The sequence below is a fragment of the Pseudoneobacillus rhizolycopersici genome (assembly GCF_054786815.1).
On the sequence record NZ_JBTOOE010000003.1, the window covers coordinates 1 to 56,969 of the forward strand.

At 38.9% G+C, this 56,969-nt stretch carries 60 protein-coding genes (1 of these 60 running past the window's edge); 43 read left to right on the forward strand and 17 right to left on the reverse strand.

All coding sequences use genetic code 11. The annotated features are described in order from the left end of the window. Nucleotides 1-519: 519 nt before the first annotated feature. The gene (locus tag ACX9YW_RS04400; RefSeq protein ID WP_460342381.1) at nt 520-990 is read right to left on the reverse strand and encodes a hypothetical protein; all 471 of its coding nucleotides are present in this window, start codon (nt 988-990) and stop codon (nt 520-522) included. Nucleotides 991-1,244: 254 nt separating this feature from the next. On the opposite strand from ACX9YW_RS04400, the gene ACX9YW_RS04405 reads away from it, so the two are divergent. The 5 genes from ACX9YW_RS04405 (at nt 1,245) to ACX9YW_RS04425 (ending at nt 6,320) form a co-directional block, all read left to right on the forward strand. Continuing rightward, on the forward strand, nt 1,245-2,471 hold the full coding sequence (locus tag ACX9YW_RS04405; RefSeq protein ID WP_460342384.1) for an ATP-binding protein: 1,227 nt from the start codon (nt 1,245-1,247) through the stop codon (nt 2,469-2,471). A 29-nt stretch (nt 2,472-2,500) separates the two neighbouring features. Continuing rightward, on the forward strand, nt 2,501-3,652 hold the full coding sequence (locus ACX9YW_RS04410; protein ID WP_460342387.1) for an HD-GYP domain-containing protein: 1,152 nt from the start codon (nt 2,501-2,503) through the stop codon (nt 3,650-3,652). A gap of 196 nt (nt 3,653-3,848) precedes the next feature. Next, the gene (locus ACX9YW_RS04415) at nt 3,849-5,027 is read left to right on the forward strand and encodes a zinc metalloprotease (RefSeq protein ID WP_460342390.1); all 1,179 of its coding nucleotides are present in this window, start codon (nt 3,849-3,851) and stop codon (nt 5,025-5,027) included. A 70-nt stretch (nt 5,028-5,097) separates the two neighbouring features. Continuing rightward, entirely contained in the window at nt 5,098-5,850 is a 753-nt protein-coding gene (locus ACX9YW_RS04420) for a threonine/serine exporter family protein (RefSeq protein WP_460342393.1), read from the forward strand. A gap of 11 nt (nt 5,851-5,861) precedes the next feature. Further along, nucleotides 5,862-6,320, forward strand: a complete 459-nt coding sequence (locus ACX9YW_RS04425) for a threonine/serine exporter family protein (RefSeq protein WP_460342396.1) — start codon at nt 5,862-5,864, stop codon at nt 6,318-6,320. A gap of 56 nt (nt 6,321-6,376) precedes the next feature. Here ACX9YW_RS04425 and ACX9YW_RS04430 read toward each other — a convergent pair whose 3' ends face one another. Further along, entirely contained in the window at nt 6,377-6,718 is a 342-nt protein-coding gene (locus tag ACX9YW_RS04430) for a cupin domain-containing protein (RefSeq protein WP_460342399.1), read from the reverse strand. A gap of 189 nt (nt 6,719-6,907) precedes the next feature. Between ACX9YW_RS04430 and ACX9YW_RS04435 the strand changes: the two genes are divergently transcribed. Further along, nucleotides 6,908-7,600, forward strand: coding sequence for a Crp/Fnr family transcriptional regulator (locus ACX9YW_RS04435; RefSeq protein ID WP_460342402.1), 693 nt, complete (start codon nt 6,908-6,910; stop codon nt 7,598-7,600). A gap of 217 nt (nt 7,601-7,817) precedes the next feature. Here the strand turns inward: ACX9YW_RS04435 and ACX9YW_RS04440 are convergent, their stop codons facing one another. Beyond that, on the reverse strand, nt 7,818-8,063 hold the full coding sequence (locus tag ACX9YW_RS04440; RefSeq protein ID WP_460342405.1) for an amino acid decarboxylase: 246 nt from the start codon (nt 8,061-8,063) through the stop codon (nt 7,818-7,820). Between the two features lie 177 nt (nt 8,064-8,240). Here ACX9YW_RS04440 and ACX9YW_RS04445 point away from each other — a divergent pair, with 177 nt between their 5' ends. Then, entirely contained in the window at nt 8,241-9,968 is a 1,728-nt protein-coding gene (locus ACX9YW_RS04445) for an ABC transporter ATP-binding protein (protein ID WP_460342408.1), read from the forward strand. Beyond that, on the forward strand, nt 9,961-11,805 hold the full coding sequence (locus ACX9YW_RS04450) for an ABC transporter ATP-binding protein (RefSeq protein ID WP_460342411.1): 1,845 nt from the start codon (nt 9,961-9,963) through the stop codon (nt 11,803-11,805). Before ACX9YW_RS04445 ends, ACX9YW_RS04450 begins: the two co-directional genes overlap by 8 nt. A gap of 49 nt (nt 11,806-11,854) precedes the next feature. On the opposite strand, the gene ACX9YW_RS04455 is transcribed toward ACX9YW_RS04450, so the two are convergent. Next, complete coding sequence (locus ACX9YW_RS04455; protein WP_460342414.1) at nt 11,855-13,027, reverse strand: membrane-associated sensor domain-containing protein; 1,173 nt, start codon at nt 13,025-13,027, stop codon at nt 11,855-11,857. Nucleotides 13,028-13,201: 174 nt separating this feature from the next. Between ACX9YW_RS04455 and ACX9YW_RS04460 the strand changes: the two genes are divergently transcribed. Continuing rightward, nucleotides 13,202-14,434 (forward strand): aminopeptidase, encoded by a 1,233-nt coding sequence (locus tag ACX9YW_RS04460; protein ID WP_460342417.1) that lies wholly within the window; start codon nt 13,202-13,204, stop codon nt 14,432-14,434. Between the two features lie 17 nt (nt 14,435-14,451). Further along, the gene (locus ACX9YW_RS04465; protein WP_460342420.1) at nt 14,452-15,225 is read left to right on the forward strand and encodes a YciI family protein; all 774 of its coding nucleotides are present in this window, start codon (nt 14,452-14,454) and stop codon (nt 15,223-15,225) included. A 322-nt stretch (nt 15,226-15,547) separates the two neighbouring features. Here the strand turns inward: ACX9YW_RS04465 and ACX9YW_RS04470 are convergent, their stop codons facing one another. Beyond that, nucleotides 15,548-16,210: an FMN-dependent NADH-azoreductase gene (locus tag ACX9YW_RS04470; RefSeq protein WP_460342423.1), complete on the reverse strand. Its 663-nt coding sequence runs from the start codon at nt 16,208-16,210 to the stop codon at nt 15,548-15,550. 199 nt (nt 16,211-16,409) lie between these two features. On the opposite strand from ACX9YW_RS04470, the gene ACX9YW_RS04475 reads away from it, so the two are divergent. Both ACX9YW_RS04475 and ACX9YW_RS04480 read left to right on the forward strand, forming a co-directional pair. Next, nucleotides 16,410-17,390: an ABC transporter permease gene (locus ACX9YW_RS04475; RefSeq protein WP_460342426.1), complete on the forward strand. Its 981-nt coding sequence runs from the start codon at nt 16,410-16,412 to the stop codon at nt 17,388-17,390. Nucleotides 17,391-17,568: 178 nt separating this feature from the next. Then, nucleotides 17,569-18,549, forward strand: a complete 981-nt coding sequence (locus tag ACX9YW_RS04480; RefSeq protein WP_460342429.1) for an ABC transporter permease — start codon at nt 17,569-17,571, stop codon at nt 18,547-18,549. 61 nt (nt 18,550-18,610) lie between these two features. On the opposite strand, the gene ACX9YW_RS04485 is transcribed toward ACX9YW_RS04480, so the two are convergent. Next, nucleotides 18,611-19,150 (reverse strand): DUF3939 domain-containing protein, encoded by a 540-nt coding sequence (locus ACX9YW_RS04485; RefSeq protein ID WP_460342431.1) that lies wholly within the window; start codon nt 19,148-19,150, stop codon nt 18,611-18,613. A 302-nt stretch (nt 19,151-19,452) separates the two neighbouring features. Between ACX9YW_RS04485 and ACX9YW_RS04490 the strand changes: the two genes are divergently transcribed. From ACX9YW_RS04490 to ACX9YW_RS04540, 11 genes are all read left to right on the forward strand, one after another. Continuing rightward, on the forward strand, nt 19,453-20,535 hold the full coding sequence (locus ACX9YW_RS04490) for a hypothetical protein (RefSeq protein ID WP_460342434.1): 1,083 nt from the start codon (nt 19,453-19,455) through the stop codon (nt 20,533-20,535). After that, nucleotides 20,522-22,711, forward strand: a complete 2,190-nt coding sequence (locus ACX9YW_RS04495) for a molybdopterin oxidoreductase family protein (RefSeq protein ID WP_460342437.1) — start codon at nt 20,522-20,524, stop codon at nt 22,709-22,711. Before ACX9YW_RS04490 ends, ACX9YW_RS04495 begins: the two co-directional genes overlap by 14 nt. Beyond that, nucleotides 22,712-23,269 (forward strand): 4Fe-4S dicluster domain-containing protein, encoded by a 558-nt coding sequence (locus ACX9YW_RS04500; RefSeq protein ID WP_460342440.1) that lies wholly within the window; start codon nt 22,712-22,714, stop codon nt 23,267-23,269. 15 nt (nt 23,270-23,284) lie between these two features. After that, nucleotides 23,285-23,809, forward strand: a complete 525-nt coding sequence (locus tag ACX9YW_RS04505; protein ID WP_460342443.1) for a Rieske (2Fe-2S) protein — start codon at nt 23,285-23,287, stop codon at nt 23,807-23,809. Then, nucleotides 23,799-23,987: a hypothetical protein gene (locus ACX9YW_RS04510; protein WP_460342446.1), complete on the forward strand. Its 189-nt coding sequence runs from the start codon at nt 23,799-23,801 to the stop codon at nt 23,985-23,987. The genes ACX9YW_RS04505 and ACX9YW_RS04510 overlap by 11 nt, the downstream gene beginning before the upstream one ends. Nucleotides 23,988-24,120: 133 nt before the next feature. Then, a complete protein-coding gene (locus ACX9YW_RS04515; protein ID WP_460342449.1) occupies nt 24,121-24,438 on the forward strand; it encodes a hypothetical protein in 318 nt (105 codons plus the stop codon). After that, nucleotides 24,425-24,691: a hypothetical protein gene (locus ACX9YW_RS04520; RefSeq protein ID WP_460342452.1), complete on the forward strand. Its 267-nt coding sequence runs from the start codon at nt 24,425-24,427 to the stop codon at nt 24,689-24,691. Before ACX9YW_RS04515 ends, ACX9YW_RS04520 begins: the two co-directional genes overlap by 14 nt. Before the next feature lie 23 nt (nt 24,692-24,714). After that, on the forward strand, nt 24,715-25,392 hold the full coding sequence (locus tag ACX9YW_RS04525) for a sensor histidine kinase (protein ID WP_460342455.1): 678 nt from the start codon (nt 24,715-24,717) through the stop codon (nt 25,390-25,392). After that, nucleotides 25,389-26,045 (forward strand): response regulator, encoded by a 657-nt coding sequence (locus ACX9YW_RS04530; protein WP_460342458.1) that lies wholly within the window; start codon nt 25,389-25,391, stop codon nt 26,043-26,045. The genes ACX9YW_RS04525 and ACX9YW_RS04530 overlap by 4 nt, the downstream gene beginning before the upstream one ends. Nucleotides 26,046-26,060: 15 nt before the next feature. Beyond that, nucleotides 26,061-26,513 (forward strand): GAF domain-containing protein, encoded by a 453-nt coding sequence (locus ACX9YW_RS04535; protein ID WP_460342461.1) that lies wholly within the window; start codon nt 26,061-26,063, stop codon nt 26,511-26,513. A 19-nt stretch (nt 26,514-26,532) separates the two neighbouring features. Further along, nucleotides 26,533-27,615, forward strand: a complete 1,083-nt coding sequence (locus tag ACX9YW_RS04540; protein ID WP_460342464.1) for a PAS domain-containing sensor histidine kinase — start codon at nt 26,533-26,535, stop codon at nt 27,613-27,615. A gap of 70 nt (nt 27,616-27,685) precedes the next feature. On the opposite strand, the gene ACX9YW_RS04545 is transcribed toward ACX9YW_RS04540, so the two are convergent. After that, nucleotides 27,686-28,150, reverse strand: a complete 465-nt coding sequence (locus ACX9YW_RS04545) for an SAM-dependent methyltransferase (RefSeq protein ID WP_460342467.1) — start codon at nt 28,148-28,150, stop codon at nt 27,686-27,688. Between the two features lie 182 nt (nt 28,151-28,332). Between ACX9YW_RS04545 and ACX9YW_RS04550 the strand changes: the two genes are divergently transcribed. The 9 genes from ACX9YW_RS04550 (at nt 28,333) to ACX9YW_RS04590 (ending at nt 37,790) form a co-directional block, all read left to right on the forward strand. Further along, on the forward strand, nt 28,333-29,352 hold the full coding sequence (locus ACX9YW_RS04550; protein ID WP_460342470.1) for a 4Fe-4S binding protein: 1,020 nt from the start codon (nt 28,333-28,335) through the stop codon (nt 29,350-29,352). Nucleotides 29,353-29,546: 194 nt separating this feature from the next. Beyond that, nucleotides 29,547-31,484 (forward strand): WG repeat-containing protein, encoded by a 1,938-nt coding sequence (locus ACX9YW_RS04555; protein WP_460342473.1) that lies wholly within the window; start codon nt 29,547-29,549, stop codon nt 31,482-31,484. Nucleotides 31,485-31,639: 155 nt separating this feature from the next. Beyond that, nucleotides 31,640-32,137 carry a GNAT family N-acetyltransferase gene (locus ACX9YW_RS04560; RefSeq protein ID WP_460342476.1) on the forward strand — a complete coding sequence of 166 codons (498 nt, stop codon included), beginning with the start codon at nt 31,640-31,642 and terminating at the stop codon, nt 32,135-32,137. 21 nt (nt 32,138-32,158) lie between these two features. Beyond that, entirely contained in the window at nt 32,159-32,716 is a 558-nt protein-coding gene (locus tag ACX9YW_RS04565; RefSeq protein WP_460342479.1) for a DJ-1/PfpI family protein, read from the forward strand. A gap of 45 nt (nt 32,717-32,761) precedes the next feature. Next, nucleotides 32,762-34,033, forward strand: a complete 1,272-nt coding sequence (gene kynU / locus ACX9YW_RS04570) for a kynureninase (RefSeq protein WP_460342482.1) — start codon at nt 32,762-32,764, stop codon at nt 34,031-34,033. Nucleotides 34,034-34,045: 12 nt separating this feature from the next. Further along, nucleotides 34,046-34,678, forward strand: a complete 633-nt coding sequence (gene kynB, locus ACX9YW_RS04575; protein ID WP_460342485.1) for an arylformamidase — start codon at nt 34,046-34,048, stop codon at nt 34,676-34,678. A 93-nt stretch (nt 34,679-34,771) separates the two neighbouring features. Next, on the forward strand, nt 34,772-35,965 hold the full coding sequence (locus tag ACX9YW_RS04580; protein WP_460342488.1) for a DEAD/DEAH box helicase: 1,194 nt from the start codon (nt 34,772-34,774) through the stop codon (nt 35,963-35,965). Nucleotides 35,966-36,131: 166 nt separating this feature from the next. Continuing rightward, nucleotides 36,132-37,598, forward strand: coding sequence for an amidase family protein (locus ACX9YW_RS04585; protein WP_460342491.1), 1,467 nt, complete (start codon nt 36,132-36,134; stop codon nt 37,596-37,598). A gap of 54 nt (nt 37,599-37,652) precedes the next feature. Beyond that, nucleotides 37,653-37,790: a protein YpzF gene (locus ACX9YW_RS04590; RefSeq protein ID WP_460342494.1), complete on the forward strand. Its 138-nt coding sequence runs from the start codon at nt 37,653-37,655 to the stop codon at nt 37,788-37,790. A gap of 133 nt (nt 37,791-37,923) precedes the next feature. Here ACX9YW_RS04590 and ACX9YW_RS04595 read toward each other — a convergent pair whose 3' ends face one another. Then, a complete protein-coding gene (locus ACX9YW_RS04595) occupies nt 37,924-39,450 on the reverse strand; it encodes an FAD-dependent oxidoreductase (RefSeq protein WP_460342496.1) in 1,527 nt (508 codons plus the stop codon). 161 nt (nt 39,451-39,611) lie between these two features. Between ACX9YW_RS04595 and ACX9YW_RS04600 the strand changes: the two genes are divergently transcribed. Together ACX9YW_RS04600 and ACX9YW_RS04605 are read left to right on the forward strand one after the other, a co-directional pair. After that, complete coding sequence (locus ACX9YW_RS04600; RefSeq protein WP_460342499.1) at nt 39,612-40,757, forward strand: trans-sulfuration enzyme family protein; 1,146 nt, start codon at nt 39,612-39,614, stop codon at nt 40,755-40,757. Nucleotides 40,758-40,772: 15 nt separating this feature from the next. Beyond that, nucleotides 40,773-41,678, forward strand: coding sequence for a phosphotransferase (locus ACX9YW_RS04605; RefSeq protein ID WP_460342502.1), 906 nt, complete (start codon nt 40,773-40,775; stop codon nt 41,676-41,678). On the opposite strand, the gene ACX9YW_RS04610 is transcribed toward ACX9YW_RS04605, so the two are convergent. Then, nucleotides 41,675-41,815, reverse strand: a complete 141-nt coding sequence (locus ACX9YW_RS04610; protein WP_460342505.1) for a hypothetical protein — start codon at nt 41,813-41,815, stop codon at nt 41,675-41,677. The genes ACX9YW_RS04605 and ACX9YW_RS04610 overlap by 4 nt on opposite strands. 108 nt (nt 41,816-41,923) lie before the next feature. Here ACX9YW_RS04610 and ACX9YW_RS04615 point away from each other — a divergent pair, with 108 nt between their 5' ends. Beyond that, nucleotides 41,924-42,649 (forward strand): polysaccharide deacetylase family protein, encoded by a 726-nt coding sequence (locus ACX9YW_RS04615; protein WP_460342508.1) that lies wholly within the window; start codon nt 41,924-41,926, stop codon nt 42,647-42,649. A gap of 31 nt (nt 42,650-42,680) precedes the next feature. Here ACX9YW_RS04615 and ACX9YW_RS04620 read toward each other — a convergent pair whose 3' ends face one another. The 3 genes from ACX9YW_RS04620 to ACX9YW_RS04630 form a co-directional block, all read right to left on the reverse strand. Beyond that, nucleotides 42,681-43,682: a DUF3231 family protein gene (locus tag ACX9YW_RS04620; RefSeq protein WP_460342511.1), complete on the reverse strand. Its 1,002-nt coding sequence runs from the start codon at nt 43,680-43,682 to the stop codon at nt 42,681-42,683. A gap of 114 nt (nt 43,683-43,796) precedes the next feature. Continuing rightward, nucleotides 43,797-44,162: a DUF1360 domain-containing protein gene (locus tag ACX9YW_RS04625; protein WP_460342514.1), complete on the reverse strand. Its 366-nt coding sequence runs from the start codon at nt 44,160-44,162 to the stop codon at nt 43,797-43,799. A 71-nt stretch (nt 44,163-44,233) separates the two neighbouring features. Beyond that, complete coding sequence (locus ACX9YW_RS04630) at nt 44,234-45,172, reverse strand: glycerophosphodiester phosphodiesterase family protein (protein WP_460342517.1); 939 nt, start codon at nt 45,170-45,172, stop codon at nt 44,234-44,236. Nucleotides 45,173-45,272: 100 nt separating this feature from the next. Here ACX9YW_RS04630 and safA point away from each other — a divergent pair, with 100 nt between their 5' ends. The 6 genes from safA to ACX9YW_RS04660 all read left to right on the forward strand — a co-directional run bounded on the left by safA (nt 45,273) and on the right by ACX9YW_RS04660 (nt 49,716). Next, entirely contained in the window at nt 45,273-45,890 is a 618-nt protein-coding gene (safA, locus tag ACX9YW_RS04635) for a SafA/ExsA family spore coat assembly protein (RefSeq protein WP_460342520.1), read from the forward strand. Nucleotides 45,891-46,204: 314 nt separating this feature from the next. Then, nucleotides 46,205-46,555, forward strand: a complete 351-nt coding sequence (locus tag ACX9YW_RS04640) for a lmo0954 family membrane protein (RefSeq protein WP_460342523.1) — start codon at nt 46,205-46,207, stop codon at nt 46,553-46,555. A gap of 18 nt (nt 46,556-46,573) precedes the next feature. Further along, nucleotides 46,574-47,221, forward strand: coding sequence for a PspA/IM30 family protein (locus ACX9YW_RS04645; RefSeq protein ID WP_460342526.1), 648 nt, complete (start codon nt 46,574-46,576; stop codon nt 47,219-47,221). A gap of 95 nt (nt 47,222-47,316) precedes the next feature. Then, complete coding sequence (liaF, locus tag ACX9YW_RS04650; protein WP_460342529.1) at nt 47,317-48,051, forward strand: cell wall-active antibiotics response protein LiaF; 735 nt, start codon at nt 47,317-47,319, stop codon at nt 48,049-48,051. Then, nucleotides 48,048-49,091 (forward strand): sensor histidine kinase, encoded by a 1,044-nt coding sequence (locus ACX9YW_RS04655; protein ID WP_460342532.1) that lies wholly within the window; start codon nt 48,048-48,050, stop codon nt 49,089-49,091. The genes liaF and ACX9YW_RS04655 overlap by 4 nt, the downstream gene beginning before the upstream one ends. Beyond that, the gene (locus tag ACX9YW_RS04660) at nt 49,084-49,716 is read left to right on the forward strand and encodes a response regulator transcription factor (RefSeq protein ID WP_460342535.1); all 633 of its coding nucleotides are present in this window, start codon (nt 49,084-49,086) and stop codon (nt 49,714-49,716) included. Before ACX9YW_RS04655 ends, ACX9YW_RS04660 begins: the two co-directional genes overlap by 8 nt. 119 nt (nt 49,717-49,835) lie before the next feature. Here ACX9YW_RS04660 and ACX9YW_RS04665 read toward each other — a convergent pair whose 3' ends face one another. The 4 genes from ACX9YW_RS04665 to ACX9YW_RS04680 all read right to left on the reverse strand — a co-directional run bounded on the left by ACX9YW_RS04665 (nt 49,836) and on the right by ACX9YW_RS04680 (nt 53,556). Further along, entirely contained in the window at nt 49,836-51,134 is a 1,299-nt protein-coding gene (locus ACX9YW_RS04665; protein WP_460342538.1) for an ATP-binding protein, read from the reverse strand. 135 nt (nt 51,135-51,269) lie between these two features. After that, on the reverse strand, nt 51,270-51,911 hold the full coding sequence (locus tag ACX9YW_RS04670; RefSeq protein WP_460342541.1) for a Bax inhibitor-1/YccA family protein: 642 nt from the start codon (nt 51,909-51,911) through the stop codon (nt 51,270-51,272). A 147-nt stretch (nt 51,912-52,058) separates the two neighbouring features. After that, entirely contained in the window at nt 52,059-53,291 is a 1,233-nt protein-coding gene (locus tag ACX9YW_RS04675) for an aminopeptidase (protein WP_460342544.1), read from the reverse strand. Nucleotides 53,292-53,403: 112 nt separating this feature from the next. Beyond that, nucleotides 53,404-53,556, reverse strand: coding sequence for a hypothetical protein (locus tag ACX9YW_RS04680; RefSeq protein ID WP_460342547.1), 153 nt, complete (start codon nt 53,554-53,556; stop codon nt 53,404-53,406). Nucleotides 53,557-53,832: 276 nt separating this feature from the next. Here ACX9YW_RS04680 and ACX9YW_RS04685 point away from each other — a divergent pair, with 276 nt between their 5' ends. Together ACX9YW_RS04685 and ACX9YW_RS04690 are read left to right on the forward strand one after the other, a co-directional pair. Further along, on the forward strand, nt 53,833-54,369 hold the full coding sequence (locus ACX9YW_RS04685; protein WP_460342550.1) for a helix-turn-helix domain-containing protein: 537 nt from the start codon (nt 53,833-53,835) through the stop codon (nt 54,367-54,369). An 11-nt stretch (nt 54,370-54,380) separates the two neighbouring features. Beyond that, entirely contained in the window at nt 54,381-55,361 is a 981-nt protein-coding gene (locus tag ACX9YW_RS04690) for an alpha/beta hydrolase family protein (protein ID WP_460342553.1), read from the forward strand. 42 nt (nt 55,362-55,403) lie between these two features. On the opposite strand, the gene ACX9YW_RS04695 is transcribed toward ACX9YW_RS04690, so the two are convergent. Continuing rightward, nucleotides 55,404-56,969, reverse strand: the 3' portion of a protein-coding gene (locus ACX9YW_RS04695; RefSeq protein WP_460342556.1) for a DNA topoisomerase III. It continues 525 nt past the right edge of the window; only the last 1,566 of its 2,091 coding nucleotides appear in the window; its start codon lies beyond the right edge, outside the window — the gene reads right to left on this strand; its stop codon occupies nt 55,404-55,406.

The following is a 56,969-nucleotide window of genomic DNA, read 5'->3' on the forward strand; positions in this document are numbered from 1 at the left end:
CAAAATGACCGAAAAAAAAGGCTGGAAATGGTATAGAGAGCCTGTCTCAATACCAAAATGACCGAAAAAAAAGGCTGGAAATGGTATAGAGAGCCTGTCTCAATACCATTTTGGCCGTAAAAAAAGCTGGAAATGGTATAGAGAGCCGGTCTCAATACCAAAATGACCGTAAAAAAGGTCGGAAATGGTATAGAGAGCCTGTTTCAATACCATTTTGGCCGTAAAAAAAGCCGGAAATGGTATAGAGAGCCTGTCTCAATACCATTTTGGCCGTAAAAAAGCTGGAAATGGTATAGAGAGCCGGTCTCACTACCAAAATGACCGTAAAAAAGGTCGGAAATGGTATAGAGAGCCGGTCTCACTACCAAAATGACTGTAAAAAAGGTCGGAAATGATATAGAGAGCCGGTCTCAATACCAAAATGACCGTAAAAAAGGGTGGAAATGGTATAGAGAGCCGGTCTCACTACCAAAATGACTGTAAAAAAGGTCGGAAATGGTATTGAGAGGTTCTCGACGATTATAAACGCTTAAACCCTTCCTCTTCCAAGTACTCCAATGCTTCTTCGTATGTATTAAACGTGTTATCAAGGTTTAAACCGGAATATATATTCCACATTTCATCCTCGTTCAAAAGGATGAGGCTGTGTCCCTCTTGATCCATCCATTTTTCTTCGATTTCATCCCCGATGATGGCTGCTTCAATATCGGAGTTTGGAGAAAGAGAAAGAATAGCTTTTTGAATAACTGACCGAAGCTCCTCACGAGAAAAATCTCGGATATTCACCATTCCTTTTTCATCTGTATCATAATCCTGCAATAGTTCTGCGTACACAAATCCGTTCCCGTTTGGATGCAAATGGTACACGACATTTTTTTTATCAGAAATACTATAAGGGAAATGAAAATTTACTCGACCTAGGGAGACATTTTTTCTTTCAAGTTCAGGAAATGATTCAATTATTGCCATTTTTTCTTCAAAAGTAAGCAAACTATATTCACATCTTTCTAAAAAGAATTTTGGTTTATTATAGCATATATAGGGTTTCTCATAGTAAATTGACCGTAATCCAAAATTATCCATAGGTATTAAGGTTCGAAGATGGTAAAATTAAACTCAATTACAAAAAAAATCTACAAAATTCAACAAAAAACTACTTTAAACTCCATAGTTTTCGTTTACAATGGACATAAAGACCTTTTTTTGATAGTTCGATTCTCCCATTATTACTAAGGAGCTACATTATGGACTTAGAGAATAATTTTAACTATAAATTAATTAATGAAGAAATAAAAGCGACTAAGCTTTTTTTATGGCTGTTTTTTATCATATTTTTTATTTATGAACTGTTTTATTATTTCCTAATTCCCTTAATGTCTAAAGGTAAAATTGAAAATATATATACTGAGGGATTAGGTTATTGGTTCCATTTATTAGTAATTGGATTATTACCATTGGCAATTTATTATTTGAAAAGTAATCAACCCTGGAGGACAAAATATGTTATTATTTTCGGCTATAATTTAATCGATTTTATCGTTGCCCTAACCATTTATGTAGGCCATGATATGGAATTTAAATCAGGCAATATAGTCGAATTATTGTTCCTTCTATTTTCACCTATATTTTTAAATAAAAGGTTTTTCTGGTTCTCTTATGGGACTTTAATATTGAAATTAGCCTTATTAGGATTGATTTTACATGACATAGCCCTTTTACATGGGATAGTAATTATGACTGTTTTGGCGGGAATTGCGTATATATTTTTATATCGGTTTTTATCCTATATTAATTCATTAGAGAAGGTTAACGAGGATCTTAGGAATAATGAAAAATTGGCAGCAGTTGGCCAATTAGCGACTTCGATTGGACATGAAATTAGAAATCCATTAGCAGCATTAAAAGGTTTTACCCAGCTTCAATATGAAAAATATCCTGATGATAAAGGCTTTTTTCAAATTATGGAGAATGAAATTGAAAGAATGAATCTTATCGTTAATGATCTAATGTACATTGGGAAACCGAAATCACTATCATTACTGAAGCATGATCTTAGGGACATAATTAATTATGTAGTAACGATTTTAAGCCAGATAGCAGGGTTAAATCAAGTAGGCTTTAAGGTAGACCTGGATAATTCTCCAATGATTTTATGTGATGGTAACCAGCTCAAACAGGTTTTTATAAATCTGATAAAAAATTCAATTGAATCGATGCCAACTGGCGGCAGCGTTACAATCTCATCTAAAAATGCTTATGAATATTTGATTATTCGAATCGAAGATGAGGGGCTAGGTATTGAAAAAGAAAAAATAGCTATGCTAGGACAACCCTTTTTTTCAACCAAACAGGATGGAAATGGTCTCGGGTTGATGGTTAGTATGAGTATTATTGAAAAGCATAATGGGAAAATAGTTTTTGATAGTAAACCTGGAAAGGGAACTACGGTGGAGGTATACTTACCAATTTGATATAAAAAATAAATTATCAGAGGTATCTCATGAAAAAATATAACCGAAATTCAGCACTCAGAAATGAAGAGCAGAGAACAAATATTTGGTTTATTACATTGTTCTATTTAATTTTAACGACTTATGATGCATTCTACTACTTTATCAGACCAAAATATTTACTTGGGCGTGAAGAAGTTGGGTTTCCAAACGCTTCTTATTATTGGATTTATGTTATTATGTTTGGGATCATACCTTTGATTTTTTATCTAAATAAAAATAAAAAGGAATATTTAATAAAATATATCTATTCGATTTCTTATATTATTTTAATTTTTATCACCGAATTAATTACTTATTTTGGAAAAGATATTCAGTATAATAGCGGGAATTTAGCTGAACTATTTTTAGTATTATTTGCCCCGATTTTTGTTAATAGCAGGTTTCTTTGGATAGTTGTTTTAGGAACAATGTCAAAATATATTTTGTTAACCTTGTGCCTTAGTTCACCTGAAACGTTATTTGCTGCTACCATCGTATTCATCTTGGCTGTAATCTCGTTTATACTATTAAACCGTTTTAAAGGTTATGTAGCAGCAGTAAAAAGCTCTTATAATCAGCAATTAGAAGGAATTGTTAAAGGTGTAATTGCTACACTTGAGTTAAAAGACCCTTATACTCGCGGTCATAGTGAAAGGGTAGCTGGGTATGCACAAATTCTTGCGAGGGAAACTGGGTTATTTTCTAAAGATCAGTTGGAAGGGTTTTATTATGCATGCCTTTTACATGATATTGGAAAAATCCATATCCCAGATCAAATTCTGGCAAAACCCTCTAAATTAACAACCGAGGAATACGAAGTGATCAAATCCCACCCAGTGGTTGGTGCAGAAGCAGTTAAGGATGTTGAAGGTTTAACTGAAAATATTGATGTAATTCGCTCCCACCATGAAAGATGGGATGGAAAAGGCTACCCAGACTGTTTAAAGGGAACAGAAATACCAATTCTAGCTAGAGTTGTAGCAATTGCGGATGCATTTGATGCGATGACCTCCTCAAGATCTTATCGCTCTGCCATGCCTTTAGCTGAAGCATATCAGAATATCATTGAAGGAAAAGGAACTCAGTTTGACCCTGAGTTAGTTGAAGAGTTTGTGAAGGTTTTTCCTCAATGGACAAAATTTCATAATAGTATCCAGTAGATTAATAGACAGCTTATGGTACAATAGAAAAGAAGTATATTTTACGAGAGGTGATACACTTGAAGATTCGTAAATTATCGAAAATAAAATTAACTTGTTGGGTTTGTAATTGGTGGGGGAAACCTTGATCACGAGAGGGATGCAATTTATATTGCATCCTTTTATTTTTTTAATCTAATATAAAGCGGTGTCGCCAATGAAGCTGTCTTTTGATTCCAAAATAAAATTACATCCATTAAATATAAGAAAAGAAGCCAAACATTTTGTTGTTGAGGACCAGTTAACCGGTGAATTCTTTGAAATGCCGGAAGTCTGTATCATTGCTATTCAGAAGATAACCGAACAGGTTCCTTTAGAAATCATAGAAACAGAGCTAAAATATTCTTTTCCTAATGAGGACGTCGATATACTTGAATTCGTGAACCAATTAATTGAACTTGAAATGATAGAAGAAATTGATGGAGAAAAGGTTGAAATAGAAGAGCGGAAGCAAGAAAAGCTTGGATTAACAAGTATTTCTCCTTGGGTCGGTCAGTTATTTTTTAATAAAACGACAAAAGTCATTTACTCCATCCTATTCCTTTTCTGTGTGTCACTATTGGTTTGGAAACCTAGTTTATTCCCGCATTATAAAGACTTGTTTGTTTTTGATGCGATGTATCAAAATATTTTCCTATGGATTTTGGTCGGTACATTGCTAGTATTGATACATGAGTTGGGGCATATTTTGGCTGCTAGAGCTTATGAATTGCCAACTAGGCTAGATGTGAGTCATCGTTTATTTTTTGTCGTCTTAGAAACAGACCTTTCACTTGCTTGGAAGTTGGCACCGAAAGATCGAATTTTTATCTATTTAGCCGGAATCTGTTTTGATACCGTTCTACTTTTTGCTGCTCTTATTGTACAGGCAATCATCCCGCAAGCGGATAATTTGGTGAGTGGCATATTGGCCTTTATCGTATTAGATGTTTTCATCCGTTTTATTTATCAATGTGGTGTGTATATGAAAACTGATTTTTATTATGTGCTTGAAAACCTGACTGGATCGTATAATCTAATGGAAAATGCTAAAAGGTTTATTTTTAATAAAAAACAAGAGGTTATTGCGTTTGCAGGAGAGAAAAAGATTATTCTAACCTATACGGTTTTCTATTTTGTTGGTATCTTTCTTACGTTGTTACTTTTCGTCTTTTTTTACATCCCACAAATGATCTTTGCCGTAGTTAAAGTAGCTCCTGGGTTAGCATCACCTATAAAAAGTGTTGCCTTTTTGGATGCGATCTTCGTTATACTGCAAATAACGATAGGGATCATTATGTTATTGTACTCATGGAGAAAAACCTATCGAGGAAAAGCACGAGAACAAGCAAATTGATGGTTGCACAAACTGGGGCTTTTCATTACACTTACTGTTATTAACGTTTGAATGATTCGGAGCGAATAGAATGAGAAATGACACATATGAGATTATGGAGGTTTGTTTGCTGGCAGGTAAATTGATGCTGCAATGTGGGGCGGAAACCTATCGAGTAGAAGACACCATGATGCGGATAGCCGCTTCGTATGGAATCGAACATTCCCATAGTTTTGTGACGCCTACTGGAATTATTTTTACCATCGAAGAGCAAGAGCAGATAAAAACCAAGTTGCTTCGGATAGCTGATCGGACAACCGATTTAACAAAGGTAGCCCAAGTGAACAGCATTTCTAGAAAAATTAGCAGCGGTGAACTAACAGTTACTGATGCGAAAAAGCAGCTTAAGGATATTGAAAGTTCAAAGCTTTCATACCCGTTGTGGATCCAAGTTATTGCCGCTTCCATTTCAAGTGCGTGTTTTGTGATTATGTTTCAGGGAAAATGGATAGATTTTATCCCCGCCTTCGTAACAGGTGGGATAGGGTATATCATTTTTGTTTTTTTACATCGAGTTGTTGCTATTAAGTTTTTTGCCGAATTTGTTTCGGCTACGGTAATGGGGCTATTGTCATTTTTAATCGTATCGCAAGGGTTTGGCTTACAAATAGATAAAATCATTATTGGCTCTGTGATGCCGCTTGTGCCTGGACTATTAATTACCAATGCCGTTCGTGATTTAATGGCAGGCCATCTAGTATCCGGTTTATCTAAAGGGGCCGAGGCAATTTTAACCGCTTTTGCCATTGGCGCGGGAATTGCAGTCGTATTATCATTTTTGTAGGGGGATAAGGTATGAGTGCATGGGAGCAGGTTATCACAAGTTTTATTGCAACAGGTGCGTTTGGAATTCTGTTCAATATCCCTAAGCAATCCCTAATAAAATGTGGATTTGTTGGATTAATTGGCTGGATGATTTATTTTTCGTTAGCGAAAATGCAAATGGATGTGGTTTTTGCCACTTTCTTAGCATCTATCTCTATCGGGGTGATGAGTCAAGTCTTTGCCAGAATATATCGTGCCCCTAGTATTATTTTCAGTGTATCCGGGATTATTCCACTGGTCCCAGGTGGAATGGCCTATAATGCAATGAGGCATTTCGTTGAAAATGATTATTATATTGCTACAACATTAGCAGCTAAGGCATTAATGATTTCAGGTGCCATTGCCTTTGGGCTTGTTTTTTCAGAAGTTATCAATCAAGTAATTCGTAAGGCAAGGTTGAATGAACTTGTACAAAAGAATCATAGTTGAAAAAACCTGAGGCCAAAGGTCCTCAGGTTTTTTTAGGGGAAGGAGAATGTGAATATCTAAATATTTTGCGCGTATCTTTCATCAGGAATTTTATTTAACATCACATATAAACTAGTTGGTTCATTGCCAGTATTTTTAAAGGCCAATTCTTCTTCAGCCGAAGTATGAATGGCATCATTTGTTTGTACCTCGGTATCCACACCATCAATGGTAAAAGTGCCACTCCCATTTAGAACGAGTAAGTAAACTTCTGTACCTGGGTGTTTATGAGCTGGTAAAGTTTGCCCTGGCATGAAATTTAGCACAAATACAGTGCTGTCACCTTTTTTGTAAATAATCCGTTTCGTGAATTTCTCTTCGCTATATTCCAAATGCTCTTGAAGTGATTTTTTTTCCATGATGATCTCCTCCAATAGGTAAGTTTGTCTCGGCTTTATGTATCCATGATAACCAATTTCAGTTTATTCGAAATTGATTTATATCAAATTAACCGGAAGAATTTTTGAAAAAGGTGATATAAGGCACACTCTGATTTATGAAAATAGTCTACCCTAAAAGCAAAGGTATGATGAAAGGAGAGATTTGTTATGTGTTGTGGTAAACATCAACATACCAACTCTTGTGTCCATTCTGTTCCGGTTTTCAAAGGATTGAGTGTAGAGGAGATGGGAGACCTAGGTGCCGCGATAAAAAGCCGGACATATTTAAAAGGTGAATACGTCTTTCGTGAAGGTGACCCATCTGACGCTTTGGTTGTCGTCCATCAAGGAACAATTAAAGTATCCAAAGTGAATGATGAAGGCAAAGAACAAATCATCCGAATTTTGTTCCCAGGTGATTTTTTTGGACAATATTCTTTGTTAGATAATAAAAATCATTATGCCGATGCGCAATGTTTAGAAGAAACAAACGTCTGTTTCTTGCATAAGACTGATTTCAAGAAAATTTTAGAGCGAAACCCTTCGATGGCCATGAACTTTATGATGGCACTAAGTGAAATGCTGCAAATCGCTGACGAATGGATTGGGACCATTAGCTTAATGGAGGTCGAACGAAGATTAGCAAAAGCTCTGTTGTTATTTATGGAAAGGGAAAATGATGATGATTATTTCCAACTGCCAGTTCCCAAAAAAGACTTTGCTTCTTTAATCGGAGCTACCCCGGAAACCTTAAGCCGAAAATTAGTAAACCTTCAATCTACTGAAGTGATCGAACTGGACGGCCGACGAGGCATCCGCTTGTTAGATATCGACAAACTAAAAGAAATAGCAGGACAATAAAAAAAGGAGCTTTAACGCTTTAAAACGTTAGAGCTCCTTTTTATTTAAGGCTATTTTCGAATATATATTGTTGCTTTTCGTATAAGTTCTTTCAACCGTATAATATTTTGTTTCGTGGGCATCTTTTCGTAAAATAGTATGCGAAAATCGCCCGGATACACTGCAAATGAACTATATAGTGCACCGTTAGCAACAAAGTTTACGAAAAGAGCCTTATTTAATGTTTAAGTACTAGGATACGAAAGTGCTCGGGTTCGATTTCGTTGACGACGGCATTTAAGCCCATACTTTCGACTGCTGCGACAAGTGGCTGCCCTGGTAATGGCAAATGAATTTCAATCACAGTTCCTGTTTCTGCTTCTTTAATAAATTCAAGTATTTGTGTACGTGGATGAATCCCTTGCTTTATTAATTCTCTTGCATCGATAATGGCTCTTGTACCTTCCCGTTGAACGTTTAACATAGCGAATCCCCTCCCATTCATTTTCTTTATCTTACCTATCTCCTCCACTCTATTCATTGATTTATATCAAGAAAAAATAGTCTAACTATTTCAAATAATGGCAATAGACGTTAAAATAAAACAGTACTATTAATATTTCGTTTTTCTAAAGAACTTAAGAAGTCAGGTGAATCGCTCGTGCCAAAAGTATTTTCATTTTTAAAGCCTTATCGATTACATATCAGTATTGCCCTCTTTTTAATGCTATTGGAGTTAATGGTGGAGCTTGTACAACCTTTGCTTATGTCAAAAATTATTGATGAAGGCATTATGAATCGGGACCTTAATCATGTCCTAATGTGGGGAGGAATCATGCTCGCCATTTCCTTGATTGCGTTTATTTCAGGAGTTGTAAACTCCTTTTACGCAGCACATACCGCCCAAAGCTTTGGTCAAGAGGTAAGGAATCAGCTTTTTATGAAGGTTCAATCCTTTTCGTTTTCCCAATTAAATCGATTTCCAGCATCATCCCTTATTACAAGAATGACTAATGATGTCACACAAATCCAAAATACTGTATTTATGAGTCTGCGGATTATGCTTCGCGCACCATTGTTAGTTTTAGGTGGTGTGGGGATGGCTCTAACCGTTAATGTCAAATTAGCTCTAATCTTCGTCCTTCTCATACCCTTTTTAGTATTGTTTATGGTTTGGGCAATGAAAAAGGCAGGTGTTCTATTTAAGGCAGTTCAAGGGAAATTAGACAGAGTAAACGGTGTTATGAGAGAAAACCTTGCGGGAATGCGCGTCATCAAAGCTTTTTACCGTGGTCGACATGAAGAAAATCGGTTTAGTCATTCTAATGGAGAATTAATGGAAAAAACAATGTCGTCATTAAGATTGATTGAATTTACCATGCCTGCCTTAATGTTGGTGATGAATCTTAGCCTAATTTTCGTTTTGTGGTATGGACATTTTGACTTAAGTAGAGGCAATCTTCGAGTGGGTGAAGTCGTCGCTGTCATCCAATACGGAACAAGGGTCTCAATGGCTCTTTCCCTTCTTTCAATGATTGTGATGGTATTTTCCCGCGCTAAAGCATCAACAGAGCGTATTGATGAAATTTTAATTATGGAAGAGGATGAACATGAAACCAATACTAAACAACCATCCTTTGAAATAAACGGAGCAGTCGAGTTCAACAATGTCAGCTTCTGTTATCCAGGTACCATTACACCAGTATTAGAAAATGTGTCCTTTCATGCTAGACCAGGTGAGACAGTTGCCATCATGGGTGCGACCGGTTCAGGAAAAACCTCGTTGGTTCAGTTAATCCTACGTCTATACAATCCGGACGAAGGCGCAGTTCTTGTTGATGGGGAAAATATCTATAGTTTAGATGTCGAACAGCTTAGAAGACAAATAGGATTTGTTCCCCAGGAAGGCTTTTTGTTTACCGGAACCATTAAAGAAAACTTAGCTTGGGGGAAGGAAGATCTTTCGAACGAGGAAATGCTAGAAGCGACAACCGATGCGCAAATCCATGAAACCATCATGAAATTACCAAACCAATATTTAACGCGGATTGGCCAAAAAGGGGTTAATTTATCGGGTGGACAAAAGCAACGCATCTCCATTGCACGAGCGTTGGTACGTAAACCAAAAATCTTAATCCTAGATGACAGTACTAGTGCATTAGATTTAAAAACAGAGGCAAAATTGCTTGCCGCACTGAAAACATATACATGTACTACGTTTCTCATTACGCAAAAGGTAAGCTCAGCAAAAGAGGCTGATAAAATTCTCCTATTAGATGAGGGTCGCCTTCTTGCAAATGGAACGCACGAACAACTAATGGAGAATTCATCCCTGTACCAACAAATCTATCAATCACAATTTGAAGAGGGGGAAAACCGTCATGCTTAATGAGCTTCTAAAACCCTTTCGTTATCAAAAAATGACTGGTCGATATTTAGACAATACCAATCGAACGAAAAAAGGACCGAAATCTAAGAATTTTGCAGGAACGCTAAAAAGAATTTGGCGACTGTTATCGTTTGAAAAGGGGCTCCTTTTTACAGTCCTATTTTTTGTTCTCCTCAGTTCCGGTTTAGGTTTACTTGGCCCTTACTTAATTGGTTATGCTGTCGACCATTATATTGTCGGTAAAAAAGAATCCGGCATGACATTATTGTTAACTTCGTTAGCGGCTGTGTACTTTTTCTATTCTCTTACGTTATGGCTGCAAAACTATTGGATGATTGGGATTGCCCAACGGACGGTTTATAAGCTACGTTCAAGTTTATTCCGGCATTTACATCGATTGCCAATCAGTTTTTTTGATAAGCGCCAGCATGGGGAATTAATGAGCCGAATGACCAACGACATCGAAAATGTCAGTTCTACCCTTAATAGCTCGGTCATCCAGGTCTTCTCAAGTATATTAACATTGGTTGGTACCGTCACTGTCATGGTCTGGTTAAGCCCATTTTTAACGCTGATTACCTTATTAATTGTACCGTTGATGTTCCTGGGGATGAAATGGATCACTAATCGAACAAGCGAGTTATTCAAGTTGCAGCAACGGAATATTGGTGAGATCAATGGGTTTATTGAAGAGACCATTTCCGGCCAACGAATTATCAAAGCCTTTTCGCAGGAAAAAAAGGTAAGTGAAGAATTTCAGGTGAAAAATAATCGTTTAAAGGAATCCGGCTTTTGGGCACAGACGTATTCCGGTTTCATTCCGAAACTAATGAATTTGCTAAATAACCTGAGCTTCACGATTATTGCCGGGATTGGTGGCGTTTTTGCGCTTAAAGGATATATCTCGGTTGGGGTCATGGTTATTTTTACGGAGTATTCCCGTCAATTTACTAGACCGCTCAATGATTTAGCGAATCAATTCAACACACTCCTATCTGCTGTTGCAGGGGCGGAGCGCGTATTTGAAATTTTAGATGAAAAAGAAGAAGAGCCAGAGAGAGCCCAATTTGCTGAATTAAAAAATGTGAGAGGGGAAGTTGAATTTAGAAAAGTTTCCTTTTCGTATGAAAAAGGAGGGGACACCCTCACGGCGATTAACTTTACCGCTAAGAAAGGGGAAACTATTGCCCTCGTTGGGCCAACCGGTGCTGGAAAATCGACGATTCTTAATTTGCTAACCTGTTTTTACGAACCAAATGCGGGGGAAATTACCATTGATGGAGTTCCAATTTCCTCGGTTAGACGTCAAAACTTACGTGAGCAAATGGCATTTGTCTTGCAGGATCCATTCCTTTTCCATGGGACCATACGTGAAAATATTCGCTATGGGAGACTTGATGCAAGCGATGAGGAGGTCGAAGAGGCTGCTCGTTTGGCAAATGCCCATTCTTTTATCTTGAAGCTTCCGAATCAGTATGAGACAGTGCTAACCCAAGAAGGAAGCGGCATAAGCCAAGGGCAAAAACAATTGCTCTCTATCGCTCGAGCGTTAGTGGCCAACCCGAAAATCTTAGTTTTAGATGAAGCAACAAGTAATATTGATACCGTTACCGAATTAAAAATTCAAGAAGCTTTACTTAGACTATTAACTGGAAGAACAAGTTTCGTGATTGCTCATCGGTTGAATACAATCCAAAAGGCCGATTGTATTTTAGTATTAAAGGATGGGCGGATCATCGAGCGAGGAAACCACATCGAACTTATCCGAAAAAATGGTTACTATGCGGAGCTTTATCAGAGTCAGTTGAAAAAAACGAATTATGCCGTAAACAGCTAACCTCATAATTGGGACAGAATAGCCAGAGGGACACTCCTCTGGCTATTTGCTACAAATTCCTTACTTGCTTTTGATATTGTTGAACAAATGTTATGTCTACTATTGTGCCAATCATTTCAGTAACGATTCCGTTTTTTTGTAGTGGTTTTAAGGAATAGAAAAATGTCCGGTCATTGTTTTGTATGGTGAATTGGACAGTCTCACCCGTATTCCATGCTCGGAAATAATAATGAACCGTATAATCCAGATCATACGGAATGACTTCTTGAATCGTCTTTCCAATGATGGCTGATGGGGAAACTCCTAGAGAATCGAGTAATCCGCCATGACAAAAGTCATACACCAGATCACCGTCTTGCTTTATCACTCGAAACAATATTCCATCTTGCTCAAGCACAATTTTCTTTACAGCACTTTCTTCAACGCTCTTCTGTTCTATTGAATTCATAGGTTCAGGGGTAAACAAAAAGCCCTTCATGATAAAATAATAGCCGCATACTTTAAAAATATGGCCAACAAAATTATCTACGTCATAAACACTTTGATAAATCGTGAATACTAATTCCGATAGAAAAAGAAAGGTGAAAGCGAGCGCATTGTATAAATGGCTTTCTTTTTTATCCATGAAATAACGATACAGCATGAGAACGATCGCTACGAAATGAAAGAAACTGACAAAATACTCGATTGTATTTTTTAGTAAAGTCGTTCCTTTTCCTTCTATAACTAGGGATGGCAAACTTTTTTCGTAATGATAAATAAATCCAATGATGAATAGTAGAACGAAACATGAAATAGTCAGAACGGCGGGCCTGAAATCCTTCTTTAGCTGTTTGTTAGGTAACAGAAGGAAGACTAATATCAGTACCGCTTCAATACTTCTAGCTACTACCCAAAACCAAGTCGCCTTAGGAATCGAACTATCCGAGAAAAAATATGGCATCCCATTAAAGGTTATGGTATGAAATAAATCAATGACTCCGACTAAGAAAAAGATCGTTGAGAGCATTAAATAACCTCTCATTTTGGTGGTGGCAAACATTCTCCAGCCATACATAAAGATGTAAGCAGAAAGAGCAATACTAATAACCTCTAGTATCGTATGAAACCCCAAGTAGTTCATGGGGTTATATATAGTCAATATATGTGGTTGGAAAATATGGATAAGTATAAAAATTAAAACGGAAAATAACGTATAGCCCATAAATTTACTTTCGGTCATTTAGTCATCACCTACTTCAAAACGATTTAATAATATTATAATCTTGCTGTCACTCTATTGAACAAATCAGATATTGAGATTTTGTGGATTTTTCCATTTTGTTGTAAGAAGGGAAACGGTGGTCAAATCGAGAATCTATTAGAGCTATTAAATTTTTATACGGAGGAATGTTAGATGAACCAACAATATTTAGAACAATATGCCCGTTTAGTTGTGAAAACGGGTGTTAATGTACAAAAAGACCAAACACTTGTCATTTTTTCACCAATTGAAACAGCTGAATTTGCAAGGCTAATGGCCCAAATTGCCTATGATGAGGGGGCCAAGAATGTAGTAGTCAGATGGGAGGACGAGCAGCTATCAAAAATTAAATTCCTCTCTGCCCCAGACGAAACGTTAGAAACAGTACCTGAATGGCAAAAGGAATTCTATTTGTCGTATGCTAGAGAAGGAGCTGCTTTTGTCAACATTTACGCTGAAGATCCAGAATTGATGAAGGATGTCGATCCCGCGCGAATGATGAAGGCAAGTAAAGCCCTTGGTACTGCGATTAGAGAGTATCGTGAGCGACGGATGAACAATCAAAACCGTTGGGTGGTCGTATCAGTTCCAACTGCTGCATGGGCGAAAAAGGTTTTCCCAGAGGCGGTTTCTGAAACAGAAGCTATTCATCACTTATGGGAAGTAATATTTCAAGCGGTGCGCGCTGACCAAGAAAATCCGGTTGCAGCCTGGCAAGAGCACTGTCAAAATTTACGAAACCGTAGGCAATATTTTGCTGATAATCCAATGAAGTCTTTACATATTACTAATTCACTAGGAACAGACTTACACGTTGAGTTGCCAGAGGGTAATATTTGGCTCGGCGGTTCAGAGTATTCACCGGATGGGGTTGAGTTTGTGGCTAATATGCCGACAGAAGAGCTTTTCACCGTTCCGAAGAAAACAGGGGTGAATGGTAAGGTAGTAGCATCTATGCCATTAAACTATAACGGTAGTCTTATTGAAAATTTCTCACTAGAATTTAAGGATGGTAAAATTGTTTCCTTCCAAGCCGAAAAAGGCTATGATACGTTAAAAAATATTATCGAAACCGATGAGGGAGCAAGCTACCTAGGGGAATTAGCATTGGTGCCATATGATTCACCTATTTCAAATTTGAATATTTTATTTTTTAACACCTTATTTGACGAAAATGCATCCTGTCACCTAGCAATCGGTAAAGCCTACCCAGTTTGTCTGAAAAATGGTGACAAAATGAGTAAGGATGAGTTAGAGGTAGCTGGAGTCAATGATTCATTGACCCATGTAGACTTCATGTTCGGCACAGCCGACCTATCGATTGTCGGAACAAACATGGCTGGCAAAGAAGTCGCTATCTTTAAAGATGGGAATTTTGTAATTTAACTGGGTTAGGAGGTAACATGATGGAATTTATCTATATATTAAAACTCATCCCAAGACTTCTAACGGCAGAAAACTGGACCGAATCAGATAATAACTTAGTCAAGGAACATTTTCAAAGACTACTAAACCTAAAACACGAAAATAAGCTCATTCTAGCGGGAAAAACGGATAACTTGGACGAGACGACCTTCGGTATTGTGATTCTTCAGGTCGAAAACGAACAAGCTGCTCGAACCATTATGGAAAATGACCCAACTGTTAAATCTGGCATCATGACTGCTGAACTTTACCCTTACAGTGTTGCCATCTATAATGAGAAATTCAAAGTGGAGGGTGCGGCAGGGTCAATTAATCACAAGCAATTGGCAAGCCAATACTTTAATCAAGTATGGGATCTACTAGACTTATCGGAAAGAACAAAGGAACAAGAAGAGAATATGATCCACCTGGCTCATACTTCTTTTTGGCATTGGACTCAGGTTCCTGACCACACTGCAACCAATTTATCGATAGGCTATTGGCAGATATCAAGAGTCTATGCAGTTGCCAAAAATGGCGAACGCGCCAAATATTATGCTGAACGGTGTATCGAGGTAAGTGAAGATTCAAACATCCCGCCATTTTATATCGGCTATGGGTATGAAGCGTTAGTTAGGGCATGTGTTGTGCTAGAGCAATATGAAGAGGCAGAAAAAGCATATAATCTGGCTCAAAACTATGTAGAAAAAATAGTCATTGAGGATAGTAAAAAGATGCTAGTAAAGGATCTAGAGGAATTAAAAATAGGATAGCTATTCGGATAGGAAAGAGCATGAAAGCGAAAACGAGTCCGAAAAGGGCAGCTATTCGGACAGGGAAGAGCCCGAGATGGGTAATCGAGTCCGAACAGGGCAGCTATTCGGACAGGAAAGAGCCTGAAAAGCGAAATCGAGTCCGAATAGGGCAGCTATTCGGACAGGAAAGCACCCGAAAAGCGAAATCGAGTCCGAATAGGGCTGCCAATCGAGTCCGAACCGTACCGCGGTTCGGATAGGAAAGCACCTGAAAACCCGAACTCGAGTCCAAAAAAGAAAAATGCTGGATCTCGCATTCCACGGAGACCAGCATTTTTCTTTAAATTTGTACAGTTTCCTTAGCCATTGCCTTCGCGGCGACTACGGCCTTCGCCTTTGCTTTTTCCATAATTTCCGCCGCTTGTTTAGGAAAATGATCCATTCCCTCTGCAATCACTGGTTCCATGACCTCAAGGCCAAGGAAATCTAATGCATTTGTTAGGAAACGATCACCATTCTCAAGTTCAACCATACGTCCTGTTGTATAAATACCACCACGTGTTTGGATGTGGATCGCTTTCCGATTCGTTAAAAGACCTCTTGGGCCTTCAGGGGTATTGGTAAACGTTTTTTCTGCAATAAATAAATTGTCAAGAAATGCTTTTAAGACAGGTGGTGAACCGAGATTCCATAACGGTGTGACAAATACATAATAGTCGGCATTAATAAACTCCTCCGCCAATGCATGCATTTTCGTTAATTTGTCCTTTTCAGCATCCTTCAATTGATCAAACGGAACACCCATAAATGAGGTCTTGGCACGTGCGTATAAAAGGTCCATGTCTACATATGGAATATCCATTGAAAATAAATCCATTTCGATAATTTCTACATCAGGCTGTTCCTGCTTAAAGGTTTCCAAGAAAACCTGCCCAATTTGACGTCCTTTTGAAAGGGCGATATCTTTTTTCGGATTCACGGTAATATATAGCAGCCTCTTCATAGTAACCCCCGCCTTCTTTTTTTTAAGCATACTACAGATTTTATGTTCGAAGTTTCACGATTCTGTGAAAAAAATGAACATTATTTGAACAAACTGGGTGTCCGGTTTAAAAATAAAAAATTTTCAAAAATTCATGCAGGAATTTAGTCCCAAATAGAGAATATATCTTGAATGCAAATATTTATGAGGTGGTTGATATATGTCGTTTCGTCTTTTTGTCTTGCGGAGAGTTCTCCAAGCAATTCCATTATTATTTATTATCTCCATTATTTCTTATTTATTAATAGCATTAGCCCCTGGGGATGTCGTAGCGATGTTCGAGGATCCAGGTGCAGGACATTTGGCTGGCCTTGAGATACGGGAACGTATATTAGAAAGACTTGGTTTAGATGTGCCGATCCATATTCAATACTATAACTGGATGAAAGAAATTATCTTACATGCTAACTTTGGATTTTCCTTTCAAGATGGGCAACCAGTGATTCATAGAATTCTTGAAAGAATGCCTGCTACTCTTTGGTTAACGGTAACAGCAATGGTTCTTTCGTTGATTATTTCGATTCCAATTGGAGTGTACACTGCCGTAAAGAGAAATTCTTTTGCGGATTTCTTCTTTTCTTTTTATTCTTATTTGGGAATATCTTCACCGGCTTTTTTTGTGGCCCTTGTAGCCATCTTAGTTTTCAGCTTAAAATTAGGCTGGACTCCAGTAAGTGGAATGCGCGAAGTTTATGATCATTTTGAGATCATCGATCGCATCAAGCATTTGATTCTTCCGGCGACCGTTCTTGCTTTTGGAATGGTTGCAGGGAATACCCGCTTTATTCGGGCAAGTATGTTGGAGGTAATCAATCAGGATTATATCCAAACGGCCAGGTCAAAAGGATTAGCCGAATACTATGTTATCGTTAAGCATGCTCTTCGAAATGCATTAATTCCTATTATTACTGTAATAGCCTTACAGCTGCCGATGATTTTAGGAGGAGCCTTTATTATTGAACAAATCTTTGGTTGGCCAGGGATGGGGAGAATGGCCATTAATGCCGTCTTTGTCCGAGATTACCCACTCATAATGGGGACGACTATGTTAGCGTCCGTTGGAGTTATTTTATGTAATATGTTAGCTGATATATTGTACGCCGTGGTCGATCCACGGATCCGTTTCCAAAAATCTGAATAAACAGTACAAATGGATTTTGCTAAAGTTATGCACTTGGCAAAGTCCTTTTTTATTAAAGAAGCTTGCCGTAATTTTTGGATTTGCAATTAATCATTTAATAATAGTTGAAGTTTAATAGGAAATAGGTCATGTAAAAAGGATATATATTGAATGCGGCTTTTTTCTGAGGAGGGTAAATATGTCGTTTCGTTTGTTTGTATTGAGGAGGGTCCTGCAGGCTATCCCTTTATTATTTATTATCTCCATTATCTCTTATTTATTAATAAGCCTAGCACCAGGTGATGTCGTAGCTATGTTTGAAGATCCGGCTGCTTCTCATTTAGCTACGCAAGAGATACGAGATCGTGTATTAGAAAGACTAGGGTTGGATGTGCCCATCCATGTTCAGTACTACAATTGGATTAAAGGAATTATTCTTCACGGCAATTTTGGCTATTCATTTTTAGACGGCCAACCGGTTATTCATAAACTTCTCGAAAGGATTCCTGCTACCCTTTGGTTAACAGTAACAGCGATGATTCTTTCTTTGATTATTTCGATTCCGATTGGGGTTTACACAGCCGTAAAGAGAAATTCATTTGCTGATTTCTTCTTTTCCTTCTATTCCTATTTAGGAATTTCATCACCGGCTTTTTTCGTAGCTCTTGTGGCAATCTTAATTTTCAGCTTAAACTTAGGTTGGACCCCGGTAAGTGGAATGCGAGAAGTGTATGACCAATTTGTTATTATCGATCGAATAAAGCATCTGATTCTTCCGGCAACGGTATTAGCATTTGGAATGGTGGCAGGGAATACTCGATTTATTAGGGCAAGCATGTTAGAGGTTATTAATCAGGATTACATTCAAACGGCTCGTTCAAAAGGATTAGCTGAATACTTCGTAATCGTAAAGCATGCTCTTCGAAATGCATTAATTCCAATTATCACGGTGGTGGCTTTACAACTACCGATGATTTTGGGAGGGGCATTTATCATTGAACAAATTTTCGGTTGGCCAGGGATGGGGAGATTAGCCATTACCGCGGTCTTTACTCGGGACTATCCAATCATTATGGGCACAACATTATTAACATCAGTAGGCATTATTTTATGTAATATGTTTGCAGATATTTTGTATGCAATAGTTGATCCACGGGTACGTTTTCAAAAAACATTATAAAAATATAAAGGACTTTGCTGAGAATTATTCGGCAAAGTCCTTTTGTTTTGGATAATAATCGTTATGAATTCCTTATTTTCTTTGGTTTAACGTGCGAAATAATCCCATCATAATCGGTAATGTAAAATTCAACATTTGGCATGAAATCTATATAATTTTCGTTTCTTAATAGGTAGTAATTTACTTTGCGCAATGGGTCAAATGGCAACGTCGGAAATTCTTGATGATCCCTTCGGTAGGCATCCACCGCTTTTTGAATTTGGTCCATTAGAGGGGGAATGTCTTTTTCGTCTTCTTCAAAAATATCATACGTTTCCTTAGACATATAAAATTTTGTAGTGGGTGTTCCCTTCAAAATCGGCGCAAGGTTTTCGAAATTAATACTATGATCATCATCGACTAAAATCGTTCGATAGACCCCTTTTGGTAGACCCTCTGAATACTTTCGCACCGCATCACGAACCTCTTCTTTTGTTAAAACAATTTTGGGATATGCTTTTAAGGACGTTTCTTTGCCCTTTGATTTTTCGGCTGAGTTAGAAAATAGAAGGAAACCAATAAAAATGGCCAAAGCGATGAAACCCCAAAAAGCAATCATCATAATCCCACCTTCTTTCTACTTTTAAACTTCAGTTAACGAAAATCAAGCTGGAAGGAATGAGGTTACAACCTAAATAGTCCTCACTTATATTTTAGACAATTCAGACACTTTAGTCAAAGGTAGAGTGAGATGATGGTTACAATGATAATCAATGTCGATTGTAATAACTTAGACACAAACTCCCCGTTTCTAAGGGTTTTTTCCCCTTAGGATGGGGGAGTTCCCCTATACTTGAAAACACTCTCCCCCTCTTACAATTAAGGTAAGAAAAGCGAGTGTTATTTTTTTGAGGAGGATATACGATGCAGGCTAATACGTCTACAAATAAAAAAGCAGGAACAAATATCAACAATGCCTTTGCTTCCAAATTTGCCAAGTCCATGTTTTTAAGTGTATTGGGCTTAATTATTTTAAGTTTTATCGGTACCCGCATGTTCACCCATGTTGACTTAAACCTCTATGGTTATATGGTTGGAACCATAGTGTTCCTTGGCGGATTTTTCTACCGCTTTATTGCTTGGGGCGAAAGACCACCAACCAAGATCTTTATTAAAAAAGGAATCAAACTTCTTTTCCGAAAAAGCACTCCACAAACATCTGTTGAGCATTTAGTTACTTACCGCTTTATCTGGAATCGTGGGATTTGGCGTTGGGCACAGCATATATTAATCGGTGGCGGTTGTATTCTTTCTTGTTTTGTTACTTTCCCACTCGTATTTGGTTGGATGTATTTTACGATGGATGACAATGGCATGTACCATATCATCTTTATGGGTATTCAATTAATGACTGTACCGGCGGAAGGAATTATCGCACAACTGTCTTATAACGCGTTAAATATTACCGCTATTATGGTTATTGCAGGTGTTTGTATGGTTTTATACCGTCGTTTAAAAAACATGCAAGCTCGAGCAGAGCAAACTTTTATGTACGATTTTTTACCTTTATATATGTTGTTATTTGTCAGTTTAACAGGTTTAGCATTAACGTTTAGTAACATTTTTTTACATGGTTGGGGTCATCCGGTTATGTCCTTAATCCATCAATGGTCAGTTATTATCACACTAATCTATCTTCCATTTGGGAAGTTGGCCCATATTCCTTTCAGACCATTAAGTGTTTTTGCTAGAAATTATCGTGAGCACTATATGGAGCAAGCACCGAAAGCTTGTAAGAACTGTGGAAATCACTTTGTTTCAGTTGAACAAGCAAATGATGTAATCAATGTTCTTGGCATTAATGATATCGAATTTGCAAAGAAGGAAGGCTTCCACCTTGCTGAGCTTTGCTTACCATGTCGTCGTAAATTTAGAATCGCACAATTTTCAGGAGCACCTACACATCAGGTGAAGGTTAAGGAGGCAAACCAAAATGCAAGAGGTTAACTACAAAAACCCGAGAGATCATTTCTTTAAAGAAGTAGAAAACTTACATCATCCAGATGAAGAATTAGTGAAAACACACTGTAGCTACTGTGCCATGCAATGCGGTATGTACCTGCGTGTTAATACAAAAACAAACAAAATCATCGGTGTTGAGCCCCGTTATGATTGGCCAGTAACATTAGGGAAAATGTGTCCAAAAGGAGTTACCGCCTACCAGCAAGTAAACCATCAAGATCGAATCTTAAAACCATTAATCCGTGATGATCAGTCCCTTAAAGGAACAAAAAATGGTTTCCGTGAGGCAAGCTGGGAAGAGGCTTATGATTTAATTGTAAAAAAATTCCAGTATCTTCAAACGAATTATGGAAAAGATTCTCTATCTGTTTACGGTGGAGTATCAATGACAAATGAAAAGTGTTATTTAACTGGAAAGTTTGCGCGTGTAGGATTACAAACTCGTTATATCGACTATAACGGACGCTATTGTATGTCAAGTGCTGCCGGAGGATTAAATCGTTCTTTAGGAATTGATAGAGGTTCAACACTTCCTTGGACAGATATTCATGAAACAGATTGCTTATTTATTGCCGGAAGCAATACGGCAGAATGTCATCCGACATCAATGTTCCGTATTTGGGCAGTACAGGAGCGGGGCGGGTACCTAATTATCGCTGATCCTCGTGAAACGCCAATTGCTAGAAGAGCAGACGTTCACCTTGATTTAAGACCAGGGACAGACTTAGCATTGGCGAACGGAATTTTACACTTATTGATTAAAAATGGTCATGTCGATGAAGAATTCATTAAAAATCATACAAACGGCTTTGACGAAATGAAAGCTGTTGTTGAAGAGTTTACACCGGAATATACCAGCCAAATCACTGGAGTTGCTCCTGAGAAAATTATTCGTGCAGCAGAGCTTTACGGAAAAGCGCCGAATGCGATTGTGCTGTTCGCTCGTGGTATCGAGCAACAGGTTAAAGGTGTAGATAACGTTTCCGCCTATGTAAATATGGCTTTAATAACAGGAAACATTGGTCGTCCAAAGGCTGGAGTAGCAACGATTACGGGTCAAGGAAATGGTCAGGGCGGCCGTGAGCATGGTCAGAAAGCGGATGCTCTACCAGGTTACCGTAAAATTGCCAACCCTGAGCATGTAAAATACGTTGCAAGTGTTTGGGGGATTGAGCCAGAGGAAATGCCAAAAGAAGGTGTATCCGCTTATGAAATGTTCGGTTTAATGGAACAGAAAGTAATTCGTGGACTGTACTTACTATGTTCAAATCCGGCTGTTTCATCACCAAACTTAAATTATGTTCATCAACAACTGAAGAACTTAGATTTCATGGTTTGTGTCGATTTCTATCTGTCAGAATCAGCTGAATTTGCAGATGTCGTATTACCGACAACAACATGGGCTGAAGACGAAGGAACAACAACTAATGTCGAAGGTCGTACAATTAAAATCAATCGTGCGCAAATGCCTTTAGGTGAGTCAAAGCCTGACTGGTTAATCCAAGTGGAACTAGCTGAGCGTTTAGGGCGTGGGAAGTATTTTTCACATTTAAAAACAGCAAGAGATATTAATGATGAATTCCGCTTAGCTTCAAAGGGTGGTTACGCAGACTATTATGGAGCAACTTGGGAAAAAATCGAGCAACAAGACGGTGTCTTCTGGCCATGTAAGGACGAAAACGATCCAGGAACTCCACATATGTTTTTAGATAAGAAGTTTTATCATCCGGATGGGAAGGCGAAAATTTTCGCATTACCATATAGGCCATCAGCAGAAGAACCGGATCAAGAATATCCGTTACGCTTAACAACTGGCCGTGTCGTGTATCATTATCTATCAGGTAACCAAACGAGAAGAATTCAATTTTTACAAGATATGTGCCCAGAGCCATATGTAGAGGTACATCCGGAAACGGCAGCAAAATATAACATTTCCCATGAGGAAAGAGTTCGCCTATTCTCTCGTAGAGGAGAAGCGATTTATAAAGTGAAAATTACGGAAGCAATTCGTAAGGACACGGTATTTGTTCCGTACAGTTGGGGACATGAACTGTCTATTAACCAATTAACGATAGGTGCATTAGATCCGATTTCTAGAATGCCGGAATTTAAAGCATGTGCGGCTCAAATCGAAAAAATAGACTTAAAGAAGGTGAATTAAATGAACAAGAGGCTCTATTTAGAACTAGAAAATTGCGTAGGTTGCAGATCGTGTTTGGCAGCATGTACACAATGTGGTGGTCATGAAGAGCGTAACCGAAATTATGTATATGATGTGAACCCGTTAGTTAATACTCAGACTATGCCTCTTATGTGCCTTCACTGCGTGAATCCGGCATGTGCAAGAAGTTGTCCGGCACAGGCTATTCAAATTCATGAAACAGGAGCTGTTCTTTCGGCATTGGTCGAAAAATGTATTGGCTGTCAAAACTGTACAATTGCCTGTCCATATGGAATCCCGAAATTTGATACAGAGCAAAATTTAATGTATAAATGTGACCTATGTATTGACCGCAGTAAAGATGGTATCCCGCCAATGTGTGCGAGTGTTTGTCCGACAAACACGTTGCAATGGTTAACAGATGAGGAAATTGCCCAAAAACAAAAGCAATTTAATGTAAAAAATGATAAATGGGTAACTAGTGTTCATCTAGAAAATGAAACGAATGTACGAGTGAATCTTCCTGGTATTTTACAGGGAATCACAAAGTTGTATTAGAGGAGGGATTTTACAATGAAGGATAAAAATAACCGAATCCCGTTTGATGAAGATAATTATACGCATAATATAAACCGTAATAATGAACGAAAGTTAGACCGCCGTGGCTTTATGAAAACATTGGTAGGTGCAGCAGGTGTGTTCGCTGTATCCTCCCTTCCTTGGGGAGCGGTTGCTTCGAAAGAGCTACTTGGGTTAGGCAATAAAGAGTATCCACATCAAAAAATTGCTGATCTTGACAAGGTGGCCATTGGTGATGCAGTCGAGTTTTCCTTTCCTGGTGAGCATGATAGTGCCCTGTTAATTCGCCTTGGGGATAATAAGTTTGTCGCTTATCAGAATGCTTGTACACATTTAAGATGCCCTGTATTTTGGGTGAAGGATAAAAATGAAATGATTTGTCCATGTCACCATGGCAAATTTGATGTCGAAACGGGGGCGCCAACCGCAGGGCCACCAAGAAGACCGTTGCCGGGTATCGAAGTGGAAGTTAAAGATGGTGCAATTTATGCAGTTAGGGTGAAGCGTTATGAAGCGTAGTAATCTAAGTCTGGCGATTCTTTGTGGGATTCTATTACTGAATATCGTGTTTACGCAAAAAATGGTTCACCAATTTTTTTATGAAAATTATGTGCAAACATTAGTATACATGGGCTTAAATATCGTGCTATTCCCCATTGCTTTGTACGTTTATAAACGCGATCAACGAAAAGCGTAAAGCGCTAATTTTTAGGCGACAAGCTTAAGACGAGCGTTGCAGAAGGCGGTTTTTGCCTTCTGAAGTGATTGGCTTAAGACCTCGAGCCGATGGCGCTTGGAGCTAGACAATAGAAAAAAGGTGGTGAGCGGGCGTGAATAGTGAGGCATATTTAGATTTATGTTTTGTCCGGGAACAGCAAGGCGGATTTTCCAGAGAAATCGATAGCTTGTTGAAAGAAGTTTTTCAAGGAATCCGCTTGAACTGGTACCTGGATGAAAAAACGGCTGAAGGTGCTGACATTGTTGTGGCTGAAGTGAAAGGGATGGCTCCTTGGCAGTCGGAAGAGGATACGATTCATTATTTAGAGGAAAAAGCGGGCGATGCGTTTTGGCAGTATTTGCAGGGCTACCAACTATACATCTACCCGAATCATCCGAAAAAGGGATGTGGCAGCTGTGGAACTCATTAAAGGGTTAGAGCCATTTGTTGGTGAAAAAATTGAAGTGGCCATCCATGATGCGCAAGAGGATATGCAGCCGCCTTGGGTGGAGAAGAAAATCAAAAAGCTTGAGCTTTGCCCGGATGGGACGCATTTACGGATTTATTTTGACACGTTTTATTTTTTCGCTGTGCCATTAACGAGTAGTGTTAGCGTGAGCGAACATAATTGGTCTGCTTATGATATGGAAAGTGGACTGTACTATTTAATTCGGAAAATATAAGGTAGGGAAGGAGGAGGTTTATTATGGGATCATTTTTACCAGATAAACAAAAAATCAGCTCTTATATCATTCAATCTCAAGAAGAAGAAATCAAACGGATTGCCTTAGAGCTGCATGAGGGTGTTGCTCAATCGTTATTCAGCATGTTTACCGGTTTGCAATTTGTTGAAGCCAGTGTCGAGCAATCACACTTAAAATCCTATATAAAAGAGATGTCTCAAATAATGGAAAAGACGATTCAGGAGATTCGCCTTTTATCCGTTGAACTTCATCCTCCGACTCTAACAACCTTAGGACTACTCCCGGCGATGAAAAGCTATGTGAAACTTTATACCTCCACTTTTGGGATCGAGGTGGAGATAGAATCAAGAGGTGTGGAAAAGCCAATTGCAAACGAGAGCTCGATTGCCATTTTTCGCGTCTGCCAAGAGGCTTTATCGAATATTGCCAAGTATGCCGATACGTCTAATGTGAAAATGTCGATAGATTGGTCCCCTGAACGCCTTCAGGTGCTAATTAATGATTTTGGCAAAGGTTTTGAAATAGGTAAAATAGAATCCTATGGTTTGGCGGCAATGAAAGAGCGCATGGTTCTCATTGGCGGTGATTGTGTGATATCCTCTAAAATAGGAGAAGGAACATCAATTGAAATTTCTCTTCCATTAGAAGTTGAAGAGGAAAAAAGGGAGAGTTTACCTTGATCAGAATACTATTAGTGGATGATCACGCCGTTGTACGAATGGGGTTAAAAATGCTCCTAAATGCCAATCCCGAAATGGAAGTAGTCGGTGAAGCTTCAGAGGGAAATGAAGGAATTGAAATGGCGCTGGAGCTTTTACCAAATGTCGTTGTGATGGATTTAAGTATGCCTCATGGAAAAGATGGCCTATCGGCAACCTCGGAATTAAAAAAACGGATGCCTGAAGTCAATATTTTAATCTTAACGATGCATGATGACGAAGAATATTTGTTTAGAGCGATACAGGCTGGCGCCTCAGGTTGTATTTTAAAAAGTGCACCACATAACGAGTTGCTGACAGCGATAAAAGGGGTATCTAGAGGGGATGCTTATTTACATCCATCGGCAACCAAACGGTTAATGGAAGAATACTTAGGCGGAATTAAAAACGGCCATGCACCAGATAGCTTTCAACTATTGTCTGATCGTGAAAAAGAGGTCTTAACATTGATTGCGAAGGGTTTTTCAAATAAAGAGATTGCTGAACAACTCGTTATTAGTGTGAAGACGGTAGAGACCCACAAGGGAAATCTGATGGAAAAGCTACAAATGAAAACACGACCTGAGTTAGTCGACTTTGCTTTGAAAAAGGGGTTATTGGGCTATGGTTTATAAAGGGTTTGGTTTTAGATGGAAGAATTAAAGAAGTGTTCGATAGCGGTCCAAACCTGTTCCAGCCTGCTAAAGAATTTGGAGGCAGAGTTCGTTGGCTTAGCGATCCAAAACGAGGTTGGTCCAGACGTTCGCTGGCATTGTGCTGCTGGAAATTCAAATGATAAATACAAAAGAATAACAGTTCGTTACGGGAAAGGTATTGCAGGAAGAGTGATTTCAAGTGGCAGTCCAATGATGATAACGAGTTTTCCTGAGAATGTATTAGGGAAAATTACCGATTATCCGATCATGCTTGCTGAGAAATTAGTCTCTTCGTATGCAGTGCCGTTATTTTTTAATGGGATTCCTAAAGGGGTTTTGTTAGTTGGCCATCGTAGTGAGTATGTTTTTTCGGATGAAAAGCAGAAACTTGTCAAAAAGACAGCACTTTTTTTAGAAGAGGCCATTAAAGGCCATATGCATTTATAAATTGGGAGGCCAACCACTTATGAGACAGGAAGAAAACCTAAAAATGGACATGGCTAGCTCTCCGAATTCTTATGTTGAGGTTGTGGATGAATTAAAAAAATCGATGCAGGAATTGGTAGACTTTAAGTTTGCGTTAGATGAATCATCGATTGTGGCGATAACGGACGAAAAAGGAATGATTAAGTATGTAAACGATCATTTTTGTCTAACCTCTCAATACTCACGCGAGGAATTGTTAGGAAATGACCACCGTATTGTGAACTCTGGCTATCATTCACGTGAGTTTTTTAAAGAAATGTGGCGAACGATTGGATCTGGACAGGTTTGGAAGGGAGAAATTCGCAATCGTGCAAAGGATGGTACCATCTATTGGGTGGACACGACAATTGTTCCGTTTTTAAAAGAAAATGGTCGTCCTTATCAATATTTATCGATTCGGTATGAGATTACTGATCGAAAACGGGTTGAGGAAGAACTACAGAAGATGATGACCCGCATTATCAATGTTCAAGAGGATGAGCGGAAACGGCTATCACGCAATCTTCATGACGGAATCGGTCAGAATTTGTATAGCCATCTAATTACGATTCATCGTTTGAAGGCTGAGATGGAACATCCTTTGTTGGATCAGATGTTGGTGGAAGCCGAGGAGCTGATTGAGGAAGTTCGTGACATTTCATGGGAACTCCGACCATCGGTACTGGATGATCTTGGATTAATCCCTGCCATACGATCGTTTTTGAATCGTTATTCGGATCATTATCATATTGATGTTCTATTTGATTGTGCATTGAGCGGCCGATTAAGCTATAATGTCGAAACCACGATTTACCGAGTGATTCAAGAATCGTTAACGAACATTCGAAAATACGCTGAAGTGAGTGAAGCAGCCGTGACGATAAGGGAAATGGACGATACCATTCGCGTCATGATTGAAGACCTTGGAAAAGGGTTTGTAATAGACGAGGAGACAAGAGGAGTCGGTCTCTTCAGTATGGAAGAACGCGCACGCTCCGTCGGCGGCTCCATACATATCAGCTCCGAACCCGGCAAAGGCACCAAAATCATCCTCGAAATCCCTAAGTCAGAGAACAAACACTAAAACACTTTAGCACTTTAAAGCATGTGGGGACAGTCCCTACATGCTTTAAAGCGCTAAAGGGGGATGATGTTTAATAATAGTTTCTCATGAGTTCTGTTGCCCATTGGGGTTGGATTGTCGGTTCCACTGGGGCAAATTCTTTCATGTATGGCTTAAGGTCAACAACTGGGGTGCCGTCAATGGCATCTAATGATTGCACGGTGATGGTTAGTCCTTCTACTTTTAAGATTTTACAAACTGAGGCACCTAGTAAATTTGGACGGTTTTTCCCGCGTTGGCTAAAGATACCCACCTTTGGCCACTCTGGATTATTGCGCGGATGGCGTGCACCTGTTTCGATTTTGCTCTGATCGACCTTATGGAAGTGGAAGATAACCTCTAGATGCGAAAAATCTGCTAGTCCATAAACAACTTCCTCTGTAAATTGTTCTCCTTCTAAGACAATGGTAGAAATATTTTCTCCCCAATCATCATCTTTAATCTCCGAACGAGTGGTTTGAACAACCCCGATTGGTTTTATTGTAATTACGTTCATAGCACGCTACCTCCTTTTGGACCCATTATACAATTATTTCCACTTAGATTGAAAGTTTGATAGTTTGATGAACTCTTTTTGTATACTTTGTGGAGATTTATAAAATAGAGATATACATCACACATTTTGCCACCTGTGTTTTCTATAGTGAAGTAAATAGAATGCTAGGAGGAGTGTGGGGAATGAAATCAATGCTCTGGCATAAAAGGCAGTTTAAACGCAAGCCTGTTCAATATGTACGAATGGGTGTACAAATAGCCTTCAGTTTGTTTTTAGTGTATGTCGGATATCGCTTTTATCAGTTTTATAATCATTTTGCGTCTATAGGATTGGAACCGTATGTTGAGAAACCACCAGCAGTGGAGGGGTTTTTACCAATCAGTGCGCTGGTTGCTTTAAAGGTGTGGTTATTAGCTGGTGAGTTTGACCGAATCCATCCAGCGGGTCTATTGTTATTTACGTTTTTTGTTGGCTCGGGGATACTTTTCCGCAAGACCTTCTGCAGTTGGATTTGTCCCATTGGGACGATAAGTGAATGGATAGCTAAGCTTGGGAAAATGATTTTTAGAAGAAATTTTGACATCCCAAAGTGGCTTACCTGGCTGCTGTTACCTTTAAAATATTTTTTGCTATACTTCTTTGCGAAAATGATCATTTTTGATATGCCTTTATACTTTGCTTGGGACTTTCTGCAAAGTCCTTATAATAAGGTATCGGATGTAAAAATGTTGTTATTCTTCTTACAGCTCGGTGGGTTAACTTTAAAGGTTATATTAATTGTGTTTATCCTTTCTTTGTTCTTTCCGAATTTTTGGTGCCGCTTTTTATGCCCATATGGGGCGATGATTGGACTGGGGTCGGTATTTGGGGTTACAAAAATTAAACGGAATAGAGAGACTTGTATTGATTGCCAGGCATGCACTCGCGTGTGTCCGCAGCGAATTAGGGTCCATGAGAAAAAGGCAGTACTAACACCAGACTGTACGGCATGTATGTCCTGTGTCGAAGCATGCCCGGTTAAAGATACCCTCAACATGACAGTAGCAACAAAAAAGGTAAACAAATGGTTAATTCCGGTAGTTTTCTTCGGTCTATTCTTCCTAATGGTAGTGATAGCCAAACTAACAGGAAACTGGAACACCAACATCACCTACGAAGAATTCAAACAACTCATCCCATACATCAACTCAATAGGACATTAACGCGTTAAAGCGGTGGGGGACAGTCCCGCAGTACTTCACCGCGTTAAAGTGCTGCGGGACTGTTCTATCTTATTTAAAGGACGGAGTGCCTTTAAATGTATGCCACATGCTTTAACGAGCTAAGGGGGACAGTCTCGTTTTTTGGCTTTTTTCCATATGATGGGTAGGAGTGAGGGTGTAAGAGGGGGATGGAGATGTTTTTTGAGGACTTACGTCGTGCTTTACCGGAAGGGGCACGGCTTTTATGGGATGATTGGCAAATGCAACCGGCAGTTTCCTTGAATAATGTAAATCAGGACGGAAAAAAGGAAATGCTAATCACTTATCGACTGAGAGATGAAATTTACACAACGATTTTTATCCACGATGAGACAAACTGGTATGCGTCCACAACGACAAAAGGAACCCTTCCATTTCGGGTAAGAGGAATTAATTTATTTCCTGCTGTGGTTAAAGGGGTAGGTGGAAATAGGTGGGGCTATATTAATCATAAGGGGAAATTTGTAACGCCACTAAAATATGAGGATGCTGGAGATTTCCAAATAAACGGTCTAGCAGTCGTAAAAATTAGAGGGAAGTATGGCTTAATTAATCAGTATGGACAATTCATTGTACATCCGAAATATGATTCGATTAATCCATTTTTCGAGGGGCGAGCTACGGTCATTGATGACAAAGGTTTTAAAGTGATCAATGAACGAGGAAGAGTATTAACGAAGAAAGCCTATAGCTTTATCGGAAATTATCAAAACGGAAGAGCGTTGTTTTCTGGAACAAACGAGGAAAATCAATATTTATATGGCTACTTAACTAAACAAGGCAAAGAGGTTGTTCCTCTTCGATACCAATCAGCGACCAATTTTTCTAATGGGAAAGCTGTCGTGAAAAAGCAGGACGGCTACTATCAATTAATCAATCTAAGTGGAAAGACTTTGAACACATACGACCAAGCCTTCGTTGGCGAACTGAGTGAAGGACTTATGACTTTCCAACAAGAAAATGGTGGAAAGTTTGGTTTTATGAACGAACAAGGTGAAACCATCATTGAACCAGCCTTCACAGGTGCTCAGGCTTTTCGGAATGGCAGAGCTATTGTAAATACAGATAGGCAATACGGTTTTCAGTACGGTTTAATTGATCGAACAGGTAAATTGACTATTCAACCAATCTATAATGATATCAAGATGCTTGGCGAAAACCGCGTAGCTCTTGGAAAGGCAGTTGAGGAAACTGCCCCATTTAAAGGCTCTAAATATGCGATTGCTGATATTGATGGTAATATCCTAACCGATTTTAAATTTTTTAATGTGCAGGCTTATCAAAATGGTTACGCATCCGCTACAGACGGAATCCACACCTTTTTCCTTGATAAAAGTGGCCACGTTGCCAAGGGATTACCTATTGTGAAAGGAAATGGCACATTGACATTTGAAGGGGAACTTATAAAAGCAAATATCGACATGAGGTTAAAATACAATAATTTGAAAGGGTTATTAGTCTGGTCACAAAATCAAGTGATTCGAATAGATCACCGTTTCCGCGTAGTTGAAAGAAAGTTTAATCCAAATAAAGATTATTTAGTGTACTACCCGGAAGTACACGGAATGCGGTTTCCAGCTGCACAAAAAAAGGTGAACCAAAGACTTGCAGAACTTTCAGCTGTAAAGGAAATGAATCCATCGAAACCGTTGGACTCTAGCTATACAGGAGATTTTGAAGTTCCTTTTTTTAGAAAGCGATTAATTATTTTCGAATTAAACGGCTATCATTATCCTTTTGGAGCGGCTCACGGAATGCCATCCAAAATCTACGCCCATGTAGATTTGGAGAGCGGTGCGTTTTACGCGTTAAAGGATCTATTCAAGCAAGGCAGCCCATATGTTAAAGTACTGAGTGACATCATTGGAGAACAAATCAAAACAGACCCACAGTATTCCTATGTGTTTCGGGATTCCTATAAAGGGATTGCACCACACCAGCCATTCTATGTCGATGACAACAATCTATACATCTACTTCACACCCTACGAAATCGCCCCATACGCAGCAGGATTCCCAACCTTCAAAATCCCTTATAACGAAATCGACACCATCATCAACAAAGAAGGACCATTCTGGCGCGCCTTCCACTGAACTACATTAACGCATTAACGCGACCGGGGACTGTCCCCGGTCGCGTTAATGCGTTAATGGGGTGAAGTGGTATTTTTGTTTTTGCGAGTCTTTTGGGAAGGGAATTGCGTCTATTTTATTGAAGTAATGTTTAGGTATAGAAGGGGGGATGTTTAATGTTATTTCGCCAAGCAATGCTTGAAGATGCATTTCAATTTGCAGAGTTAATTCATCAGGTGGAGAATTCCTCCAATTATATGCTTTTTAACCCAGGGGAGAGAAAAAAAGACCCGGAGGCTCGTCGTAAGATGCTTCAAGCTTTTCAGGATAAAAGCAATTCAGCTATTTTTGTCTGTGAAGATGTAGAGGAACTTATCGGTTATTTAATAGCGGATGGTGGATTTGCAGAGAAGAATAAACACTCTGCCTACCTGGTTGTCGGAATCTCCCCGGGGTATCGGGGGCGTGGAATTGGGAAGAGGTTATTTGAAGAGTTATTTAAATGGGCAGACCAACAGCAAATTCATCGCTTAGAGCTAACGGTTGTTTCAGAAAATCACCAGGCTCTTGCTCTCTACAAAAAAATGGGATTCCAAATAGAAGGCACAAAACGGGATTCGTTAAAGATTAATGATAAATATGTAAATGAGTACTATATGTCCAAACTTTTATAAAATAAGGGGGTCAAATCGTTAATGAAAAAAACAGCAGTCCTTCTTTATCCTCTCTTTAGCGAATATGAATTGTCAGTGGCATTATCCATATTAATGCAAGGCGAGAAAGAAATTATTACTGTCGGCATTACAGATCAACCCATCAAAGGGGAATCCGGGTTAACCTGCGTACCTGACGTGTCAATCGATGACATAAATCAAAACGAGATTGATAGTTTACTATTGCCAGGCTGTATGGACGTAGGAACACTCATAAATGAGCAAGCTCTATTCAATTTTATAAAAGATGTCACTAACGACCAAACCATCATCGCCAGCATTTCCAGCTCGCCTTTTTTATTAGCAAAGGCTGGGGTTCTCAAGGGGAAACGTTATACTGTTGGCCTCCCTGAAGAAGCTCTTCCGAAATTAGAAGTCTTTGAGGTAGAAAATTATTCACGAGAATTAGTGGTCCAAGATGGGAATTTAATTACAGCAAGGGGTTCTGGATTTATTGAATTTGGAAAAATGTTTGGAGAAGCACTAGGGCTAAATTTTGATATGAATTGGTACCTCCCTAGGAAGGTAAAAACTTTTTAATATGCTCCTTTAAACTTATCAAATAACTATATAAGGAGGAAAATCATGATCACCTCACTCAATTACGCCAAATCACTGGACCAACAAGACCCACTTCAACATTATCGCGAGGAGTTCTATCTGCCTGAAAACACCATTTATCTAGACGGAAACTCACTCGGCCTAATGAGTAAACGCTCTGAGCAATCCCTTTACGAAATGGCTGATTCCTGGAAAAAATACGCCATCGATGGCTGGATGAGCGGGAAGCAGGCTTGGTTTACCCTTTCGGAAAAACTAGGTGCCATGTGCGCTCCACTCGTAGGTGCAAAGCCTAACGAAGTGATTATCACTGCTAGTACTACAACCAACCTGCATCAGCTTGTGGCAACCTTTTACAAACCACAAGGTAAACGCACGAAAATCCTAGCTGACGAGCTTAATTTTCCATCTGACATCTATGCCTTGCAAAGTCAACTACAACTAAAGGGTCTTGACCCGAAGGAACATCTAATCCAAGTGAAAAGCCGAGATGGCAGAATGATTGAGGAACAGGATATTATCGCTGCGATGACTGATGAAGTCGCATTAATCATCCTACCAACTGTTCTTTACCGAAGTGGCCAACTACTTGATATGGAAAAATTAACGTCAGAGGCCCATAAACGTGGCATTTTCATCGGTTTTGACGGCTGTCATTCCGTTGGAGCAATTCCTCATCACTTCAGCAAATGGGATGTTGATTTTGCCTACTGGTGTACATACAAATACCTAAATAGTGGGCCTGGTGGCGTTGGTGCTCTTTATGTTAATGAAAAACATTTTGATAAAATACCGGGCCTCACTGGCTGGTTTGGATCCGACAAGGAGAAGCAATTTGATATGGAGCATACCTTTACTAAAGCACCAGATGCAGGTGCCTATCAAATCGGTACCCCACACTTACTGAGTACCGCTCCACTAGTAGGCTCATTAGAAATATTCGCTGAGGCAACGATTGAGGCGATTCGGGAAAAGTCGATAAAGCAAACCCAATACTTAATGGACATAGTTGCAGCTGAATTAGGCGGCTACCAGTTTACAATCGGCAACCCGGTCGAAGACCACCGCCGTGGCGGTCATGTAGCTCTTGAGCACCCGGAAGCAGCCCGAATCTGCAAGTCATTAAAAGAAAATGGAGTGATACCGGATTATCGCAATCCAAATGTTATACGCCTAGCGCCAGTTGCCTTATATACCTCATACGAGGAAGTCTGGCAGTCGGTTCAAATTTTAAAAAGAATTATGGAAGAAAAGCTTTATGAGAAATATGAAAATAAACGCGAAGTCATTGCCTAGGGGGAGTGCGAGTTGAAACTAATCGATATTTCAAGAAAACTTGGTAAAAATGTGCCCACCTGGCCGGGCGATACTCCGTTTTCCTTCAAAATAAGCTGGCCAAAGTCGGAAAGTGGTTCAGTTAATGTCGGCAAACTCGAAATGAGCATCCATACTGGGACACATGTGGATGCCCCATTTCATTTCGATGATGAAGGAAAACGAATTTATGATCTTGACCTTAATCTCTATGTCGGTAAAGCACTCGTAATCGACATGCTAAATAAAGAAAGCATCGGTGCCAGTGATTTAGCCCAAGTCGACTTTCAAGATCTGGAGCGGGTGCTTTTAAAAACAAATTCTTGGGCCAATCCGGAACAATTCCCTGAGACAATTCCGTTCCTTCGTCCTGATCTAGCAGCCTTTTTAGGTGAAAAAGGAGTTCGCCTAATTGGCGTCGATGTTCCATCCGTTGACCCGCTTGACAGCAAAGAATTACCTGCCCATCATGCTCTCCATGATTATGGGATTCACATTTTAGAATCGGTTAACCTCATTCATGTAGAGCCTGGCGTATATGAGCTAATCGCCCTGCCGCTTCCGCTGGCCGAAGCGGATGGCAGTCCGGTTCGTGCGGTGCTCAGGACTTTAGCGAATAATCGCTAGACAATCCAACTCCTATAAGCTAGTATCATATCGATACTAGTTTTTGCTTTTTTTGGGTAAATAATATAGTAAGCACATATAAAGGAGTAACCCATGAACTCATTAAAACCATTTATAAAAGCCGTTTGGGAAAAGTCAGGCTTTCAAAGCCCGACATCGATTCAAGCCGAGGCTATTCCCTTAATTACTTCAGGTAGGGATGTCATTGCGGAGTCCCCAACAGGAACAGGAAAAACCTTGGCTTATTTACTACCTGTCTTGGATAAAATAGATTTAGGTAACCAAGGGATTCAGGCAGTGATTTTAGCATCATCACAAGAATTAGTTATGCAAATTTTGGAGCAGGTGCAAAAGTGGTCGGAGGGAAGCGGGATCCGCAGCGCCTCCTTCATCGGCGGTGCAAACGTCGCGAGACAGCTTGAAAAATTAAAAAAGCGCCCACAGCTTGTTGTCGGTACTCCAGGAAGAATGCTTGAACTAATTAAACAAAAGAAACTGAAAATGCATGAAGTCAAAACAATTGTCCTTGATGAAGGTGATCAACTAATTGTTCCAGAGCATCTGGAAACCATTAGGCAAATTATTAAATCAAGCCTTGCTGATAGACAAGTCGTGCTTTTTTCAGCAACTTTAACCGACCGGTCCATCAGCCTTGCAAAAGACTTGACCCAAGACGCAGAAATCATTCAAATCAAGAAAGATGAAACGATTCAGGCAGGAAAGGTCGAGCATATTTATTTTCTATGTGAAAATCGTGAGAAACCGATGCTCCTTGAAAAAATTGGCCGGCTTGAAGAGATTCGTGGCTTGGCTTTTATTAATGATATCACCGAAATTAACTTTGTTTCCGAAAAGCTAAAATTCAAGGAAATTCCTGTTGGAATCATTCACAGTGATCTGAAAAAAGATGACCGTAAAAATGCTCTGAAAAACCTTCGTACTGGTAAAATCAAATTGTTACTAGCCTCAGATGTTGCTGCTAGAGGACTAGACATTCCTGATATTACCCATGTAGTCCATGTTGATTTTGCAAAAGATATCACCCAATATGTGCACCGGTCGGGCCGCACAGGCCGTTTCGGTGCGGATGGGGTCGTGATTTCACTCGTTAACGAACGAGAAGAGCGGGAATTGAAAAAATATTGTCAGGAATTAAAGATAACCCTAGCCAAAAAGGTATTCTACGCTGGAAAAATCGCTGATGAAAAAGATCGACCTTTATCCAAAAAGGAACCAGGTAAATTGAAAAAAGCTGTTCCTGTTAAGGTGAACAAATCGAAGAAATAAGCCACAGTCTTAGACTGTGGTTTTTTAAATTTGCTTTTAAGTTTTGGTGAACCAAAAGTAACGAGATGAGCCGAACCAATTTCCACATAAACAAATCTAAAATAAAAGGTAATTGTAGCAGGAGTATAGAATTATAATTTTAAATCGTAAAGGAGCGTGACCCGAAATGGAAAATCCAAAACTAAAGCAGCTTTCGGAAACATGGCTACCGGAAGCAACAATTGATGACATGCAATCCAAAATGCAAGCTGGAGAGCTTAGTGCCAAAGAATTAACCCTCATGTATTTACATAGAATTGCTAGAATGGATGGGAACGTCAAGTCCGTTCTCGAAATTAATCCAGATGCATTGCAAATCGCCGCTGCACTAGATAAAGAACGAGAAATAAATGGTCCTCGTGGCCCACTTCACGGGATTCCAGTCTTAATCAAAGACAATATCGATACCAATGATAAAATGCACACAAGTGCAGGTTCATTAGCTCTTGCAAATTCCTTTGCGCAGGAAGATTCATACGTCGCCAAACAACTACGAAAGGCTGGAGCCGTCATTTTAGGAAAGACAAACATGACCGAGTGGGCCAATTTTATGACAGAGGGTATGCCGAGCGGTTATAGCTCAAGAGGTGGTCAGGTCCTTAACCCGTATGGACCAGGTGAGTTTGATGTAGGTGGTTCAAGCTCTGGTTCCGGTGCGGCGATTGCCGCTAACTTTGCGGCTGTTGCGGTCGGAACGGAAACTTCTGGCTCCATTTTAAGTCCTGCCAGTCAAAACTCACTAGTTGGAATCAAGCCAACTGTTGGGTTGATTAGTCGTCAAGGAATTATTCCGATTGCCCACACACAAGACACAGCAGGTCCAATGGCGAGGACCGTAAAGGATGCTGTTTTGTTACTTAACGCACTGGCTGGCCCGGATCTAAACGACCCTATCACCTTAACGAATGTATTTACAGGGGATTATACGGAGTACTTAAACAAGGACGGATTAAGAGGTAAACGAATCGGAATCGCCCGTAAGCCATTTTTCGATTACCTTTCAGCGGAGAAAAAAGAAGTTCTTGATGCCGCGATTCAAAACCTAATCGAATTAGGTGCAGAAGTAATTGACCCAGTTGAAGTCCCATCGGCTAGCCGTAAGTGGGGTTATGATGTCCTAACTTATGAATTTAAAGCAGATTTAAATGCTTATTTAAAAAATCTCCACCCAAGCTACCCGATTCGTTCGCTAAAAGATGTGATTGAATTCAACCTTGAAAATGAAGAAAAAATGTTGAAATATGGTCAGAAAATCTTGTTAAAGTCAGAAGAAACGAGCGGAACATTAACAGAAATAGCTTATATAAATTCGCTTGAAGAAGATCAATATTACACCACAACACAGGGCATTGATGCAACCATAATCAAACACCAACTGGATGCCATTGTTTTCCCTAATAACTATGGAGCCGCTATGCCAGCCAAAGCGGGGTATCCTTCGATAACTGTACCTGCAGGCTACTCGACAAAAGGCGAACCTGTGGGATTAACGTTTTCTGGAACAGCATTTAGCGAAGGTCAGTTAATCGAACTAGCTTATGCGTTTGAGCAAGGTACGAATGCACGTAAGGCTCCAAACATAACTATCGAATAACTCCATCTCCAATCAAGCATACTACCTATGAAAAGCCGAAAGGAGATGATTTTCATGGGTAGAACGAAAAAAGGCAATGCAAACGCTATGCGAAACAATAATGCAAAAAAGGGCCGTACTAGTTCAGAATTAGTTGAATTTACAACTGGAATGGAAGAAAAACAATTTAAACGTCCAAATGGAAAAGAGTAAAAGAGAAAGGCTGCTCAGCAAAAGTTGAGCAGCCTAATTTTTACACTAAAGCCAAAATAACGACAAAATTTCCTAGGAAATTTCTTTTGGATCTGCTAACCATCGACATAGTTACTGCAAAAATTAGCGAAAATTACTCCTCTATTATTTGTTTTAACGGGTGCAATGCAGGTCCATTTAAGACAACCCCATCATAGGAGTAACGTGAACCATGACACGGGCAATCCCAGGTCCGGTCACCATGATTCCATTCGCATTCGCATCCTAAATGCGTACAGGTGGTATCGACTAAATGGAGCTTTCCATGCTCGTCCCGATAACCTCCAGCCCGCTTGCCGTTCACCAAAACAACAGACCCTTCGTCATTACCTAAATCGCTTGTGAATTTAGGAACATATTCTAGTTTTCCCTTAATGAGATGCTTGGCAACATCAGCGTTAACGGAGATTAACTTTTTCAGGCTCGGGTCCGCATCGAAACGCGATGTATCGTATAATTCCAGATAATCATTTTGCTTTCCTAATATAAAATCGGCGAGCACCTGCGCGGCAGCCGTCCCATTGGTCATTCCCCATTTGCGGTATCCGGTTGCTACCAAAATACGCTGTTTATCCTTTGTGATAGGTCCGACATATGAAAGTTTATCAATTGTTACTAAGTCCTGTGCCGACCAACGGTAAGGTATTTCTTGAACCTTAAAGGTTTGTTGGGCAAATTGCTGTAATGCTTCGTAATGCTTAAAGGTGTCAATTCCCTGACCTGTTTTATGATTATCGCCACCGACTAATAGGAGATCCTCACCATTAAATGGAGTGAAGCGAATCGATCTTACTGGTGAATCAGCACTAATATACATGCCTCCAGGGTATTTGAAATCCGCCTTTATTCCGAGCACATACGACCGGGAAGCATACATTCTCGCAAAATATAGACCGGGTTTATCGTAGAAGGGAAATTGAGTTGCCTGTATAACATAGTTACAGGTAATTCGGTTTCCCTCTCGTGTCACCACAACCGGATTGTCTGTTTCCTCATTTTCAATATCAGCTGCTGTGGTCATTTCGTATAATTGCACGTTATCACGGTTTAAGTTCTTCACAAGAGCCGTTAAATACTTGGTCGGATGGAACTGTGCCTGATTCAACATTTTCAGACCATTTTTGATTTGAATATCGAATGGGATACTATTTAGTTCTTCGCATGGGATTCTTAATTTGCCATATGCCTGTTTTTCGTTCTCGATTTTCGGAACATATTCATCAGTAGAAGCATACACGATAGCATCTTGCTCAAGAAAATCACAATCAATATTGTATTTTTGGACGGTTTCTTTGACAAATTGAATCGCACCACTAGTGGCATCATAGTATTGCTTTGCTTTCTCTACCCCAAAGTGGCTAATGAATTCATCATAAATTAAGTCATGCTGTGCCGTTAATTTAGCTGTTGTGTGACCAGTTGTCCCTGTTAAAATTTTCCCTGCTTCAATAAGAGCGATTTTCAGATTACTTTGGCTTAATATATGTGCAGCGGTAATCCCTGTAATTCCCGCCCCGACAATAGCTACATCGACACGAATATCCTTATCAAGCCTTGGGAAGCTAGGAAATTCAATTTCGCGCCAGTAAGATTCGGGGTATTGAGGTAATTTTGTTTCCATAAAGGTCCTCCTTTTATAGACGTACTTGTCATTATGTTTCCAAGTTTTGGTTGCGTTTATGTACAAGCAAAAAAGTTTTAACCTAACATGAAATAAATCAGCCATTCCATTGATTTTAGAGTTATGATAGAGAAAAAAATTACCTTTTGAGGTGAAATCAGATGAGCCAACATTTTGAAACAAAAGTCCTACATAACAGTAGAAAGAATAAACGGAATATTGTAAGCAAAGTAACACCAATTTATCAAACCTCATCATTTGTTTTTAACGATTTAGAAGAATTAGAGGGTTATTATCAAGGGAATGGTCATTATTTATACTCACGAGTGGCCAATCCGAATACGGATGAATTAGCTGAAGCTGTTGCCCGTTTAGAGGGCGCAGAAGAGGGGGTTGCAGCATCTTCGGGATTATCGGCAATTTTGGCAGGAGTCCTTGCAATTGTGAAGAGTGGTGATCACATTGTTGCAGCGGATGATTTATATGGTGGTAGTTTTCACATGCTAAAAGCAGAGCTTCATGATTTAGGGATTGAAACGAGCTTTGTTCCCTTTACCGATTTAGCTGAGGTAGAAAAATCGATTCAACCTAATACAAAGCTACTTTATACGGAATCAATCACAAATCCATTATTAAGAGTAGAAAATCTGACGTCCATCGTCGAATTAGCGAAGAAATATCAGTTAACGACATTAGTAGATAATACATTTGCCACGCCATATCACTGTAAACCAATTTTGTTAGGAATTGATTTAGTCGTCCATAGTGCAACAAAGTATTTTGGTGGACACAGTGATGTAACGGCTGGGGTTTTAGTCGGTAGTAAGGATCTGTTGGATAAAGCGAAAGCTAAAGTTGCTAATCTTGGGGCAAATGTTAGTCCATTTGAAGCGTGGTTAACTGTTCGGGGAATCAAAACACTCGCTTTACGAATGGAAAAACAATCCCGAAATGCTCAGCAACTAGCAGAAACCTTTACAACAAATCCGTTAATTCAAAAGGTTTATTATCCATTAAATCTAAGTGAAAATGGCTACGGCGCGATGGTCTCGATTGAGTTAAGCTCTGATGTAGATGTGGACGATTTTTTCCGTTCATTAGATTGGATTAAGATTGCACCAACTTTAGCTGGAGTAGAGACTACTGTCTCTCATCCCCTTACTACTTCGCATCGAGCACTGCCTAAAGATGCCTGTGAAGCGTTAGGAATAACAAAAGAATTAATACGGATATCCGTTGGAATTGAACATATCGAGGACATTATTGGTGGATTTACAAAAGCAATCGAGAAGTCGAAAAAAGGATAAGAGGAGTTGACCAATATGACGTTACCATGGTCACCTGAAATAGCCCTTATAGCAGAAGAAGCAAGAGTCTTAATCGAGCAGCAATTTCCAGAATTAAACCCTGTGAGCATTACTGAACTAGGTAAAGGCTTTGATAACACCGTTTTTCATGTTAATGGAAAATTCGTTTTCCGCTTTCCTCGAAAAGAGATTGCAGTAGAACTATTAAAAATAGAAAATCGTTTGTTACCGCTATTAGTCAAAGAGTTACCGCTCAAAATACCGGAACCAATTTTTTTCGGACAACCGACGGAGGAATATCAATGGCCTTTTACAGGATATCATCTTGTAGAAGGCGTATCACCAGGTACCCTATCATTCGAGACACGTTGCCTGTCTGCAGGGTCACTGGCTTTATTTTTAAAAAAGTTGCACCAGTTTCCAGTGGAGGTAGTAAAGGAAATAGGTGTTCCACATGATCGATTCGAGCGAATGAACATTCCAAAACGCAAATTGATGCTGGTGGATCGAATAAAAAAAGCCACCGATCTTGGGTTGCTTGAAGATGCAGCGGCCGTTTTAGCTTGGTTAAGTTCGATGAACGAAATCCAATTAGATACACCAGTTGCGCTTGTTCATGGCGACTGCCATGTTCGAAATATTTTAGTTGATGAACAAGGTGTTATCTCTGGTGTAATTGATTGGGGAGATACTCATATTGGCCATCCTGCGATTGATTTATCGATTGCTTACAGCTTTTTACCGGCGAACGGTCGTGAAGAGTTTTTTCAAATTTATGGTGATGTCAGTCAAGAAGTAAAAGAATCAGCGAAATTTTTCGCCATTTATGTCGCGACGGTGTTAATCCTTTATGGAAATGATGTGAAGGATGAAAAGCTCGTTAGTAGTGCACAAGAAAGCATTCAACTTGCGTTAAGCTAATTTTTATCATTCGGTAGTGGGTCTATTTTGGTCGAATCATCGGATTGCAACGCACCTTTTAGCCCATAGGCAAAAGCTCCACCAATAAAACCTAAGCACATAACCATACTAATCGCCGTTATCCACCATAAAGCCATCCAAACTCCCTCCTTTTTAAAGATATATGCAAGGAGGGTGTTTTTTTATCACTGTTAGGAATTTGTGTTTTTGGAATAATAATGGTAAAAAGCGAAGGCAGGAATACGATGAAAAGAATGGTAATTGTATTATTTATTCTGTTTTGCTTCCCCGTTTCCGTTTCCGGAAAATTACATGTGCCGATTTTGATTTATCATTCCATTGATAAATATACTGGTATAGGCTCAAAGGAATTGTTTGTTACACCTGAGAATTTCGAAAAACAGATGACCTATCTCAAAAAGAACGGCTACACATTATTAACATTTGAGCAATGGCAGGATATTGATAAGGTTAAGAAACCAATTTTTATTACCTTGGACGATGGATATAAAAATAATTGGCATGTGTTTGAAATATTCACGAGACTAGCGGATAACCAATTTCAGCCTCGAGCAACTCTATTCGTTATCTCTGATTTTGTCGGATCTCCCAATCGATTAACAGGAGAAGAATTAAATAGGTTAGCTAAATCTGGTTATTTTTCTGTACAATCTCATACTGCTACCCATCCCGATCTAACCAAAGAAAAAAATATCGAATACGAGTTGAAAGGATCAAAAGAAAAAATAGAAAAAATGACAGGGAAACCGGTAATAGCTCTTGCCTATCCTTATGGGAATTTTAATGAGCAAGTAGTAAGAGAGACCAAAAAGTACTATCTGTTTGGGATTACTACTACCCCAGGCCCATATCAAGAAATGGGCTATCAAAATGAGCTTTATGTTCTACCGCGTATCTATGTCAAATATTCTACTTCGCTAGAGGATTTTATTAGAACCATTGAACAATAATAAAAGGTTGACCGATAGCTCGGTCAACCTTTTATTTATGGCTAGCAAGATCTTTGCGATTTGGAGCCATCGGCGGTTGCTCAGCCCAACCGCGTTCAACCAAAATATTGAAACCATCCTTTTCGTATAGCAGGATTTCACCAATAAATTTACTTATTAAAGCACTTAAATCAGCCCTCATAGACAAAGATAAGGCATGTCCAAGAAGGGCCAAATCAATCGCATTCAAAAAGTGAAAAAGGGCAACTATAAATTTATCTGAAAAAGGTGAAACGGTGGACTCTGTGACCAGCATGGGAACGGACGCTAGGCCAAATAAATCTTCTTTCTTTAAAATGTCATTAAATACTTTAATTTGCCTTTCGGAAATTTCTCTACCTTTATCAATGTATTTTTTAATTTCCTTGTCCTTAACTACTTGCTGGAGACCTAAGCAAAGAACGACGGCAAAATAGTTTCGTTCTATATTAAAAAACAGCTCTGTTAACTCTATCGTAGTTAATGGTCTTTTTTGTTCAGGTACCGGTAATATAAACCACTTCTTTTGGATGTATTCGACTTCTTTCGGATAAGGAATCATCGGCGGTCGATCGTAGATTCCTTTTGATAGCGATAACTTGATGGATTCATTGTAAATTTCGACCGATTGATGAATGGAGCTTGTGAATATTTCTAGGACATCAGCCCGAGCTGTATTAGCGAGAATAAAGGAACGATTGATCATGTTCATTCGACTCATTGAATAAACGAAACTGAGGGCATATTCATCATAAAAAAGAGGTGGTGCCTCAAAATTAATATCTTGGTCAGAAAAGCCGTCTGGAATGGGAATCTCTTCTTTTGCGTACAAATCAGCTATTTTTTTCATTCCCTCCTCTGTATAAGATAATTCCCTTTGAAGCAGAGAAGTTATTTCTTCATCCTTTAAATGATATAAGAAATATTTTAACAAACACCTTGCTAGAGTCCCTTGAATATAAAATTGCCAAGTATTACCAATTTCAGCACTTGATAATCGAGCGGATGTATTCAATATTTACACCTCCATACGGTAAAACTGCTATGGTCTATTATTTGTTATTTTTTGGTGTAACATACTAGTATTCAATATAAAAAAGGAAACCGTTGCCGGTTTCCTTTTCTAACGTTAAGATTTTTTGGAGTAATAGCTTACCCTTTTAATATTTACTCCAACAAAGGATTCAAGAATACATTGGCCACCGGCAATTGATAGGATTAAGACAATAACGGAAGTCACTTTTGGAAAGAGCAAATAACCACCGCCAATGATAATGGCGCTCCAAACCCCAGCGCACCAGTAGCAATTTAACAAATAACCAAACATATTTTTGGGAACATCCTTCAGTTCTGGACCGTGTTCTGTTTGGACTTCTCTTCTTTCCATAAAAGGTTTACGAATGAATTCGGTTATCTTATCAAAAACAATAAGATGAGTTAATCGATAACTAGCTAATATGAGCATCACATACGATATCCAAGATAACTCAAACATAGTAAAACTCCTGACTAAGACGAATTTAATTAGTATGTTTTACTCGTTTTTTGCTGATTATACAAATTAACTTAATAGCCTAATTCCTCTAGGACTTCCATCATTAAATCTGGACGATTTGTAATAATACCATCGGCCCCATTTTTAAGAAGTGTTCGCATAGTTTCTTTATCATCAATAGTCCAGTATTGTATTTTTACATTACGGCGTTTCGCTTCTTTTATAATACTCGGTGCTGCTAAATTAATCATGCTTTCTTTCGTTGGAATCTGAAAAACATCAGCATTTGGTTCGTATAGGTTTGCTAAAAATAATTTCTTAAAGATAATAAATTTTTTAATTTCGTCTCTACCGGCCGATAAAGCGACCTTTCCATTAGAAATTACTTTAAATTTATTTAGAATGTCCTGGTCAAAGGAAGCAACAATAACTTGGTCTTGCTTTTGATATTTTTGAATGAGGTTCCAAAACTTTGATGATATCTCCTCAATCCGATCCTCCGGATTATCATCCTTAATTTCTATAACCATCTTTATGTCAGGAAAGGCTTGGAAAACCTCATCTAATGATGGAATATAGGCTCCTTTGCCGCGGTAGGAATATTTTCCATTTAAATCTTTAAAATGATACCCAGCATCCAGTTCCTGGATTTCCTTTAACGTAAGATCCTTAATCAGTCCTTTTCCGTTAGTTGTACGATCAACGGAAGGGTCATGGATAGTGACAAGATGCCCGTCCTTTGTGATATGAATATCAAATTCCAGAACGTCTACACCCATGTCTACTGCTTGATTAAAGGCTACCATCGTGTTAGATGGAGCAAGTAATTCGCCGCCTTGATGGGCAATGACTAAAGGACGTTCGGCATTAAAAAATGGGTGATTTGGTCTTTTTTCAACAGGACCGAAATTTAAGACAAGGTAAGAAATGAGTATTAAAAGAATGATAATGCCAATCCATTTGATTTTCTTTCTAGGTTTCTTATTCATATTTAATTCTATTTGACTCACTATTTCACATCCCCCTTTATGTATTCATTATTACTTTGACATAAAAAAATTCGTATATTTTATGGCGAATTTCGAAATTCTAAATGTGGAGGTGTGTGTCATGTTAAAAAAACACATATGGATTTGTTTAGCTTTATTTGTCTCCCTGCTTTCTTCGCCTACTATTTCACATGCGCAACAGGTCTATACTGTTCAGCCGGGAGATTCACTTTGGAAAATTGCTGTACGTTATCAGGTAGGTATTTCAGAGATTATTCAAGCCAACCCACAGTTTAAAAATCCCAATTTGATTTACCCTGGAGACAAGGTTAATATCCCAAACTTTGATGCGATCAAGAGTATCGAAAATCAGGTGATTCAATTGACCAATCAGCAGCGGGCAAAAAATGGATTAAAACCGCTTGCGGCTAATTGGGAATTGTCTCGTGTGGCACGTTACAAATCAAATGATATGAGAGACAAAAAATATTTCTCACATACTAGTCCAACATATGGTTCACCATTTACAATGATGAAGAACTTCGGAATTGGCTACAGTAGTGCAGGAGAAAATATCGCAGCAGGTCAAAGAACAGCTCAGGAAGTCGTCAATTCTTGGATGAACAGCGAAGGACACCGCAAAAATATTCTAAGCCCAAGTTTCAACCAAATCGGTGTAGGCTACTCAAGCGGCGGCTCATACGGCACCTACTGGACCCAAATGTTCATCCAAAAATAACATAACAAAAAACCAACAAATACTTTAACACTTTAAAGCGTGTGGGGACTGTCCCCACACGCTTTAAAGTGTTAAAGTGGCTTACGCTTTTCTAATTTGTCTAGCTCCAGCCGCTAGCCCCTCGAGGTCATAAGCCACTTCCAACAAGAAGGCAAAAGCGGCCTTCTTGTTGGAAGCGTCTTATGCTTGTCGGGGCTGACCAAGCGGCTTACGCTTTCCTACGTCTCAGGTCCTATTCCAAAATCAAGCTTAAGCTCGTTATGAGTATTTCGGAAAATAGGTAAGATGAGTACATAAGGAAGGAGGCAGTGAATATGAAAAAGTTCGGGTTATTAGTAGCAGGCGGAATCGCGGCGATTGTTCTATTTTCAACAATTGGGCCAATCGTCGGTTTAGCAGTAAGCTTGCTTGTGTTGTACTTCGCTATTAGGAAGTTTATGAAGACAGACTCCACGATGAAGAAGATTGGTTGGGCAGCTATTGGTTTGATTGCCTTAATCATTATTGCGCATAATGTTCCAGCCATCTTAGGAGTTGTAGCCGCTTATGTCTTATATGTGGTTTACAAAAAGTGGAATCATTCAAAACCGGTAGTGATCGAAAAAGAAAGCGATGATCCATTCGTAAACTTCGAAAAGCAATGGAATCATTTAAAAAACAATTAATTAAGGGAGAGAATGAAAATGACAAACTTATTTACTCGTATTAAAGACATGATTGCCGCTGACTTACATTCAGCAATGGATCAAAAGGAAAAGAAAAACCCAATTGCGTTATTAAATGAATACCTACGCCAAAGCGAATTAGAAACAGAAAAAGTTCGCAAGCTTGTAGAACGCCAATATCAATTAAAGGATGAATTTACTCGTGAATTAAACAACGCAAAGGAGATGGCTAATAAGCGCAAGCATCAGGCACAAGTAGCCGAGCAAGCTGGTGAGCAAAACTTGTTTGAATTTGCTGCTGCTGAACAACGTCAATACGAAGAGCGAGTTCTGCGCTTAGAGTCTTCATTACAAACCGTTCAAGGGCAATTAAATGACTTAGAAAAGAAATACGAAGAAATGAAGCACAAGCTTAAGGACATGAACCTTCGTCGTCTAGAGCTAATGGGTAGAGAAAATGTCACTCGTGCCAATCACCGGATCGATCAAGTGCTTGACTCCAATCAATATTCTGATAAGTCATTTTCAAAATTCCAAGAAATCGAAAGCTACTTAGATCGATTAGAAAACCAAGTAAACAGTTCTTACTATTGCAGCACTATTGATGCAAAAATTGCCCAGTTGGAAAAAGAAATGAAAGTTACGCAAAACACATTAAATTCATAGGGAAAACATGGTATTCTAAAAAGGCGTAGGTATCCTACGTCTTTTGCCCACCCAATAAATATAGAATTGGAAGATAAAGAGAGGGGGTAAGTGGGATGTTAAAGAAGCTTAATAGCGAATATATTAGTTGGATTATATTAATCGGAGCCGTCATCCTCCTTTTGGAAGTGACCTTTATTAATAAAGGCCTTATTTTCTCTCTTTTTATTTCCATAGCGATGGTTTACTTAGGTAGAAAGTCAATGCCAAAAAAATTAGGAAAACTCTTATTTTGGGGAGGATTAATTCTATTTACGGCAAATATTTTTCAAATGCTAACCTTCCGCTTATTATTGCTGGCGATATTTATTTATTTTGTGATCCAGTTTGCACATTCAAAGAAGTTACCTAATATGATTAGCCCCGTAGTGGGGATGCCAAAAGAACCGACACAAACAGAACAGCTTATACAAAAGAAGCCTTTATTCAAAAACATTCTTTTTGGTGGACAACGCACACCTGATCATGTTTATGAATGGAATGATATCAACATTCAAAGCGGAGTGGGAGATTCGATCATTGATTTAAGTTATACAGTTTTACCTAAAGGGGAAACGGTTATTTATATTCGTAATTTCATAGGAAACGTTCAAATTTTTGTTCCTTATGATTATGAGATTTCCCTTCGCCATTCGGTCTTGTTTGGTTCGACGACTGTATTCGATCATCATGAAGAGAAAATGTTAAACCAAGTCATTCAAATGCAGACACCGGACTACGAAAAGGCTGAACATAAAATTAAAATCATCACCTCCGTTGTTTTAGGGGATATAGAGGTGAAGAGAATATGAGTACACTTCAAAGGCAAATGTTATGGGGGGTTACGTTCTCTTTCCTCTTGATGGGGCTATTATCTATGGCCTTTTTCTTTGTGTTTCCGCCGCCTAATTTGGTGGAATTCTGGGAACGAGATATAGCAGATATCCCTTTTTTACTGTTTATTCCAGCAATTAGTATTGGAATTGGTATTTTATTTGGATTATTCTCGGGATTATTTTGGCGCAAAGCAATTTTATCGATTGATAGAGTTCTTCATCAATTAGAGGAAGGAGTGCCAGTGGAGATTAACCGAACCAATAGCTGTGAAGAAGTAGACACGGTTTATAACCGTATTGAACGAATTTATAAGCAAATAACCGAAAAGGCTAAAATTTCACAGCGGATGGCAACTGAAAAAGTAGAGGACCAGGAGCAACGTATCCAGGAAATCATCTCTCAGGAACGAAATCGGTTAGCACGAGAATTACATGACTCAGTAAGCCAACAATTATTTGCTGCTTCAATGATGATGTCGGCAATTAATGAGATGAGACCCGTTACAGAGGACCGAGAAACGAAACAACTAAAGATGGTAGAGGAAATGATTCACCAATCCCAGTTAGAGATGAGAGCTCTTTTGCTTCATTTAAGGCCGGTTGCATTAAAAGGAAAAACGTTACAAGAAGGAATTGCCGAGCTTTTAATCGAATTATCACAAAAAGTAACGATGGATATTCAATGGAAAATAGAAGATATAACTTTAGATAAAGGTATAGAAGATCACTTATTCCGGATTTTACAGGAGTCGGTATCTAATACACTTCGACATTCCAAGGCCAGTAAACTAGAAGTCCTTCTAATTAAACGCGATGACCTTGTCATTATGCGTGTCGTCGATGACGGAGTGGGATTTGATGCAGAAGAAGATAAAGCAGGTTCGTATGGGATGCAAAATATGCATGAACGAGCAGTTGAGGTTGGTGGGACCTTGAAGGTCGTTAGTGTGAAAAACAAAGGGACGAGATTAGAAGTAAAGGTCCCAATAACAAATAAGGGTGAGGACGATGATTAGAGTTGTGTTTGTCGATGATCATGAAATGGTTCGTATAGGGGTTTCTTCCTACCTCTCTGCCCAACCAGATATCGAAGTAGTTGGAGAGGCCGATAATGGTCGCCGAGGAGTAGAATTAGCCTTGGAGTTGCGTCCCGACATTATCCTAATGGATTTAGTCATGAAAGAAATGGATGGTATTGAAGCCACTAGACAGATTGTTGAACAATGGCCAGAAGCAAAGGTTATTATCGTTACCAGTTTCTTAGATGACGAAAAAGTCTATCCTGCTTTAGAAGCCGGAGCTACTAGCTATATGCTAAAGACATCAAAAGCAGGGGAAATTGCTGAAGCAGTTAGAGCTACCTACCATGGGCAATCGGTGTTAGAACCTGAAGTGACGGGGAAAATGATGCTGAAAATGCGTCAGAAAACCACTCACTTGCCACATGAGGAACTAACGAGCAGAGAGCTAGAAATTCTACTGTTGATGGCAGAAGGAAAAACCAACCAAGAAATCGCTGACGAATTATTCATCGCCCTAAAAACTGTCAAAACACACGTCAGCAACATCCTAAGCAAACTACAAGTCCAAGATCGCACCCAAGCCGTCATCTATGCTTTCAAACACTCATTAGTAAAATAGCACTTTAACGCTTTAAAGCATGTGTATTTTTTAAAACACTAAAGCACTTTAGTGCTTTAGTGTTTTAAAAAACTCGGGGACTGTCCCCGCATGCTTTAAAGCGTTCAAGTGCCTCTTTTTTAGGCTTTTTTTGCTTTTGGTAGGATGATGGAGAAGGTTGTGCCTTTTCCTGTTTCGCTTTGGACGTCGATTTTTCCTGACATGGAATGAATGATGTTATAGGCTATCATCGTTCCAAGCCCAGTTCCATTTTCTTTTCGAGATCTTAATGGATTTCCGAGCAAGTTTACTTGCTCCTTCGTCATTCCTTTGCCATTATCCTCAATAACAATAAAAATCGATTCAAGCATTTCATGGATGGCAATTTCGAGTTTGCCGTTCTGTTTAATCGATTCAATTCCATTCTTTATGAAATTTAAGATTGCCTGTTGGAAATGGCTGCGATTACCTTTGACATATAACTCCTTCTCAAAGGATGGAATATAATTCAACTCAACCTGATGAATCAATGCATACGTTTGAATGCACTTTAATACATATTCGAACTCCTCGTGAATATTTAAGAGGCGATATTCCTTTTCATCGTCTCTTGCCAACACAAGATACTCATCAATAATTTTGTTTGCATTGGTTAGTTCTTTAATGCCTGTTTGGATTTCATACCTCATTTGACCTGTTATCGTTTCTACATTTTTAAGGTTTTCTAATGTTTCTTGGACAGCAATAATTGGCTGTTGCACTTGTTGGGCAATGCTGATGGAAAACTGGCTAATTAGATGCAATTTTTCAAACTCGGAAACTTCATAATGAATCATTTCCATTTCACGCAATGACTCGTTGATATAGAGTGTGGTAAACAGGGTGATAATATTTAGGAGGAAAAAGACTCCCCACATTCTAAGGCTAGTACTAAGCTCAGAGAAACGATTTAATGACTGTGTTCCTAGCGCGAATATGAAAATAGTAAAAGTTAATAAACTAAGTGCATAGGTGATTTTTTCCTTATAGGGATAGCTTTTATAATGACGAAGAGTAAAATGAAAAATCAGCGCTAAAACCGAATTTACGATAAACACAAAGTAAAATCCGTCAAATCCTAGCAGATAGAATCGATAAGCCAAAATCATCACCGACAGAATAATTCCAATTTGAAAACTACTATATAAAAATGCTAGAATCAACGGAATATAACGAAAATCTAAGATATATCCATTATTAATAGAAACGGGTTCACTCATACATAGGATAATCGAGATTCCACAAAGAATTCCAAAAACCCAATTTCGCTGATTATTTGAGCGGATTTTTTTCCGAAAATAAGACTGAAATAAGAGCATAGGAAATAAAATAATTAGGATTTGGAATAGCCATGTTTCAATTGGGGAATGAAAAAAATCTGTCATTTCACCAACTTGCATACTTTCACCTCTAATCGTATAAAAGTTATTTACATTATATATAGGGAATTTGTAAATAACAGTTACATAAATCACGAATAGAGATGTCCCAGTGACATTTTTCTATAAAAAAAGTCCACTCAAACACGAGTGGACTTAGTCATCGCTAGATAATATTCCAAAAATACGCAACAAGCTAATAAATAAATTGATGAAATCAAGGTATAGGTTTAACGCCATTAACGGGACTTCTTCGGCACTTACGCCATAGTGTTTCATACGATTGAAGTCAAAAAGAACATAGCCGCTGAATACAAGCACTCCAATAAAGGAGAAGGCAAGCATACCTGTTGAACTTAATGGCCAAATCATGTTAAAAATCGAGATGGCGATTAATGCAAGCAGTGCCGCCATTAAAATCCCACGTAAGAAAGATAAATCCTTCTTTGTTGTTGTTGCATAAATTGCTAAGCCAGTAAAGACGACTGCAGTAGTTCCAAGTGCAGATAAAACAACATTAGCACCTGTTGTTGCTAAATAATAAGCGACAATCGGATAAGTTGTTACTCCAGAAATGAAGGTAAAGACATAAAGGAATGTATAAGATATTGCTTTTCTTTTTCGTAAAAAGAAGGCAAAAACTAGCATCCCTAATTCCAATAATGCTAACGGTAAAAATAACGCCGGTGGAACAAAAACTCCAGCCATCATTCCGATTACGGCAACGGCTAATGATAGGGCAAATGCTCTTAACACCGAAGGTAAATATTCATTTGAAGCCGTATGTTGAAGATACATCTTTCTCACCTCTAATAAAATTTGTTAATGTTGATACGATTTTAAACGGGCTAAGGTTTCACATACTTGTACTAAATATATACGAAAACCCCCAAGTTTAGTACTAAATAGGAGATTGGTGACATCACCAATCTCCTAAAATTCGGATTAAAAAGCCCAGTTACCATTACGGAAAATCGGTTCAACCGTACCGTCGGCTTTAATGCCGTCAATATCCATTTCAGCCGATCCGACCATAAAGTCGACATGAGTTAAGCTTTCATTGTAGCCATTTTCAAGCAGTTCTTCATGAGACATTTGCTTTCCACCATCTAAACAGAAAGCATATGCATTCCCAATCGCAAAATGGTTGGATGCATTTTCATCAAATAAAGTGTTATAGAATAGAACATTGGATTGTGAAATTGGTGATTGGTGTGGAACTAAAGCCACCTCTCCAAGATAATGTGATCCTTCATCCGTATCCACTAATCTTTTTAAAATCTCTTCGCCTTGCTCAGCCTTAACGCTGACAATTCGTCCGTTTTCGAAAGTTAAGCTAAAATGATCAATAATATTTCCGCCGTAGCTTAATGGTTTGGTACTTGAAACCGTACCATTAACTCCAGTTTTAGCTGGAATCGTAAATACCTCTTCAGTAGGCATGTTTGCCATGAATTCGTGACCTTGTGCATTGATGCTGCCAGCCCCGACCCAAAGATGTTTAGCAGGAAGCTCAACCGTTAAGTCCGTTCCTGGTGCTTTATAATGAAGTTTTTGATAGCGCTTTTCATTTAGATAATGAACTTTCTCATGAAGGTTTTTGTCATGAGTTTTCCATGCATCAACTGGATGTTCTAGGTCAGCGCGGGTTGCTTTAAATATGGCATCCCATAGCATAGGAACCTGCTTTTCGCTAGGCTCATTTGCAAAAACTTTAGCGGCCCAACCAGGTGATGCTGCAGCTACAACTGTCCAACTTACTTTATCAGACATCGTATATTGACGGTATTTTTTTAACGCAGTCCCCGCTGCTTTTTGGAAATTGCTGATTCGTTCTGGATTAACACCTTTAAACAAGTCAGGAGAGGAAGAAACAACCGACATAAAAGCTGCATTATTTTCGGCTAAATCCTCTAATTCTTTTGCTCTCCACTGTGGATATTCTTGGAATGCTTCATCAGGTGCTAAGTCGTATTTGTAACGAGAAACGGTATCATCCGTCCAGTTTACAACAACATTATGAGCCCCAATTTCATAGGCTTTTTTAACAACTAAACGTACAAATTCAACCGCATCAAATGTAGCATTAACGACCAACGTTTGCCCTTTCTGAACGTTTACTCCTACTTTGACAGCTAATTCTGCGTATTTTTCTAATTTTGTTTGAAAATCGCTCATCTCTAAAACCCCTTTGTCAGAATCTTTAAGTATCATTTTACAGTTAATAATCGGAAAAAGAAACTTTTAAGCTATGTATGCAAACAAAAAACGGCAAACCAGTTGCCGTTTACTATTGTACCAAATGATTGTCTTTTTCGATATTAATGCTTTGCTTCTTAGGTGAGTAAACTTTAATATGAGCAATTACACCGAAAGTGAAAATGCTTACAAAAGTCAAAACACCTGTGAATGTATTAGGAGATAAATATTCGTACCATTCCATTGGTCGTCAACCCCTTAATATAACAATTTAAACTATTTTTTCAATGTCTATCTAATGAATATTATATTACAATTTTGTGAACTTTCGCAAGTCGAAATAATTCGACACGAAAAGTAAATCTCATGTCGAAAGGGATTTTTTTCTAAAATACTGTTGACTGTTATCAAAATGTATATTATTATCAATAGTGATAATGATAACAACCTAAAGGGATAAATTTTTTTAACCTATTATTATCGAAAATGATAATAATAAGAAAAAACAGGAGCATTACAAATGAAAAATTCACGAGCCAAATTATTTTTTCACCCAGTACGATTGAAAATAATCCAAACTTTATTGAATTACCAACAGCAAAGCGTTGGCCAAATGGCTGAAAAGCTATCTGATGTTCCGCAAGCCACTTTGTATCGTCAACTAAATAAGCTGTTGGAGTCTGATGTGATTGAGGTCGTTCAGGAAAATCAAATTAGAGGGACAGTCGAAAAGGTCTACAGCTTAAAGAAGCCACAAATCCATACAAATGAGGAGCTTCTAAGTCTTTCAAAGGACCAGCATTTAGAACTTTTTTTAAGCTTTACAACACAGTTACTGAATTTATATGAAAATTATTTAAACCAAGGGGATGTAGACTTATTGAAGGATGGTGTCAGCTATCGAGTTGCCAATTTACATTTAACGGATGAAGAGTATTTGGATTTAGTGAAAAAAATGAGTGGGTTATTGCAAAAAGCAATGCAAAATGAACCAACGCCAGAGCGTCGCGAAATAAACATTGCAACCATAGTCATACCGGAAAAACCAAAACAATAGGGGTGGAGAAAATGGAAAAGGAAATTAAAATTAACGGAAAAAATACAATTTACGGGACTTTAGCAATTCCGAATGATGTGGTGGATGGAGAAAAATATCCTGCAGTTCTTTTAATAGCTGGTTCCGGACCGCTTGATCGTGATGGAAATGATAGAAAAGGCAAGTTCCAGACAAATCTATATAAAGGGCTTGCTCAATATATGACTAATTTAGGATTCGTAACTTTTAGATACGATAAACGCGGAACGGGTCAAGCCGAAGGCGAGTGGCTGGCAAGTGGTTTGTCTGATTTGGTGGAGGATGCCCAAAAGTCAGTCGAATTTCTTAAGTCCCATCCATATGTTGATCCGGAAAAAATCATTGTCTGTGGTCATAGTGAAGGGGCGATTATTGCTACAAGATTAGCAGAGCTACTTCCGCTTGCGGGAATCATGTTTTTGTCAGGTGGGGTTGATAATCTATCACAAGCACTTAAACAGCAGCGTCTATTGGGCTATAAGGAATTGTGTGAAACACCAGGATTTAAAGGTTGGATATACCGTAAAATAAATATTGCCGAAAAAGGTGAAAAACAAGCAGAAGCATTTATGGAAAAAGTCCGTAAAACGGATAAAGATATTATTAAATTACAACTATTCTTCAAACAACCCGCCAAGTGGTTCCGTGAACACGATGCCTATGATACAAGGGAAGCGCTAAAAAACGTTAGCTGCCCGGTGATTGCGATTCATGGAGACAAAGATGTAAACGTGGATAATGAAGTATTAAAAGAGCTGGCTGGTTTGGTGAAAGGAAAAAGTGAGTACCATATTATTACGAATATGGAGCACGGTCTTCGTATTCAAACGGAACCAAAAAACATCTTAAACGTCCGGAAAATTTTTAATGAACTAATGAAACGCCCACTACACGAAGAGGCACTCGAAAAAATCGCTAATTGGCTTGTGACGAATTTTAAAAATGAAGAAGTAGAAAATAGAAAAGCAATCTAATAAAAACAGACCGTCAACCTACAAAAGTTGACGGTCTGTTTCTTATTCTTTATTTTCCAAAGCAGCCTTCAACAAATCTCCCAGGCTCGTTCCGAAATCATCATTTTTCGCCGAATATTTCTGTACAAGTTTCCGTTCCTCATGCTTCGTAACCGCTTTTTTCTTCGCTTCTGCCTTTTCGACTAAATTACATGGGCGGCATTGGAAGTAAGCGCCAGCCTTGCCATCGTGGATTTCCATCTTCTTATGGCATTGTGGACAACGGCGATTTGATAATTTAGGATCCTTGCGGCGGCGATAGCCACATTCGTGACTGGAGCAAACAAGAATTTTGCCTTCCTTCGTATTCCGTTCCTTTAAAAACGATTGGCATTCCGGACATTTTGAACCGGTTAGATTATGAGCCCGATATGATTTGTTGCTGCCTTTGACTTCGCTAACAAGTTTTTCCGTTAGCTTTCGAATGTTTTGTCCAAACTCCTTTGGACTTGCTTTGCCCTTGGAAATGAGCTCCAATTGCTGCTCCCATTTAGCCGTTAAGTCGGGTGATTTCAATTCATCATTTACTAGCTCAAACAACTGCTTGCCTTTTGAGGTTGGAATGAGCTTGCCGTTTGTGCGCTCGACTACCTCTGTCTCAATGATGCGTTCAATCAATTCAGCTCTGGTTGCTGGAGTCCCTAATCCGAATTTTTCCATTCTGCCTAGTAAATCAGCCTCGGTAAAACGGCTTGGAGGCTCAGTTAATCCTTTTGTTACCTGTACGGTACGAATAGAAAACTTTTTGCCGACTTCTAAGTTTACTTTTTTGTTAGTTCTATTGCTATCTTCCTTACTTATTACCATTTTAAAACCAAGGTTCACAACATTCGTTTCTCGCAAAACAAGTCGCTCATTACCTGCCTTGAGTGAGACATGTGTCGTTTCGTATTCATATTCCGGGTAAAATAGAGCCAAGAAGCGTCTAGCAATCAAGTCATAGACCTTTTTTTCATCTGAATCGAGAACGTCTAGTCGAAGCCGTTCTTCAGTTGGAATAATCGCATGATGGTCGGTAACCTTATCATTGTTAAAAACCTTGCGATTGGCAACTTTACCGCGATTTTTTATTGGTTGTCCCGTCTCATCTTTATAACCTGATCCCATTGCCTGCAAACGTTCAAGCATCGTTGCTTCCATATCGGTCGTTAAATAGCGGGAATCAGTCCGCGGGTAAGTGACCAATTTATATTGCTCGTATAACCGTTGTAGGACAGACGATGTTTTTTTCGCCGAAAAACCGAAGCGTTTATTGCAATCGCGCTGTAGTTCGGTTAAATCATATGGAAGGGGCTGAGCCTCTTTTTTAGAGGTCTTTTTAACATTTTCAACGACAGCTTCTGTTTTTTCTAGCTGCTCCTTGATTCGATTAACTGTTTCCAATGCGAAGATTCGCTTTTCTCCGTCTTTTTCCCATTCAGCCTCACTAACGCCAATTGGAACCTTAATCGTCCAATATTCCTTTGGAACAAACTTTTGAATTTCAGCTTCTCTTTCTAAAATTAAGGCCAGTGTCGGAGTCTGGACTCGACCTGCAGATAGTGGGTCTTTATATTTGGTTGTTAATGC

Excerpts from the sequence above, each read along its gene's own strand:
- ACX9YW_RS04505 (WP_460342443.1), top strand. The coding sequence starts at position 23,285 with ATGAAGGATAAAAATAACCGAATCCCGTTTGATGAAGATAATTATACG.
- ACX9YW_RS04600 (WP_460342499.1), top strand. The coding sequence starts at position 39,612 with ATGAGCCAACATTTTGAAACAAAAGTCCTACATAACAGTAGAAAGAAT.
- ACX9YW_RS04660 (WP_460342535.1), top strand. The coding sequence starts at position 49,084 with ATGATTAGAGTTGTGTTTGTCGATGATCATGAAATGGTTCGTATAGGG.
- ACX9YW_RS04455 (WP_460342414.1), bottom strand. The coding sequence starts at position 13,027 with ATGACCGAAAGTAAATTTATGGGCTATACGTTATTTTCCGTTTTAATT.
- ACX9YW_RS04565 (WP_460342479.1), top strand. The coding sequence starts at position 32,159 with ATGAAAAAAACAGCAGTCCTTCTTTATCCTCTCTTTAGCGAATATGAA.
- ACX9YW_RS04415 (WP_460342390.1), top strand. The coding sequence starts at position 3,849 with ATGAAGCTGTCTTTTGATTCCAAAATAAAATTACATCCATTAAATATA.
- ACX9YW_RS04610 (WP_460342505.1), bottom strand. The coding sequence starts at position 41,815 with ATGGCTTTATGGTGGATAACGGCGATTAGTATGGTTATGTGCTTAGGT.
- ACX9YW_RS04480 (WP_460342429.1), top strand. The coding sequence starts at position 17,569 with ATGTCGTTTCGTTTGTTTGTATTGAGGAGGGTCCTGCAGGCTATCCCT.
- ACX9YW_RS04645 (WP_460342526.1), top strand. The coding sequence starts at position 46,574 with ATGACAAACTTATTTACTCGTATTAAAGACATGATTGCCGCTGACTTA.
- ACX9YW_RS04440 (WP_460342405.1), bottom strand. The coding sequence starts at position 8,063 with ATGTTAAACGTTCAACGGGAAGGTACAAGAGCCATTATCGATGCAAGA.
- ACX9YW_RS04540 (WP_460342464.1), top strand. The coding sequence starts at position 26,533 with ATGAGACAGGAAGAAAACCTAAAAATGGACATGGCTAGCTCTCCGAAT.
- ACX9YW_RS04585 (WP_460342491.1), top strand. The coding sequence starts at position 36,132 with ATGGAAAATCCAAAACTAAAGCAGCTTTCGGAAACATGGCTACCGGAA.
- ACX9YW_RS04495 (WP_460342437.1), top strand. The coding sequence starts at position 20,522 with ATGCAAGAGGTTAACTACAAAAACCCGAGAGATCATTTCTTTAAAGAA.
- ACX9YW_RS04525 (WP_460342455.1), top strand. The coding sequence starts at position 24,715 with ATGGGATCATTTTTACCAGATAAACAAAAAATCAGCTCTTATATCATT.
- ACX9YW_RS04560 (WP_460342476.1), top strand. The coding sequence starts at position 31,640 with ATGTTATTTCGCCAAGCAATGCTTGAAGATGCATTTCAATTTGCAGAG.
- ACX9YW_RS04405 (WP_460342384.1), top strand. The coding sequence starts at position 1,245 with ATGGACTTAGAGAATAATTTTAACTATAAATTAATTAATGAAGAAATA.
- ACX9YW_RS04500 (WP_460342440.1), top strand. The coding sequence starts at position 22,712 with ATGAACAAGAGGCTCTATTTAGAACTAGAAAATTGCGTAGGTTGCAGA.
- ACX9YW_RS04680 (WP_460342547.1), bottom strand. The coding sequence starts at position 53,556 with ATGGAATGGTACGAATATTTATCTCCTAATACATTCACAGGTGTTTTG.
- ACX9YW_RS04485 (WP_460342431.1), bottom strand. The coding sequence starts at position 19,150 with ATGATGATTGCTTTTTGGGGTTTCATCGCTTTGGCCATTTTTATTGGT.
- ACX9YW_RS04615 (WP_460342508.1), top strand. The coding sequence starts at position 41,924 with ATGAAAAGAATGGTAATTGTATTATTTATTCTGTTTTGCTTCCCCGTT.
- liaF (WP_460342529.1), top strand. The coding sequence starts at position 47,317 with ATGTTAAAGAAGCTTAATAGCGAATATATTAGTTGGATTATATTAATC.
- ACX9YW_RS04545 (WP_460342467.1), bottom strand. The coding sequence starts at position 28,150 with ATGAACGTAATTACAATAAAACCAATCGGGGTTGTTCAAACCACTCGT.
- ACX9YW_RS04670 (WP_460342541.1), bottom strand. The coding sequence starts at position 51,911 with ATGTATCTTCAACATACGGCTTCAAATGAATATTTACCTTCGGTGTTA.
- ACX9YW_RS04640 (WP_460342523.1), top strand. The coding sequence starts at position 46,205 with ATGAAAAAGTTCGGGTTATTAGTAGCAGGCGGAATCGCGGCGATTGTT.
- ACX9YW_RS04655 (WP_460342532.1), top strand. The coding sequence starts at position 48,048 with ATGAGTACACTTCAAAGGCAAATGTTATGGGGGGTTACGTTCTCTTTC.
- ACX9YW_RS04625 (WP_460342514.1), bottom strand. The coding sequence starts at position 44,162 with ATGTTTGAGTTATCTTGGATATCGTATGTGATGCTCATATTAGCTAGT.
- ACX9YW_RS04490 (WP_460342434.1), top strand. The coding sequence starts at position 19,453 with ATGCAGGCTAATACGTCTACAAATAAAAAAGCAGGAACAAATATCAAC.
- ACX9YW_RS04685 (WP_460342550.1), top strand. The coding sequence starts at position 53,833 with ATGAAAAATTCACGAGCCAAATTATTTTTTCACCCAGTACGATTGAAA.
- ACX9YW_RS04420 (WP_460342393.1), top strand. The coding sequence starts at position 5,098 with ATGAGAAATGACACATATGAGATTATGGAGGTTTGTTTGCTGGCAGGT.
- ACX9YW_RS04665 (WP_460342538.1), bottom strand. The coding sequence starts at position 51,134 with ATGCAAGTTGGTGAAATGACAGATTTTTTTCATTCCCCAATTGAAACA.
- ACX9YW_RS04465 (WP_460342420.1), top strand. The coding sequence starts at position 14,452 with ATGATGGAATTTATCTATATATTAAAACTCATCCCAAGACTTCTAACG.
- ACX9YW_RS04675 (WP_460342544.1), bottom strand. The coding sequence starts at position 53,291 with ATGAGCGATTTTCAAACAAAATTAGAAAAATACGCAGAATTAGCTGTC.
- kynU (WP_460342482.1), top strand. The coding sequence starts at position 32,762 with ATGATCACCTCACTCAATTACGCCAAATCACTGGACCAACAAGACCCA.
- ACX9YW_RS04435 (WP_460342402.1), top strand. The coding sequence starts at position 6,908 with ATGTGTTGTGGTAAACATCAACATACCAACTCTTGTGTCCATTCTGTT.
- ACX9YW_RS04430 (WP_460342399.1), bottom strand. The coding sequence starts at position 6,718 with ATGGAAAAAAAATCACTTCAAGAGCATTTGGAATATAGCGAAGAGAAA.
- ACX9YW_RS04425 (WP_460342396.1), top strand. The coding sequence starts at position 5,862 with ATGAGTGCATGGGAGCAGGTTATCACAAGTTTTATTGCAACAGGTGCG.
- ACX9YW_RS04690 (WP_460342553.1), top strand. The coding sequence starts at position 54,381 with ATGGAAAAGGAAATTAAAATTAACGGAAAAAATACAATTTACGGGACT.
- ACX9YW_RS04460 (WP_460342417.1), top strand. The coding sequence starts at position 13,202 with ATGAACCAACAATATTTAGAACAATATGCCCGTTTAGTTGTGAAAACG.
- ACX9YW_RS04470 (WP_460342423.1), bottom strand. The coding sequence starts at position 16,210 with ATGAAGAGGCTGCTATATATTACCGTGAATCCGAAAAAAGATATCGCC.
- ACX9YW_RS04550 (WP_460342470.1), top strand. The coding sequence starts at position 28,333 with ATGAAATCAATGCTCTGGCATAAAAGGCAGTTTAAACGCAAGCCTGTT.
- ACX9YW_RS04535 (WP_460342461.1), top strand. The coding sequence starts at position 26,061 with ATGGAAGAATTAAAGAAGTGTTCGATAGCGGTCCAAACCTGTTCCAGC.
- safA (WP_460342520.1), top strand. The coding sequence starts at position 45,273 with ATGTTAAAAAAACACATATGGATTTGTTTAGCTTTATTTGTCTCCCTG.
- ACX9YW_RS04605 (WP_460342502.1), top strand. The coding sequence starts at position 40,773 with ATGACGTTACCATGGTCACCTGAAATAGCCCTTATAGCAGAAGAAGCA.
- ACX9YW_RS04410 (WP_460342387.1), top strand. The coding sequence starts at position 2,501 with ATGAAAAAATATAACCGAAATTCAGCACTCAGAAATGAAGAGCAGAGA.
- ACX9YW_RS04475 (WP_460342426.1), top strand. The coding sequence starts at position 16,410 with ATGTCGTTTCGTCTTTTTGTCTTGCGGAGAGTTCTCCAAGCAATTCCA.
- ACX9YW_RS04450 (WP_460342411.1), top strand. The coding sequence starts at position 9,961 with ATGCTTAATGAGCTTCTAAAACCCTTTCGTTATCAAAAAATGACTGGT.
- ACX9YW_RS04595 (WP_460342496.1), bottom strand. The coding sequence starts at position 39,450 with ATGGAAACAAAATTACCTCAATACCCCGAATCTTACTGGCGCGAAATT.
- ACX9YW_RS04555 (WP_460342473.1), top strand. The coding sequence starts at position 29,547 with ATGTTTTTTGAGGACTTACGTCGTGCTTTACCGGAAGGGGCACGGCTT.
- ACX9YW_RS04590 (WP_460342494.1), top strand. The coding sequence starts at position 37,653 with ATGGGTAGAACGAAAAAAGGCAATGCAAACGCTATGCGAAACAATAAT.
- ACX9YW_RS04510 (WP_460342446.1), top strand. The coding sequence starts at position 23,799 with ATGAAGCGTAGTAATCTAAGTCTGGCGATTCTTTGTGGGATTCTATTA.
- ACX9YW_RS04580 (WP_460342488.1), top strand. The coding sequence starts at position 34,772 with ATGAACTCATTAAAACCATTTATAAAAGCCGTTTGGGAAAAGTCAGGC.